56 protein-coding genes (2 of these 56 only partly in view) are annotated in these 55,679 nt (G+C 67.3%); 45 read left to right on the top strand and 11 right to left on the bottom strand.

What is annotated here, in order from left to right; translation table 11 throughout:
- The 7 genes from DIE03_RS16785 to DIE03_RS16755 all read left to right on the top strand — a co-directional run.
- A protein-coding gene (locus tag DIE03_RS16785) for an acyl-CoA dehydrogenase family protein (protein WP_124452191.1) crosses the window boundary here: on the top strand, positions 1-483 show its end. Its footprint begins 663 nt before the window's first position; the window shows 483 of its 1,146 coding nt (coding positions 664-1,146); its start codon lies beyond the left edge, outside the window; its stop codon occupies positions 481-483.
- Between the two features lie 30 nt (positions 484-513).
- Positions 514-1,719, top strand: a complete 1,206-nt coding sequence (locus DIE03_RS16780) for a CaiB/BaiF CoA-transferase family protein (protein WP_124452189.1) — start codon at positions 514-516, stop codon at positions 1,717-1,719.
- A 96-nt stretch (positions 1,720-1,815) separates the two neighbouring features.
- Complete coding sequence (locus DIE03_RS16775; RefSeq protein ID WP_069620222.1) at positions 1,816-2,121, top strand: DUF485 domain-containing protein; 306 nt, start codon at positions 1,816-1,818, stop codon at positions 2,119-2,121.
- 11 nt (positions 2,122-2,132) lie between these two features.
- Positions 2,133-3,818 carry a cation/acetate symporter ActP gene (gene actP / locus DIE03_RS16770; RefSeq protein ID WP_124452187.1) on the top strand — a complete coding sequence of 562 codons (1,686 nt, stop codon included), beginning with the start codon at positions 2,133-2,135 and terminating at the stop codon, positions 3,816-3,818.
- A 357-nt stretch (positions 3,819-4,175) separates the two neighbouring features.
- Positions 4,176-5,465, top strand: coding sequence for a dicarboxylate/amino acid:cation symporter (locus tag DIE03_RS16765; RefSeq protein WP_124452185.1), 1,290 nt, complete (start codon positions 4,176-4,178; stop codon positions 5,463-5,465).
- Between the two features lie 4 nt (positions 5,466-5,469).
- On the top strand, positions 5,470-7,479 hold the full coding sequence (locus tag DIE03_RS16760; RefSeq protein ID WP_124452183.1) for an ATP-binding protein: 2,010 nt from the start codon (positions 5,470-5,472) through the stop codon (positions 7,477-7,479).
- 94 nt (positions 7,480-7,573) lie between these two features.
- Positions 7,574-8,929 (top strand): sigma-54 dependent transcriptional regulator, encoded by a 1,356-nt coding sequence (locus tag DIE03_RS16755; RefSeq protein ID WP_124452397.1) that lies wholly within the window; start codon positions 7,574-7,576, stop codon positions 8,927-8,929.
- Between the two features lie 89 nt (positions 8,930-9,018).
- On the opposite strand, the gene DIE03_RS16750 is transcribed toward DIE03_RS16755, so the two are convergent.
- Positions 9,019-9,555, bottom strand: a complete 537-nt coding sequence (locus DIE03_RS16750; protein ID WP_124452181.1) for a peroxiredoxin — start codon at positions 9,553-9,555, stop codon at positions 9,019-9,021.
- A 172-nt stretch (positions 9,556-9,727) separates the two neighbouring features.
- Between DIE03_RS16750 and DIE03_RS16745 the strand changes: the two genes are divergently transcribed.
- On the top strand, positions 9,728-10,300 hold the full coding sequence (locus DIE03_RS16745; RefSeq protein ID WP_124452179.1) for a hypothetical protein: 573 nt from the start codon (positions 9,728-9,730) through the stop codon (positions 10,298-10,300).
- Between the two features lie 334 nt (positions 10,301-10,634).
- On the opposite strand, the gene DIE03_RS16735 is transcribed toward DIE03_RS16745, so the two are convergent.
- Both DIE03_RS16735 and DIE03_RS16730 read right to left on the bottom strand, forming a co-directional pair.
- The gene (locus DIE03_RS16735; protein WP_124452174.1) at positions 10,635-12,239 is read right to left on the bottom strand and encodes a YifB family Mg chelatase-like AAA ATPase; all 1,605 of its coding nucleotides are present in this window, start codon (positions 12,237-12,239) and stop codon (positions 10,635-10,637) included.
- A gap of 280 nt (positions 12,240-12,519) precedes the next feature.
- Positions 12,520-12,771, bottom strand: a complete 252-nt coding sequence (locus DIE03_RS16730; RefSeq protein ID WP_006489451.1) for an accessory factor UbiK family protein — start codon at positions 12,769-12,771, stop codon at positions 12,520-12,522.
- A gap of 355 nt (positions 12,772-13,126) precedes the next feature.
- Between DIE03_RS16730 and DIE03_RS16725 the strand changes: the two genes are divergently transcribed.
- From DIE03_RS16725 to ptsP, 7 genes are all read left to right on the top strand, one after another.
- The gene (locus tag DIE03_RS16725) at positions 13,127-13,465 is read left to right on the top strand and encodes a P-II family nitrogen regulator (RefSeq protein ID WP_006398175.1); all 339 of its coding nucleotides are present in this window, start codon (positions 13,127-13,129) and stop codon (positions 13,463-13,465) included.
- A 39-nt stretch (positions 13,466-13,504) separates the two neighbouring features.
- Positions 13,505-15,019 (top strand): ammonium transporter, encoded by a 1,515-nt coding sequence (locus tag DIE03_RS16720; RefSeq protein WP_124452172.1) that lies wholly within the window; start codon positions 13,505-13,507, stop codon positions 15,017-15,019.
- Between the two features lie 245 nt (positions 15,020-15,264).
- On the top strand, positions 15,265-16,554 hold the full coding sequence (gene gshA, locus DIE03_RS16715) for a glutamate--cysteine ligase (protein WP_044848231.1): 1,290 nt from the start codon (positions 15,265-15,267) through the stop codon (positions 16,552-16,554).
- 27 nt (positions 16,555-16,581) lie between these two features.
- A complete protein-coding gene (gshB, locus tag DIE03_RS16710; protein WP_124452170.1) occupies positions 16,582-17,538 on the top strand; it encodes a glutathione synthase in 957 nt (318 codons plus the stop codon).
- Positions 17,539-17,769: 231 nt separating this feature from the next.
- Positions 17,770-18,240, top strand: a complete 471-nt coding sequence (locus tag DIE03_RS16705; protein WP_124452168.1) for a PTS sugar transporter subunit IIA — start codon at positions 17,770-17,772, stop codon at positions 18,238-18,240.
- Positions 18,241-18,313: 73 nt separating this feature from the next.
- Positions 18,314-18,583 carry an HPr family phosphocarrier protein gene (locus DIE03_RS16700; RefSeq protein ID WP_124452166.1) on the top strand — a complete coding sequence of 90 codons (270 nt, stop codon included), beginning with the start codon at positions 18,314-18,316 and terminating at the stop codon, positions 18,581-18,583.
- A gap of 201 nt (positions 18,584-18,784) precedes the next feature.
- On the top strand, positions 18,785-20,557 hold the full coding sequence (ptsP, locus tag DIE03_RS16695) for a phosphoenolpyruvate--protein phosphotransferase (protein WP_124452164.1): 1,773 nt from the start codon (positions 18,785-18,787) through the stop codon (positions 20,555-20,557).
- Between the two features lie 68 nt (positions 20,558-20,625).
- Here the strand turns inward: ptsP and DIE03_RS16690 are convergent, their stop codons facing one another.
- From DIE03_RS16690 to gpmA, 3 genes are all read right to left on the bottom strand, one after another.
- Positions 20,626-21,378 carry a molybdopterin-synthase adenylyltransferase MoeB gene (locus DIE03_RS16690; protein ID WP_124452162.1) on the bottom strand — a complete coding sequence of 251 codons (753 nt, stop codon included), beginning with the start codon at positions 21,376-21,378 and terminating at the stop codon, positions 20,626-20,628.
- Positions 21,379-21,483: 105 nt separating this feature from the next.
- Positions 21,484-23,034 (bottom strand): S41 family peptidase, encoded by a 1,551-nt coding sequence (locus tag DIE03_RS16685; protein WP_124452160.1) that lies wholly within the window; start codon positions 23,032-23,034, stop codon positions 21,484-21,486.
- A 256-nt stretch (positions 23,035-23,290) separates the two neighbouring features.
- A complete protein-coding gene (gene gpmA, locus DIE03_RS16680) occupies positions 23,291-24,037 on the bottom strand; it encodes a 2,3-diphosphoglycerate-dependent phosphoglycerate mutase (protein ID WP_124452159.1) in 747 nt (248 codons plus the stop codon).
- Positions 24,038-24,172: 135 nt separating this feature from the next.
- Here gpmA and DIE03_RS16675 point away from each other — a divergent pair, with 135 nt between their 5' ends.
- The 5 genes from DIE03_RS16675 (at position 24,173) to DIE03_RS16655 (ending at position 27,083) form a co-directional block, all read left to right on the top strand.
- Positions 24,173-24,595 carry a rhodanese-like domain-containing protein gene (locus DIE03_RS16675; RefSeq protein ID WP_124452157.1) on the top strand — a complete coding sequence of 141 codons (423 nt, stop codon included), beginning with the start codon at positions 24,173-24,175 and terminating at the stop codon, positions 24,593-24,595.
- Complete coding sequence (gene grxC, locus DIE03_RS16670; protein ID WP_006477722.1) at positions 24,592-24,852, top strand: glutaredoxin 3; 261 nt, start codon at positions 24,592-24,594, stop codon at positions 24,850-24,852. Before DIE03_RS16675 ends, grxC begins: the two co-directional genes overlap by 4 nt.
- Positions 24,853-24,959: 107 nt before the next feature.
- Positions 24,960-25,442 carry a protein-export chaperone SecB gene (gene secB, locus DIE03_RS16665; RefSeq protein ID WP_011353285.1) on the top strand — a complete coding sequence of 161 codons (483 nt, stop codon included), beginning with the start codon at positions 24,960-24,962 and terminating at the stop codon, positions 25,440-25,442.
- A gap of 25 nt (positions 25,443-25,467) precedes the next feature.
- Positions 25,468-26,466 carry an NAD(P)H-dependent glycerol-3-phosphate dehydrogenase gene (locus DIE03_RS16660; RefSeq protein ID WP_124452155.1) on the top strand — a complete coding sequence of 333 codons (999 nt, stop codon included), beginning with the start codon at positions 25,468-25,470 and terminating at the stop codon, positions 26,464-26,466.
- Between the two features lie 92 nt (positions 26,467-26,558).
- Positions 26,559-27,083 (top strand): O-acetyl-ADP-ribose deacetylase, encoded by a 525-nt coding sequence (locus DIE03_RS16655; protein ID WP_124452153.1) that lies wholly within the window; start codon positions 26,559-26,561, stop codon positions 27,081-27,083.
- A gap of 34 nt (positions 27,084-27,117) precedes the next feature.
- Here the strand turns inward: DIE03_RS16655 and trmL are convergent, their stop codons facing one another.
- Both trmL and DIE03_RS16645 read right to left on the bottom strand, forming a co-directional pair.
- Positions 27,118-27,588 (bottom strand): tRNA (uridine(34)/cytosine(34)/5-carboxymethylaminomethyluridine(34)-2'-O)-methyltransferase TrmL, encoded by a 471-nt coding sequence (gene trmL / locus DIE03_RS16650; RefSeq protein WP_124452151.1) that lies wholly within the window; start codon positions 27,586-27,588, stop codon positions 27,118-27,120.
- A gap of 105 nt (positions 27,589-27,693) precedes the next feature.
- Entirely contained in the window at positions 27,694-28,491 is a 798-nt protein-coding gene (locus tag DIE03_RS16645) for a ComF family protein (RefSeq protein WP_124452149.1), read from the bottom strand.
- Between the two features lie 81 nt (positions 28,492-28,572).
- Between DIE03_RS16645 and DIE03_RS16640 the strand changes: the two genes are divergently transcribed.
- The 8 genes from DIE03_RS16640 (at position 28,573) to DIE03_RS16610 (ending at position 35,669) form a co-directional block, all read left to right on the top strand.
- Positions 28,573-29,538 (top strand): methyltransferase domain-containing protein, encoded by a 966-nt coding sequence (locus DIE03_RS16640; RefSeq protein WP_124452147.1) that lies wholly within the window; start codon positions 28,573-28,575, stop codon positions 29,536-29,538.
- 195 nt (positions 29,539-29,733) lie between these two features.
- Positions 29,734-30,258: a DUF2244 domain-containing protein gene (locus DIE03_RS16635; RefSeq protein WP_124452145.1), complete on the top strand. Its 525-nt coding sequence runs from the start codon at positions 29,734-29,736 to the stop codon at positions 30,256-30,258.
- A gap of 57 nt (positions 30,259-30,315) precedes the next feature.
- Positions 30,316-31,911 carry a cytochrome c oxidase subunit II gene (gene coxB, locus DIE03_RS16630; protein ID WP_124452143.1) on the top strand — a complete coding sequence of 532 codons (1,596 nt, stop codon included), beginning with the start codon at positions 30,316-30,318 and terminating at the stop codon, positions 31,909-31,911.
- Between the two features lie 43 nt (positions 31,912-31,954).
- Positions 31,955-33,562, top strand: coding sequence for a cytochrome c oxidase subunit I (gene ctaD, locus DIE03_RS16625; protein ID WP_021163746.1), 1,608 nt, complete (start codon positions 31,955-31,957; stop codon positions 33,560-33,562).
- Positions 33,563-33,642: 80 nt separating this feature from the next.
- Positions 33,643-33,783 (top strand): cytochrome oxidase small assembly protein, encoded by a 141-nt coding sequence (locus DIE03_RS38310; protein WP_034179107.1) that lies wholly within the window; start codon positions 33,643-33,645, stop codon positions 33,781-33,783.
- A 35-nt stretch (positions 33,784-33,818) separates the two neighbouring features.
- Positions 33,819-34,427 carry a cytochrome c oxidase assembly protein gene (locus DIE03_RS16620; RefSeq protein ID WP_124452141.1) on the top strand — a complete coding sequence of 203 codons (609 nt, stop codon included), beginning with the start codon at positions 33,819-33,821 and terminating at the stop codon, positions 34,425-34,427.
- A gap of 16 nt (positions 34,428-34,443) precedes the next feature.
- Complete coding sequence (locus DIE03_RS16615) at positions 34,444-34,644, top strand: DUF2970 domain-containing protein (protein WP_124452139.1); 201 nt, start codon at positions 34,444-34,446, stop codon at positions 34,642-34,644.
- 167 nt (positions 34,645-34,811) lie between these two features.
- Positions 34,812-35,669 carry a cytochrome c oxidase subunit 3 gene (locus tag DIE03_RS16610; RefSeq protein WP_124452137.1) on the top strand — a complete coding sequence of 286 codons (858 nt, stop codon included), beginning with the start codon at positions 34,812-34,814 and terminating at the stop codon, positions 35,667-35,669.
- Between the two features lie 171 nt (positions 35,670-35,840).
- Here the strand turns inward: DIE03_RS16610 and DIE03_RS16605 are convergent, their stop codons facing one another.
- A complete protein-coding gene (locus DIE03_RS16605; RefSeq protein WP_059688661.1) occupies positions 35,841-36,050 on the bottom strand; it encodes a twin transmembrane helix small protein in 210 nt (69 codons plus the stop codon).
- Positions 36,051-36,134: 84 nt separating this feature from the next.
- On the opposite strand from DIE03_RS16605, the gene DIE03_RS16600 reads away from it, so the two are divergent.
- Genes DIE03_RS16600 through DIE03_RS16580 form a run of 5 tightly spaced genes read left to right on the top strand, consistent with a single transcriptional unit; the run spans position 36,135 to position 40,217 of the window.
- Positions 36,135-36,845, top strand: a complete 711-nt coding sequence (locus DIE03_RS16600) for an SURF1 family protein (protein ID WP_260434902.1) — start codon at positions 36,135-36,137, stop codon at positions 36,843-36,845.
- Between the two features lie 60 nt (positions 36,846-36,905).
- Positions 36,906-37,532, top strand: coding sequence for a cytochrome C oxidase subunit I (locus DIE03_RS16595; protein ID WP_124452134.1), 627 nt, complete (start codon positions 36,906-36,908; stop codon positions 37,530-37,532).
- 25 nt (positions 37,533-37,557) lie between these two features.
- Positions 37,558-38,670: a heme A synthase gene (locus DIE03_RS16590; protein ID WP_124452132.1), complete on the top strand. Its 1,113-nt coding sequence runs from the start codon at positions 37,558-37,560 to the stop codon at positions 38,668-38,670.
- An 8-nt stretch (positions 38,671-38,678) separates the two neighbouring features.
- Positions 38,679-39,581: a heme o synthase gene (gene cyoE / locus DIE03_RS16585; protein ID WP_006477738.1), complete on the top strand. Its 903-nt coding sequence runs from the start codon at positions 38,679-38,681 to the stop codon at positions 39,579-39,581.
- A gap of 18 nt (positions 39,582-39,599) precedes the next feature.
- Positions 39,600-40,217, top strand: a complete 618-nt coding sequence (locus DIE03_RS16580) for an SCO family protein (RefSeq protein WP_124452130.1) — start codon at positions 39,600-39,602, stop codon at positions 40,215-40,217.
- A gap of 140 nt (positions 40,218-40,357) precedes the next feature.
- Here the strand turns inward: DIE03_RS16580 and DIE03_RS16575 are convergent, their stop codons facing one another.
- Positions 40,358-40,648 carry a YciI family protein gene (locus DIE03_RS16575; RefSeq protein ID WP_006477740.1) on the bottom strand — a complete coding sequence of 97 codons (291 nt, stop codon included), beginning with the start codon at positions 40,646-40,648 and terminating at the stop codon, positions 40,358-40,360.
- A gap of 213 nt (positions 40,649-40,861) precedes the next feature.
- On the opposite strand from DIE03_RS16575, the gene DIE03_RS16570 reads away from it, so the two are divergent.
- From DIE03_RS16570 to DIE03_RS16555, 4 genes are all read left to right on the top strand, one after another.
- Positions 40,862-42,472 (top strand): methyl-accepting chemotaxis protein, encoded by a 1,611-nt coding sequence (locus DIE03_RS16570; protein WP_124452128.1) that lies wholly within the window; start codon positions 40,862-40,864, stop codon positions 42,470-42,472.
- Positions 42,473-42,677: 205 nt separating this feature from the next.
- Positions 42,678-43,493, top strand: coding sequence for a MetQ/NlpA family ABC transporter substrate-binding protein (locus tag DIE03_RS16565; RefSeq protein ID WP_124452126.1), 816 nt, complete (start codon positions 42,678-42,680; stop codon positions 43,491-43,493).
- A gap of 394 nt (positions 43,494-43,887) precedes the next feature.
- Positions 43,888-44,343, top strand: a complete 456-nt coding sequence (locus tag DIE03_RS16560; RefSeq protein WP_124452124.1) for an STM2901 family protein — start codon at positions 43,888-43,890, stop codon at positions 44,341-44,343.
- Complete coding sequence (locus DIE03_RS16555; RefSeq protein ID WP_124452122.1) at positions 44,337-44,669, top strand: DUF1493 family protein; 333 nt, start codon at positions 44,337-44,339, stop codon at positions 44,667-44,669. The genes DIE03_RS16560 and DIE03_RS16555 overlap by 7 nt, the downstream gene beginning before the upstream one ends.
- Before the next feature lie 126 nt (positions 44,670-44,795).
- Here the strand turns inward: DIE03_RS16555 and DIE03_RS16550 are convergent, their stop codons facing one another.
- Positions 44,796-45,104, bottom strand: a complete 309-nt coding sequence (locus DIE03_RS16550; RefSeq protein WP_124452120.1) for a VF_A0006 family four-cysteine protein — start codon at positions 45,102-45,104, stop codon at positions 44,796-44,798.
- 331 nt (positions 45,105-45,435) lie between these two features.
- On the opposite strand from DIE03_RS16550, the gene DIE03_RS16545 reads away from it, so the two are divergent.
- The 8 genes from DIE03_RS16545 to nagA form a co-directional block, all read left to right on the top strand.
- On the top strand, positions 45,436-46,401 hold the full coding sequence (locus DIE03_RS16545) for an ABC transporter substrate-binding protein (protein WP_124452118.1): 966 nt from the start codon (positions 45,436-45,438) through the stop codon (positions 46,399-46,401).
- Positions 46,402-46,536: 135 nt separating this feature from the next.
- Positions 46,537-47,433 (top strand): ABC transporter permease, encoded by an 897-nt coding sequence (locus DIE03_RS16540; protein ID WP_124452116.1) that lies wholly within the window; start codon positions 46,537-46,539, stop codon positions 47,431-47,433.
- A gap of 1 nt (position 47,434) precedes the next feature.
- Positions 47,435-48,229: an ABC transporter ATP-binding protein gene (locus DIE03_RS16535; RefSeq protein ID WP_124452114.1), complete on the top strand. Its 795-nt coding sequence runs from the start codon at positions 47,435-47,437 to the stop codon at positions 48,227-48,229.
- A 232-nt stretch (positions 48,230-48,461) separates the two neighbouring features.
- The gene (gene imuA / locus DIE03_RS16530) at positions 48,462-49,169 is read left to right on the top strand and encodes a translesion DNA synthesis-associated protein ImuA (protein ID WP_124452112.1); all 708 of its coding nucleotides are present in this window, start codon (positions 48,462-48,464) and stop codon (positions 49,167-49,169) included.
- Positions 49,102-50,595, top strand: coding sequence for a DNA polymerase Y family protein (locus tag DIE03_RS16525; RefSeq protein ID WP_124452110.1), 1,494 nt, complete (start codon positions 49,102-49,104; stop codon positions 50,593-50,595). Before imuA ends, DIE03_RS16525 begins: the two co-directional genes overlap by 68 nt.
- Before the next feature lie 6 nt (positions 50,596-50,601).
- A complete protein-coding gene (locus DIE03_RS16520; protein ID WP_124452108.1) occupies positions 50,602-53,805 on the top strand; it encodes an error-prone DNA polymerase in 3,204 nt (1,067 codons plus the stop codon).
- A 312-nt stretch (positions 53,806-54,117) separates the two neighbouring features.
- Positions 54,118-54,852: a GntR family transcriptional regulator gene (locus DIE03_RS16515; protein WP_124452106.1), complete on the top strand. Its 735-nt coding sequence runs from the start codon at positions 54,118-54,120 to the stop codon at positions 54,850-54,852.
- A gap of 93 nt (positions 54,853-54,945) precedes the next feature.
- On the top strand, positions 54,946-55,679 hold the 5' portion of the coding sequence (gene nagA / locus DIE03_RS16510) for an N-acetylglucosamine-6-phosphate deacetylase (protein ID WP_124452104.1). The gene runs 370 nt beyond the window's last position; 734 of the gene's 1,104 nt are visible here — the first part of the coding sequence; its start codon is at positions 54,946-54,948; its stop codon lies off the right edge, out of view.

Raw genomic sequence — 55,679 nt, 5'->3', positions numbered from 1 at the left:
GGTGCGCCGGATGCACACAATGGCGAAGCGGGCGTCGAACTGCTCGAACGCGTGCTCGGCTACGGGCTGCTCGCGCTGTCGGCGGAAGCGCTCGGCGCGATGGATGTCGCCAAGGAGCACACGCTCGAGTACCTGCGCACGCGCAAGCAGTTCGGGCTGCCGATCGGCAGCTTCCAGGCGCTGCAGCACCGGATGGCCGACCTGCTGCTCGAAGTCGAGCAGGCGCGCTCGGCGGTGATCAACGCGGCCGCGCAGCTCGACGCGCCGCGCGCGGTGCGCGAACGCGCGCTCGCGGCCGCGAAATACAGCATCGGCCGGATCGGCACGCTCGTCGCCGAGGAGAGCATCCAGCTGCACGGCGGGATCGGGATGACGTGGGAGCTGCCGCTGTCGCACTACGCGAAGCGCCTCGTGATGATCGACCACCAGCTCGGTGATGAAGATCATCATCTCGCGCGCTACATCGCGCTGTCGAAACAGTAAAGGCGCGCAGCGCGAATGGAGGAGACAAGGATGACGAACGAACCGCGCGCGTTGCCGCTGGCCGGCGTGAAGGTGCTCGATTTCTCGCGCGTGCTGGCAGGCCCGTGGTGCGCGATGGTGCTCGCCGATTTCGGCGCGGAAGTGATCAAGGTCGAGCATCCGGCGCGCGGCGACGATACGCGCGACTGGGGGCTGCGGATCGGCGATACCGAAACCACCTATTTCAACAGCGTGAACCGCAGCAAGCGGTCGATCTGTCTCGACCTGCAGACCGAAGAAGGGCGGCGGCTCGCACGCGAGCTCGCCGCGCAGGCCGACGTGGTGCTTCACAACTTCAAGTTCGGCGGCGCGGAAAAACTCGGCCTCGGCTACGACGCGCTGGCCGAACTGAATCCGCGCCTCGTGCACTGCGCGATCTCAGGCTACGACCGTTCGGGCGCCGAAGCCGCGCGGCCCGGCTACGACCTCGTCGTGCAAGGCGAGGCCGGGCTGATGGCGCTGAACGGCGAGGCTGGCCAGCCGCCGCTGAAGTTCGGCGTCGCGGCAGTCGACCTGTTCACCGGCATGTATTCGGCGCAGGCGATCCTCGCCGCGCTGTACGAACGCCACGCCACCGGGCGCGGGCGCCGCATCGAGATGGCGCTGTTCGACTGCGGGCTGATGATCACCGCGTACTACGGGCTCGACGCGCTGCTGATGGGCGAAGATCCGCCGCGCTACGGCAATGCGCATCCGTCGATCGTGCCGTACGGCGTGTTCGACGCGGCCGACGGCCCGCTCGTGATCACGGTCGGCAACAACACGCAGTTCGCACGCTTTTGCGATGCGATCGAGCGGCCCGATCTCGCCGCGGACGAACGCTACAAGACCAACCTCGGCCGCTCGGAGAATCGTGCGGACCTGCTGCCCGAGATTCGTCGCGAACTGGCACGCCGGTCACGCGCGACGCTGCTCGCCGCGCTCGCCGATGCGGGCATCCCGTGCGGCGAAGTGCTCGGGCTGCATGAAGCGCTGACGTCCGAACGTGCAACGCGCGCCGGGCTCGTCACGCGGCAGCCGCATCCGGTCGCGGGCGACGTCGACGTGCTCGCGCCGCCGTACCGCTTCGACGGCGCGCGGCTGCCGGTGCGCGGAGCGCCGCCGGTGCTCGGCGCCGATACGGAGGCGGTGCTCGGCGGCTGGCTCGGGATGTCGCCCGGCGAGGTCGCAAGGTTGCGGGCGGATCGCGTCGTGTAGATCGCTTGTTCCGCCGCGGCGCGGGCGGGGCAGTGGAGGCGCGCCGACCATTCCACAAAACACTGCTCGCCATGACGAGCTGGAAATGGAGACAACATGGAGCTTTCCGTCATCGAATCGGTCACGGCGCGCCGCGACTACCAGCAGCTCGTGCGTGCACGGCGCCGCTTCAGCTTCACGCTCACGGCACTGATGATCGCCACGTACTACGGCTTCATCCTGCTCGTCGCGCTCGCGCCGCACGTGCTCGCGGCGCCGCTGTACCGCGGCGCGACGACGACGGTCGGGATCGCCGCGGGCGTCGCGATCATCCTGGTCGCGATCGGCCTGACCGCGTGCTACGTGCTGCGCGCGAACCGTGCGTTCGACCGCCGCGTCGACGCGATCCTGCAACGTCCGTGACGGGGGCCGACATGCGATTCATTTCGAGCGCGCTCGTCGCGCTGGCCGTTCTCGTTTCCTCCGCCGCCCATGCGACCGGCGTCGCCGGCCCGATGCCCGACAAGGTCGAACTGAACCCGGTCGCGATCGGGATGTTCTTCGCGTTCGTGTTCGCGACGCTCGCGCTCACGCGCTGGGCCGCGCGGCGCACGCGCTCGACGCGCGACTTCTACACGGCCGGCGGCGGCATTACCGGGCTGCAGAACGGGCTCGCGATCGCGGGCGACTACATGTCGGCCGCATCGTTCCTCGGGCTGTCCGGCATGGTGTTCATGTTCGGCTTCGACGGGCTGATCTACTCGATCGGCTTCCTGGTCGGCTGGCCGTTCGTGATGTTCCTGATCGCCGAGCCGCTGCGCAACCTCGGCAAGTTCACGTTCGTCGACGTCGTCGCGTACCGCTTCGCGCAGCGGCCGATCCGGCTGCTGACGTCCGCCAACGCGCTGACGATCGTCGTGCTGTACCTCGTCGTGCAGATGGTCGGCGCGGGCAAGCTGATCCAGCTGCTGTTCGGGCTGTCGTACGGCACGGCCGAGCTGATCGTCGGCGTGCTGATGGTCGTCTACGTGTTCTTCGGCGGGATGACCGCGACCACCTGGGTGCAGGTGATCAAGGCCGTGCTGCTGCTGTGCGGCGCGACGCTGCTCGCGTTGCTCGCGCTCGGCGAATTCGGCTTCAGCGTCGACGAGATGTTCCGCCGCGCGGTGGCCGTGCATCCGGGCGCGCTGTCGATCATGGGGCCCGGCAAGCTGATCCGCGATCCGGCCAACGCGCTGTCGCTCGGCATCGCGCTGATGTTCGGCACGGCCGGCTTCCCGCACATCCTGATGCGCTTCTTCACGGTGCCGAACGCGAAGGAGGCGCGCAAGTCGGTGCTCTACGCGACCGGCTTCATCGGCTACTTCTACCTGCTGACCTTCGTGATCGGCTTCTCGGCGATCGTGCTGCTCGCGCAGCATCCGGAGTTCTTCCGGCTCGGCGCGAACGGCACGTTCAACCTGACGCACGACCTGCTCGGCGGTTCGAACATGGTGGCGGTGAAGCTCGCACAGGCGGTCGGCGGGAACTGGTTCTACGGGTTCATCGCGGCCGTCACGTTCGCGACGATCCTCGCGGTGGTCGCGGGCCTGACGCTGGCCGGCGCGACGACGATCTCGCACGACCTGTATGCGCAGATGTGGGCGCGCGGCAAGCCCGACGAGCGCCTCGAGATGCGCATCTCGCGCACGGCGACGATCGTGCTGTCGGCCGTCGCGATCGCGCTGTCGATCCTGTTCGAGCACGTGAACGTCGCGTTCATGGTCGGGCTTGTCGCGGCGGTGGCCGCGAGCGCCAATTTCCCGGTGCTCGCGATGTCGATCTTCTGGCGCGGGATGACGACCCGCGGCGCGGTGCTCGGCGGCGGCCTCGGCCTCGTGTCGGCGGTCGCGCTCACGGTGCTGTCGAAGTCGGTATGGGTCGACGTGCTGCACCACGCGCACGCACCGGTGTTCCTCGACAACCCGGCGCTCGTGTCGGTGCCGCTCGCGTTCATCGGGATCGTCGTCGGCTCGCTCGCCGATCGCGGCGAGCGCGCGCGGCGCGAGCGCGCCGCGTTCGAGCAGCAGGAGTTCTACGCGCAGACGGGCGTGCTCGCGAGCCGGGCCGTCCAGCACTGATTCCTCTGATGAAACAATGCATCCGTCCGGATCGCCGGACGGATATTTTCCGGAAATCCGGAATCCCGGATTTTCTTGCCTGCCGCATTATGGGAAATACAATGAAAACAACGGCTTGAGGGGTTCCTGAAACCTGGCATCGACCTTGCGATATAAAACGCACGGCCATCCCCCGGCCGAACTACTACAGCAAGCAAGGAGACAACGATGACCAATGCCTTCCTCCCCCTCCGGATGTCCTGAGGCATCGCTTGTTGCGGCACGGCAGCCGCGCGGGCGGGTGACTTTTCCCCTGAGACATTCGCCTGCGCGCGTGACGCCGTTTCCACCGGCTCATCTACTTCAGCAGGAACCATCGTGAAGAAGAAACCCTTCTACAAAGTGCTCTATGTGCAGGTGATTTTCGCCATCATCGTCGGCGTGATCCTCGGCCACTTCTATCCTTCGATCGCCACCGACATGAAGCCGCTCGGCGACGGCTTCATCAAGCTGATCAAGATGGTGATCGGTCCGATCATCTTCTGTACGGTCGTCACCGGCATCGCCGGCATGGAGGACATGAAGAAGGTCGGCCGCGTCGGCGGCAAGGCGCTGCTGTACTTCGAGATCGTGTCGACCTTCGCGCTGCTGCTGGGCCTCGCGGCCACGCACATCCTGCGTCCGGGCGTCGGCTTCAACATCGATCCGGCGACGCTCGACGGCAAGGCCGTCGCGTCGTACGCGGCGAAGGCACACGGGCAGTCGACGGTCGACTTCCTGATGCACATCATCCCGAACACGATGGTCGATGCGTTCGCGCAGGGTGAAATCCTGCAGATCCTGCTGATCGCGCTGCTGTTCGGCAGCGTGCTCGCGCACCTCGGCGAGCGCGGCAAGGTCGTGACCGACTTCATCGACGGGCTGACGCGCGTGCTGTTCGGCATCGTGCACATCGTCACGAAGCTGGCCCCGATCGGCGCGTTCGGCGCGATGGCGTTCACGATCGGCAAGTACGGCGTCGGCTCGCTGGTGCCGCTGCTCAAGCTGATCGGCACGTTCTACCTGACGTCGGTCGTGTTCGTGCTCGTCGTGCTCGGCGCGATCGCGCGCTTCACGGGCTTCTCGATCATCCGCTTCGTGTCCTACATCAAGGAAGAGCTGCTGATCGTGCTCGGCACGAGCTCGTCGGAAGCCGCGCTGCCGCAGCTGATGGAAAAGCTCGAGAAGGCAGGCTGCTCGCGTTCGGTCGTCGGCCTCGTCGTGCCGACCGGCTATTCGTTCAACCTCGACGGCACCAACATCTACATGACGATGGCCGTGCTGTTCATCGCGCAGGCGACCAACATCGAGCTGACGTGGATGCAGCAGCTCACGCTGCTGGCCGTCGCGATGCTGACGTCGAAGGGCGCGAGCGGCGTGACGGGCGCGGGCTTCATCACGCTCGCCGCGACGCTGGCCGTCGTGCCGACGATCCCGCTGTCGGGCATGGTGCTGATCCTCGGCATCGACCGCTTCATGAGCGAATGCCGCGCGCTGACCAACATCGTCGGCAACGGCGTCGCGACGGTCGTCGTGTCCGCGTGGGAGAAGGAACTCGACCGCAACAAGCTGAGCCAGGCGCTGAAGGGCGGCGGCGCAGTCGCACCGACCGAGACGGCCGGCGTCTGACGTCATGAAGGAGCAGGCGGCCGCACCGTCCGCCGGCGGCGCGGCACGCGGCGATCGGCGCGTGGATGCGGAGGCCTATGACACAATAGGCGATCCGCATCGCCAGGAAGCCTCGACCGTGACGCGCCGCCTGCTCATCCTCGTCGTGCTTGCCGCCGCGCTCGTCGCGGCGTGCGCGCTGACGTGGACGATCACCTGGCAACGCGGCGTCGCCGAGCTGCAGCGCAATGCCGCGGTGCGCGTCGACCGCACGACCAACGCGCTCAAGAGCACGCTCGACCGCTACGAGTCGCTGCCTTACCTGCTCGGCAGCCATCCGTACGTGCAGGACCTGCTCGCCGAGCCGAAGCGCGGCGACTACACCGCGCGCGTCAACCGCTATCTCGAAGATCTCAACGAACACGCGCACGCGACCGTCACCTACGTGATCGGTGCGGACGGCCTGTGCGTCGCCGCCAGCAACTGGCGCGCGCCCGACAGCTTCGTCGGGACCGAATACCGCTTCCGGCCGTATTTCGTCGATGCGATGAACGGCCAGGTCGGCCGCTTCTTCGGCATCGGCACGATCTCGCGCGACCCCGGCTACTACATCTCGCAGCCCGTATGGCGCGACGGCCGGATCGCGGGCGTCGTCGTCGTGAAGCTCAACCTCGAGTGGTTCCAGGGTGCCGATGCGTCCGAGCCGCTCGTCGTCGCGGACGATCACGGCGTCGTGTTCCTGTCGTCGGTGCCCGCGTGGAAGTACCACACGCTGCGCCCGCTCACGGGCCCCGTCGCCGCATCGATCTACGAGACGCGCCAGTACGCGCAGCAACCGGTCACGCCGCTGCCGCTGCGCATCGAGCAGACGCTCGGCGCCGACGCGGAGATCGTGCGGCTCGGCCCCGGCCGGCGCGCGCCGCGTTTTCTCGTCAGCAAGCGCCGGATCGGCGAGCCCGACTGGCTGCTCGTCACGCTCGCGCCGATCGCGCCGATCGACACCGATGCGCGCAACGCGACGATCGTCACGGGTTTCGGCTTCGTGTCGGTCGCGCTGCTCGCGTTCTACTGGCGGATGCGCCGGGCGCGCGTGCGCGAAATGATCCGCGGCCGCGCGCTGTTGCAGCAGGCGTACGCGGAGCTGAACCGGCGCGTCGAGGAGCGCACGGCCGACCTGTCGGAAGCGAACGAGCAGTTGCAGAAGGAAGTCGGCGACCGGATCCGCGCGGAGCAGGAACTGCGCGCCGCGCACGACGAACTGATCCAGGCGAGCAAGCTCGCCGCGCTCGGCCAGATGGCGGCCGGCATCACGCATGAACTGAACCAGCCGCTCGCGGCGCTGCGCAGCTTCTCGGACAACACGCGCGTGCTGCTCGACCGCGGCGAGCAGGCGGCCGCGCGCGAGAACCTCGAGGCGATCGCGGCGCTCACCGAGCGGATGGGCAAGATCACGAATCAGCTGAAGCTGTTCGTCGGCCGCGCGAAGCCGCGCAACGAGCGGGCGCTCGTCGTGCGCGCGCTGCGCAGCGTGCTGTCGCTGCTGGGCGAGCGGCTGGGCGGCGTCGCGCTCACGCTGACGCTGCAGGACGCGACCGCGTCGCCCGCGCACGACGAGCCGCTCGACCTCGCGCGCGACTATCCGGCGCTCGTGGCGCGCTGCGAGGATCTGCGCCTCGAACAGGTGCTGATCAACCTGCTCGGCAACGCGCTGGACGCGGTGGCCGGCGTCGCGGCGCCGGCGATCGAGGTGACGATCGCGGTGTCGGCCGCGACGCTCGCGGTCGAAGTGCGCGACAACGGCTCCGGCATCGCGCCCGATTTGCTGCCGCGGCTGTTCGAGCCGTTCTTCACGACGAAGGAAATGGGGCGCGGGCTCGGGCTCGGCCTCGCGATCTCGTCGTCGATCGCGAGCGACGCGGGCGGCGCGCTGACCGCGCGCAATGCGCCGTCGGGCGGCGCGCTGTTCGTCTTGACGCTGCGGCGCGCACGCACGCATCATCCGGACTCCGTGTCCGAGCCGGCAGGCTCGCATTAGCGTGATCGGGCCCGGGCCCGGTCGGCGCACGACCGGCATCAACGAGCGCCGCGCGCGAGACCGTCGCGCGGCCTGTCAGGAGCAAGTGAGTACGATGGCCAACCGGCTGCAAGTGATCTATATCGAAGACGATGCGCTCGTTCGCCGGGCGAGCGTGCAGAGCCTCCAGCTGGCAGGCTTCGACGTCGCCGGCTTCGAGTCGGCCGAAGCGGCCGAGAAGGCGATCGTCGCGGATACCGCCGGCGCGATCGTCAGCGACATCCGGCTGCCCGGCGCAAGCGGGCTCGACGTGCTTGCGCAGTGCCGCGAACGCGTGCCCGACGTGCCGGTGATCCTCGTGACCGGTCACGGCGACATCTCGATGGCCGTGCAGGCGATGCGCGACGGCGCGTACGACTTCATCGAAAAGCCGTTCGCGGCCGAGCGCCTGATCGAGACGGTGCGCCGCGCGCTGGAGCGCCGCGAGCTCGTGCTCGAGAACCACGCGCTGCGGCGCGAGCTGGCCGGGCAGAACGTCGTCGCGCCGCGCATCATCGGCCGCAGCCCCGCGATCGAGCAGGTGCGCAAGCTGCTCGCGAACGTCGCGCCGACCGACGCGTCGGTGCTGATCAACGGCGACACGGGTGCCGGCAAGGAATTGATCGCGCGCAGCCTGCACGAGCTGTCGCCGCGCCGCGACAAGCCGTTCATCGCGGTGAATTGCGGCGCGCTGCCCGAGCCGATGTTCGAGTCGGAGATGTTCGGCTACGAGCCCGGTGCGTTCACGGGCGCCGCGAAGCGCCGCGTCGGCAAGCTCGAATACGCGTCCGGCGGCACGCTGTTCCTCGACGAAATCGAAAGCATGCCGCTCGCGCTGCAGGTGAAGCTGCTGCGCGTGCTGCAGGACGGCGTGCTGGAGCGGCTCGGCTCGAACCAGCCGATCCGCGTGAACTGCCGCGTCGTCGCGGCCGCGAAGGGCGACATGAGCGAGCTCGTCGCAGCCGGCACGTTCCGGCGCGACCTGCTGTACCGGCTCAACGTCGTGACGATCGCGCTGCCGCCGCTCGCCGAGCGCCGCGAGGACATCGTGCCGCTGTTCGAGCACTTCATGCTCGATGCGGCCGTGCGCTACGGGCGGCCCGCGCCGGTGCTGACCGACCGGCAGCGCGCGAGCCTGATGCAGCGCGACTGGCCCGGCAACGTGCGCGAGCTGCACAATGCGGCCGACCGCTTCGTGCTCGGCGTGGCCGACATGCCGCAGGAAACGGGCGCGGGCGGCGGCGATGCCGACAACGACCAGACGCTGAAGGAGCGCATCGAGCAGTTCGAGCGTGCGGTGATCGCCGAGGCGCTGAACCAGACGGGCGGAGCGGTTGCCGCGACGGCCGACCGGCTGCATGTCGGCAAGGCCACGCTGTACGAGAAGATGAAGCGCTACGGGCTGTCGGCGAAAGGCGAAACCGAGCGCTGAAAAGCAAACGGACCGCAGTGCGGTCCGTTTCGCGGAGCAGGGCGCGGGGTGCGGCCCTGCGAGTCCTGTCGTGCGACGGCGTGCGGCGCTCAGGCCGCGTTGCCGTCGAGCGCCTTCTTGAGCAGCGCGTCGAGTTCCGCGAACTGCGGTGCGCCGACGTAGCGCTTCAGGATCTTGCCGTCCTTGTCGACCACGAAGGTCGTCGGCGTGAGCTGCACGTTGCCGAACTGCTTCGCGACGCTGCCGTCGTCGAGCGCGACCTTGAACGGCAGCTGGCGCGTCTGCGCGTAGTTCGCGACGTACATCGGCGGATCGTAGTTCATCGCGACCGCGACGAATTCCAGCCCCTGACCCTTGAAGCGATTGTAGGTATCGACCATCTGCGGCATTTCCTGCATGCAGGTCGCGCAGCTCGTCGCCCAGAAGTTCACGAGATAGACCTTGCCCTTCAGGTCGCCTGCGGTCGAGACCTTCTGGCCCGACAGCAGCGTGAACGTCGCGTCCGGCACGCTGGACTTGCCGTTGAACGCGAAGAAGCCGGCGACGGCGATGGCCGCGACGACGGCAACCGCGACGAGGTAGCGGATGGGGCCGGCACTGCGGCGGGCGGGAGGCGTGGTGTTCATCTGGTGCTCTCGGAGTCGGTCGATGACGCGGGTCGATGCAAAGGACGTCGAAATCGACGTTGAATTTCGCGCTCATTTTAGCGCGAATGCGGTGCGCGCACCGGCGGCCGCCACGCATCCAGGGTTTCAGGTTCGGCGGATAATGCCCGTTTTTGCCTGCCCGATCCACGCCATGCCGAAGGAAGTCATCGAATCGTTGCGCCCCCTTTTTCGTCCGCTGCGGCACTTCGCCGCGCTTGCCTGCGTGAGCGCCGCGCTGGCCGCGTGCTCGCCGTCGTTCGACTGGCGCACGCTGCACAACGACGCAGGCTACACGATCGATTTGCCGGCGAAGCCGACCGTCGAGGAGCAGCCGGTGGCGATCGGCGGTACGTCGATGCCGATGCGCATGCAGGCCGCGCACGTCGACGGCGCGGTGTTCGCGGTCGGCACGCTGACGCTGCCGGACGACCGCGACGACACGCGCCGCGCGGCGCTCGAATTCCTGCGCGCGGGACTGTCGCGCAATCTCGAAGGCGCGCCGCAGACGGCGTCCGTGCCGGTGCCGCTCGCGGCCGGCGGCGCGGTGAACGGGATCGAGCTGCGTGTCGCGGGGGCGGCTGCCGGCGGCGATCGCGCACGCAAGACGATCGTCGCGCGGCTTGCCGCGCGCGGCCGGCACGCTTACCAGGCCGTCGTGATCGCCGACGGGTCGCTCACGCAGGAGCAGCTCGACCAGTTTTTCGGCTCGTTCAAACTCGATTGACCGCGGCCGGCGAGGGTGCCTCGGACACGCTGTGACAACTGAAAGTTCATTCGCAGCTTTCGACGCTAATCGCCGGATTTTGCGAGGGTTTTTCGGCTATCCACAGCGCATGTGGATAACTTTGTTGAAAAGTAGTCGGTATTTCCCGCAGAGCCACGCCGGACGGCCTTCCGGCCTGTTTGGCCGCCCGTTCGGCCTTTGAGAAAAATCAATCAAAACAACGGGATACGAATTCCGTCCGGCAAAGGCCGCGGCGAGCCCCGATCCGGGGCCGGACTCGTGGAATTGTGCATAAGTCAAGTCTTGACAGCCGGATTTTGTCCTCCGAGAGCGCTCAGAGCGCCGTGAGCGCGCGCCGGTAGCGGATCGCCTCGGCGATCTGCGCGGCCGTCGGCAGCGGGTCGCCGGCCAGGTCGGCGATCGTCCGCGCGACTTTCAGCACGCGGAAATACGCACGCGCCGACCAGCCGAAGCGCTCGCCCGCTTCGCGCAGCAGCCGCTCGCCTTCGTCGGTCGGCCGGCACAGGTCGTCGGTCTCGCGGCCGCTCAGCATGTGATTCGTCTTGCCCTGCCGGTCGAGCTGCAGCGCTCGCGCCTGCGCAACGCGGGCGGCCACCGCCGCGCTCGGCTCGCCGGGCGCCGTGGTGCGCGACGCGAGTTCGGCCGGCGACAGCGCGGGCAGGTCGATCTGGATGTCGATGCGGTCGAGCAGCGGCCCCGACAGCTTGCGCAGGTAGCGCGCGGCGACGTCCGGCGAGCAGCGGCAGCGCCCGGACGGATCGCCGTGCCAGCCGCACGGGCACGGGTTCATCGCGGCGATCAGCTGGCACGCGGCCGGGAAGTCGGCCTGCTGGGCCGCGCGCGAGATCGTGATGCGGCCGGCTTCGAGCGGCTCGCGCAGCATTTCGAGCACGTGCCGGTCGAATTCCGGCAACTCGTCGAGAAACAGCACGCCGAGGTGCGCGAGCGTGATTTCACCGGGTTGCGGCGGATTGCGGCCACCGACCAGCGCCGCGGCGCTCGACGAGTGATGCGGCGAACGGAACGGCCGCCGGCGCCACTGCGCGGGCGAGAAGCCGAGGCGGCTCGCGGAAAGCAGCGCGGCCGACGTCAGCGCTTCGTCGTCGGTCAGCGGCGGCAGGAGGCCGGCCAGCCGCGCGGCCAGCATCGATTTGCCGGCCCCCGGCGGCCCGACCATCAGCATGTGATGACCGCCCGCGGCGGCGACTTCGAGTGCGCGCCGTGCGCCACGCTGGCCGACCACGTCCGCGAGGTCGGGCGCGGCCGGCGCCGGCAGGTGGTCGAGGCAGGGCGCCGCGACCGGCGTGAGCCGCCCGTCCGGCGCATCGGCGAGGTGCGCACACAGCGCGGGCAGGTCGCGCGCGCCGTACACGGTCACGCCCGGGACGAGCGCGGCCTCGGCCGCGCTGTCGAACGGCAGGTACAGCTCGGGCGGACGCGAGCTCGCGACGGAATCGCGCGGAGCGCCGGCATCCAGGCCCGCGCCACCGGCGACGCCCGCACCGGATTCCTCCGCGCGCCAGTCGCGCGCGGCGCCGCACGCCATCGCGAACGCGCCGCGCATCGGCCGCAGCGCGCCCGTCAGCGACAGCTCGCCCGCGAATTCGCGGCCGGCCAGCGCGTCGGCCGGGATCTGGCCGTTCGCGGCGAGGATGCCGAGCGCGATCGGCAGGTCGAACCGACCCGACTCTTTCGGCAGGTCGGCCGGCGCGAGATTGACGGTGATCCGGCGCACGGGAAATTCGAAGCCGCAGTTCTGCAGCGCGGCGCGGACGCGCTCGCGGCTTTCGCGGACTTCGAGATCGGGCAGGCCGACGATCGAGAACGACGGCAGCCCGTTGGCGAGATGGACTTCGACGGTGACGTCCGGCGCGCGGCCGGAGGCAGGCGCGCGACTGCGCACCACGGCAAGCGACATGGCGAGGCTCCTGCGTGACAGGCGGACGACGGCCGTTCGGGGCCGCATGCCGCGGGAATCGGAGAAATCGGTGCGCGCGTGCCGGCGTGGCGCGGGGAAAGAGCGAGGGACTGCGGAACGACGAACTGCGGAACGAGGAACTGCGAAGAGCGATGGACTGCGAAGAGCGGAGGATGCTGCGAAGAACGACGGACTACGGAGAGCGGCGGAACACCTTCAGCGCGGCGGGCGCGGGCCGCACGAGGCGGCCCGCGCCCGGACCTTGCGGCCGGGTGGGGCGTCAGGCCTGCGGCGCGGCGAGCTTCTGCTCGAGTTCCGCGACGCGCTTTTCGAGTTCCTCGAGGCGCACGCGGGTGCGGGCGAGCACCTGGGCCTGCGTGTCGAATTCCTCGCGCGTGACGAGATCGAGCTTCGAGAAGCCTTGCGACAGCATGGCCTTCACGTTGCGCTCGACGTCCTTGGCCGGCGAGTTTTTCAGCAGGTCGCTGACGCGCGACTGCAGATCGTTGAAAACATCGCTGGGTTGCTTCATGTGATTCCCCTTCCTTGCACAAAAAATGTGCATCTTCAGTTGCGTACGTGCCCATGATGCACGCATGACCGGAAATGGTGCGCGCAGGGCGCGAATTCCGGGCATGGCGCCCGCATGGGTGAATGGCCCGGCGAGCCGGGACGTGCGTGCACTCTAGCAACGTTCCTTTCGCCGCGCCAGCAAACCGGGCCACGTTGGCCATTCGGCCGGGCTTCCGCGCCTTACATCGCGGGATGTGACCCTGTTCCCGAGCCCTTCGAGACGGTGTTCGAGCGGACATGGCATGCGAGTTGCTGAGAAGAGTCCGTTACAACATTCCAACCAATTCGACGGGACAACCCAGCGAGAGGACTTCATGAAACTCATTACCGCAATCATCAAGCCGTTCAAGCTCGATGAGACGCGCGAAGCGCTGTCGGCGCTTGGCGTCTCGGGCATCACGGTGACGGAGGTGAAAGGGTTCGGGCGCCAGAAGGGGCATACCGAGCTGTACCGCGGCGCCGAATACGTGGTCGATTTCCTGCCGAAGATGAAGATCGAGGCGGCCGTGTCGGACGATCTCGTCGACCAGGCGGTGGAAGCGATCGAGCGGGCCGCGCGCACCGGCAAGATCGGCGACGGCAAGATCTTCGTCACGCCCATCGAGCAAGTGATCCGGATTCGCACCGGGGAGACCGGCGCTGACGCGCTGTAACAGAACAGACTAAAGACAAGCGACAAGAGGAAACCCAAGATGCGCAAACTTCTGATGTCCCTGCTGATGGCCGGCTCGCTGATCGCGGCCGGCGTCGGCCCCGCGCTCGCCGACGACGCGGCGTCCGCCGCGGCTGCGTCCGCACCCGCCGCCACGGCTTCCGACGCATCGGCCGCCGCCGCGCCGGCCGCTTCGGCGCCGGCTGCGACCGACGCATCGGCGACCGCCGCTGCCGCCGCACCGGCTTCGGGCGCCGCCGACGCATCGGCTGCCGCCGCCGCGTCCGCGCCTGCCGCACCGGCTGCGCCGACCGCCCCGTTCTCGGTCGATTCGTCGAAGATCAGCGCGGGCGACACCGCGTGGATGCTGACGTCCACCGCGCTCGTGCTGTTCATGACGATCCCCGGCCTCGCGCTGTTCTACGCGGGCATGGTCCGCAAGAAGAACGTGCTCGCGACCGTGATGCAGAGCTTCGCGATCACCGCGGTGATCACGGTGCTCTGGACGGTGGTCGGCTACAGCCTCGCGTTCACGCCGGGCAACGGCTTCATCGGCGGCCTGTCGCGCGCGTTCCTGCACGGCATGAACTACATCAAGGGCGACAAGGCGACGACGCTGACCGTCAGCCATCTCGCGACGACGATTCCGGAATCGGTCTACTTCGTCTACCAGATGACGTTCGCGATCATCACGCCGGCGCTGATCTGCGGCGCGTTCGCCGACCGGATGAAGTTCTCGGCGATGCTCGTGTTCATGACGCTCTGGTCGCTGATCGTCTACGTGCCGATCGCGCACATGGTGTGGGAACCGACCGGCTGGCTGTCGGCTGACGGCGTGCTCGACTTCGCGGGCGGCACGGTGGTGCACATCAACGCCGGTATCGCGGGCCTCGTGTCGTGCCTCGTGCTCGGCAAGCGCGTCGGCTACGGCCGCGAATCGATGGCACCGCACAACCTCGTGCTGACGATGATCGGCGGCTCGATGCTGTGGGTCGGCTGGTTCGGCTTCAACGCAGGCTCCGCGGTCGCGGCCGACGGTCGTGCCGGCTTCGCGATGCTGACGACGCAAGTCGCGACGGCCTGCGCGGCGCTCGGCTGGATGTTTGCCGAATGGATCGCGAAGGGCAAGCCGTCGGTGCTCGGCATCGTGTCGGGCGCGGTCGCGGGTCTGGTGGCGATCACGCCGGCAGCCGGCTTCGTCGGCGTGGCAGGCGCGCTCGTGATCGGTATCGCGGCGGGCGTCGTGTGCTTCTGGTCGGCCACCTGGCTCAAGTCGAAGCTCGGCTACGACGATTCGCTCGACGCGTTCGGCGTGCACGGCATCGGCGGGATTCTCGGCGCACTGCTGACCGGCGTGTTCGCGGTCAAGGATATCGGCGGCGCCGACGGCAGCCTGCTGCTGCAGGCGAAGGGCGTCCTGATCACGCTGGTCTACAGCGGCGTGCTGAGCTTCGTGCTGCTGAAGCTGATCGACCTGACGATCGGCCTGCGCGTGACCGAAGAGGAAGAGCGCGAAGGTCTCGACGTGATCCTGCACGGCGAGCATGTCGAATAAGTCACAAGGATGACCGGCGGGCCGCCGCAAAGACGGCGCCCGCCACCGAATGAGCGCAGCGACTTCGGCCCGCCCCACCCGGCGGGCTTTTTTTCTTCTGTTGCGCGCTGCCGTAGCGGATAACCCTTCACTCTATCGGGTCAATAGCCGAAAACTTCCTCCATATCCTTGTGAAGCCGGGAACAATCCCCAAATGGGCAGGGCAATTGCTCTACAATCTTCATTCTCCCGCTCGCGAGTGATTCATGGTTCCCCACCTCGTTACCGCGTTGAACGGTCCGCTGCTCGAACTCGAGCAGAAGATCCTCGACGCGACGCCTGCGATCGAACGCTGGTTCAGGCTCGAATGGCAGGAACATACCCCGCCGTTCTATTGTTCGGTGGACCTGCGCAATGCCGGCTTCAAGCTGGCGCCCGTCGACGCGAACCTGTTTCCCGGCGCGTTCAACAACCTGCCGTCCGAAGTGCTGCCGCTCGCCGTGCAGGCCGCGATGGCCGCGATCGAGAAGATCTGCCCGGACGCGAAGAACCTGCTCGTGATTCCCGAGCTGCCGACCCGCAACGCGTTCTACCTCGAAAACGTCGCGCGCCTCGCGACGATCATGCGCCAGGCCGGCCTGAACGTGCGCTTCGGCTCGCTCGACCCGAGCATCACCGACATGACGCCGATCACGCTGGCCGACGGCCAGAAGATCGTGCTCGAACCGCTCGAGCGTTCGCAGCGCCGCCTCGGCCTGAAGAATTTCGACCCGTGCTCGATCCTGCTGAACAACGACCTGTCGGCCGGCATCCCGGCCGTGCTGGAGAACCTGCACGAGCAATACCTGCTGCCGCCGCTGCATGCGGGCTGGGCCGTGCGCCGCAAGTCGACGCACTTCTCGTGCTACGACGACGTCGCGAAGAAGTTCGCGAAGATGGTCGGCGTCGATCCGTGGATGGTGAATCCGTATTTCGCGCACGTCGAAGGCGTCGACTGGCAGGCGCATGAGGGCGAGCAGGCGCTCGCCGACGCGATCGACGGCGTGCTGAAGAAGATCGCGCGCAAGTACCGCGAATACGGGATCAGCGAGAAGCCGTACGTCGTCGTGAAGGCCGACGCGGGCACGGCGGGGCGCGGTGTGATGACCGTGCACGACGCGGCCGAGATCGGCCGGATGTCGAAGGCCGAGCGCGCGCAGATGGCCGAGTCGAAGGCCGGCCTCGCGGTGCGCGACGTGATCGTGCAGGAAGGCGTCTATACGTTCGAGCGCGTCGGCGACGAAGTGGCCGAGCCCGTCGTGTACATGATCGACCGCTACGTGGTCGGCGGTTTCTACCGCACGCACGGCGGCCGCGAGCGCGACCAGAACCTGAACGCGCCCGGCATGCACTACGTGCCGCTCGGCTTCGAGCACACCGCGCTGCCGGATGCCGGCGCGAAGCCCGGTGCCGCGCCGCCGAACCGGTTCTACATGTACGGCGTCGTCGCGCGGCTGTCGCTGATCGCGTCGTCGATCGAACTGGAAAAGACCGATCCCGAAGCCATCCAGGTATAACGGACCTTCGCTACGTACAGGACCCGCATGGACATTCTCTTTATCGCCGACCCGCTCGAGCGCTTCAAGATCTACAAGGATTCGACCTACGCCATGATGGCCGAGGCCGCGCGTCGCGGGCATGCGGTGTACGCATGCGAGCCGAACCACCTCGCGTGGACGGGCGCGTCGGTCGAGGCCGACGTGCGGCGCATCACGTTCGTCGGCGAACTGGACGACCTGCATCGCGAGACCTGGTTCGACGCAGGCACGGTCGATGCGCGCCGTCTCGAATCGTTCGGCGCGGTACTGATGCGCAAGGATCCGCCGTTCGACATGGAGTACGTGACGTCGACCTGGCTGCTCGAGCTGGCCGAGCGCGCGGGTGCCCGCGTGTTCAACAACGCGCAGTCGATCCGCGACCATTCAGAGAAGCTCGCGATCGGCGAGTTTCCGCAGTTCGTCGCGCCGACCCTCGTCACGCGCGACGCGAAACGGCTGCGCGCGTTCCACGCCGAGCACGGCGACGTGATCCTGAAGCCGCTCGACGGCATGGGCGGGATGGGCGTGTTCCGCGTGAAGCCGGACGGCATGAACCTCGGTTCGATCATCGAGATGCTGAGCCACGACGGCACGCGCTCGGTGATGGCGCAGAAATTCATTCCCGAGATCAAGGCCGGCGACAAGCGCATCCTGCTGATCGGCGGCGAGCCCGTGCCGTATTCGCTCGCGCGGATTCCGCAGGGCAGCGAGGTGCGCGGCAACCTGGCCGCCGGCGGGCTGGGAGTCGCGCAGCCGCTGACGGCCCGCGATCGCGAGATCGCCGAGACGCTCGGCCCGGTGCTCGCGTCGCGCGGGCTGCTGCTGGTCGGCCTCGATGCGATCGGCGACTGGCTGACCGAGGTGAACGTCACGAGCCCGACGTGCTTCCGCGAGATCATGGAGCAGACGGGCTTCGACGTCGCCGCGATGTTCATCGACGCGCTGGAGCGGGCGGCCGCGTAGGCCGCTTCCCGCGCAACTCCGGCGGCGGCCGCGCAGGTCCCCCGTCGCCGGAGCAGCTTGACCGGCCTGCTACAATGCCCGCTTGCCAGGTGCCGTGATCGGCGCACCGAAGGCCCGGCGGTCGGGCCGATACTGTTGCAAGGCTGAACATGAAACGTTTCCCATACTCGCTACGCTCATTGCCCCGCCGCGGGGTGTCGGTCCGCCAAGGGCGGCCGGGAGCGATCTGACATGGCCGGGATTCTGATCATCGCGCATGCCCCGCTCGCCACCGCGCTGCGGGACTGCATCGCGCACATCTACGGCGGCGTGCCCGCGCGCATCGGCTGTATCGACGTGACGGCGGACAGCGATCCGACCCAGGTGATGGCGTTCGCCCACGCGGAACTCGCGCGGCTCAGGGAAGACAACGGCGTGGTCGTGCTGACCGACATGTACGGCGCGACGCCCGCGAACATCGCCGGCCAGCTCGCCAAGCTCGACAACGTGCGCGTGCTGGCGGGCGTGAACCTGCCGATGCTCGTGCGCGCCGTCTGCTACCGCACCGTGCCGCTCGACAAGCTGGTCGACAAGGCACTGTCCGGCGGCGCGAAGGGCGTCCACGAGGTGTCGGCCGGTACGCCGCCGCCGCCGACGGAAACCGGCTGCGGCCAGTGCGCGCCGATTCCGCCCGAACCGCAGCCGCGCACCGAATCGCACTGATTGCCCGTTTTCCGTTTTAGACCGCACCGCCGACGCGCGTCGCCGGCGGCCCCGACCGACCCGACCGAGAATCATGCTTCAACAAGAAACCACCATCGTCAATAAATTGGGGCTCCATGCGCGCGCATCGGCCAAGCTTACGCAACTGGCCGGCAACTTCCAGTCGGAAGTCTGGATGACGCGCAACGGGCGCAAGATCAATGCGAAGAGCATCATGGGCGTGATGATGCTGGCGGCCGGCATCGGCAGCACCGTGACGATCGAGACCGACGGAGCCGACGAGCGGGAAGCGATGGACGCGCTGCTGAAGCTGATCGCCGACAAGTTCGGCGAAGGCCAGTGATCACCACGCGCGATCGTTGCCGTTTCCAGCCAGAATGCCGCGGATTTCGCGGCATTTTTTTCGTCGGAAGCATTGATGCGAAATACGCAATGCTGCGGTGCATGCAGTCAGCAGTGAGTCGCGGAATTTATAATCGCTAACCGGGGTCATAAGCGCATCGCAGCAGTGTGCCGCGGCTTTACTTGTACAGAGGAGGTGCGCGTGTCCTTCACGCTGCATGGCATTCCCGTCTCACGTGGTATCGCGATCGGGCGAGCGTATCTGATCGCGCCGGCGGCGCTCGACGTCGCCCATTACCTGGTCGAGGCCAACCAGATCGACGCCGAGGTCGAGCGCTTCCGCACGGCGCTCGACGTCGTGCATCACGAACTCGAAGCGCTGCGCGCCGACCTGACCGACGACACCCCGAGCGAAGTCGGCGCATTCATCGACGTCCACGCGATGATCCTGGGCGACGAGATGCTCGTCCAGGAAACCATCGACCTGATCCGCACGCGCCGCTACAACGTCGAATGGGCGCTGACCGAGCAGCTGGAGCTGCTCACGCGCCATTTCGACGACATCGAGGACGAATACCTGCGCGAGCGCAAGGCCGACATCGAGCAGGTGGTCGAGCGTGTGCTGAAGGCGCTCGCCGGCGCGCCGTCCGCGTCGCAGGCACTCGACCGCGCGGCCAAGAACGGCACGAACGAGATGATCGTCGTCGCGCACGACATCGCGCCGGCCGACATGATGCAGTTCAAGACGCAGTCGTTCCAGGCGTTCGTCACCGACCTCGGCGGGCGCACGTCGCACACGGCGATCGTCGCGCGCAGCCTCGGCATCCCGGCCGCGGTCGGCGTGCAGCACGCGAGCGCGCTGATCCGCCAGGACGACCTGATCATCGTCGACGGCGACCAGGGCATCGTGATCGTCGATCCGGCGCCGATCGTCCTCGAGGAATATTCGTACCGCCAGTCCGAGAAGCTGCTGGAGCAGCGCAAGCTGCAGCGCCTGAAGTTCTCGCCGACGCAAACGTTGTGCGGCACCAAGATCGACCTGTACGCGAACATCGAGCTGCCCGACGACGCGAAGGCGGCCGTCGAGGCCGGCGCGGTCGGCGTCGGGCTGTTCCGCTCCGAGTTCCTGTTCATGCACCAGAAGGAGATGCCGGAAGAGGAGGAGCAGTTCGCCGCGTACAAGCGCGCCGTCGAGTGGATGAAGGGCATGCCGGTGACGATCCGCACGATCGACGTCGGCGCGGACAAGCCGCTCGAGGCGCTCGACGAAGGCTACGAGACGGCGCCGAACCCGGCGCTCGGCCTGCGCGCGATCCGCTGGAGCCTGTCCGAGCCGCAGATGTTCCTCACGCAGCTGCGCGCGATCCTGCGCGCGTCCGCGTTCGGCCAGGTGAAGATCCTGATCCCGATGCTCGCGCACGCGCAGGAAATCGACCAGACGCTCGATCTGATCCGCGAGGCGAAGCACCAGCTCGACGATGCGGGGCTCGCGTACGATCCGAACGTGCGCATCGGCGCGATGATCGAGATTCCGGCCGCGGCGATCGCGCTGCCGCTGTTCCTGAAGCGGTTCGATTTCCTGTCGATCGGCACGAACGACCTGATCCAGTACACGCTCGCGATCGACCGGGCGGACAACGCGGTCGCGCACCTGTACGACCCGCTGCATCCAGCGGTGCTGCACCTGATTGCCTATACGCTGCGCGAAGCGAAGCGCGCGGGCGTGTCGGTGTCGGTGTGCGGGGAGATGGCCGGCGATCCGGCGCTCACGCGCCTGTTGCTCGGGATGGGGCTCACCGAGTTCTCGATGCACCCGAGCCAGCTGCTCGTCGTGAAGCAGGAGATCCTGCGTGCGCATCTGAAGGCGCTCGAGAAGCCGACGGCCGACGTGCTGGCCGCGTTCGAGCCGGAAGAAGTGCAGGCGGCACTGCAGCGCCTGTCGGTCGCCGAGCCGCGCGCGGATGCAGCCGCATAGGCGTTCAGGCCGCCGTTAACTGTAGTGAAGTGTCACGCATGCGCTGTCCGGCGCATGCCCGTCGCGCGTCAGTGCCGGCCCCCGCACACGGGGCAGTCGGCCTGGCGCGTGATTTTCATCGTCGTCCATTCCATCCGCAGCGAATCGAGCATCATCAGCCGCCCGTTGAGCGTCTTGCCGATGTCGCCGATCACGCGCAGCGCTTCGGCGGCCTGCATCGCGCCGATGATGCCGACCGTCGGCGCGAACACGCCCATCGTCGCGCACGCGACCTCCTCGAACGGCTGGTCTTCCGGGAACACGCACGCATAGCAGGGCGCGGCCGGGTCGCGGAAGTCGAACGTGCTGATCTGGCCGTCGAAACGCAGCGCGGCGCCCGACACGAGCGGCACGCCGTGCGCGACGCACGCGCGGTTGATCGCGTGGCGCGTCGCGAAGTTGTCGGTGCAGTCGAGCACGACGCTCGCGTGCGGGACGTGCGCATCGAGCCACGTATCGTCGACGCGCGCCGCGACCGCGTTCACCTTCACCTCGGGATTCAGTTGCGCGAGCGTGTCGCGCCCCGATTCGACCTTGCTGCGGCCGACCGATGCCGTCACGTGCAGGATCTGTCGCTGCAGGTTCGTGAGGTCGACCGTATCGGCGTCGACGAGCGTGATCGTGCCGACGCCCGATGCCGCGAGGTACATCGCGGCGGGCGAGCCGAGGCCGCCCGCGCCGACGACGATCGCATGCGCATCGAGAAAGCGCTGCTGCGCCTCGATGCCGATTTCGTCGACGAGGATGTGTCGGGAGTAGCGCAGGAGTTGATCGTCGTTCATGGGGAGTCGGGGGCGAGGCGGGCGGACGTTTCGTTATTTTAGGCGCGCATGAAAAACGGGCCATCGCGGTCTTCCCGCGATGGCCCGTCGGATGCCGGCCGGTGCTTACTTCGGCGCGGACGCGGGCTTCGGTGCGGAAGCCGGCTTCGCGCTGGCGCCCGATGCCTTCGCGCCCGTGGCGGCCTTGGTGGCCGGGCTCTTCGTCGTGCTCTCGGCGAGCAGCGACTTCGATTCCTGGACCGGTTTGCCTTCGAGCTTGTTGAGCGCCTGCTGCATCATGAAGTCGTCGGTGCTGCCGAACTCGATCGGCTTGCGATCGCGATCCTTCTGGCGCTGCTCCGGCGTCTTCTTGTCGTTCTGCTCCTCGAGGACGCGCAGCTGATCCATCCGGCGCTGCTCGCGCTCTTCCTGTTCCTTTTTCTCGTTCGGGTCCTGCGTGTTCGCGAGGTGGTTCGTGTAGTCGACCTCGCGCGTCACGAGCACGTCGTCCGGATCGCCGTCGGCGTACTGATCGACCGGCACGTCCGGCGTGATGCCCTTGTTCTGGATCGAACGGCCGCTCGGCGTGTAGTAGTACGCGGTGGTCAGGCGCAGCGCGGTGTCGGCCGTCATCGGGCGAACCGTCTGCACCGAACCCTTGCCGAACGTCGTCTTGCCCATGATCTGCGCACGCTTCGAATCCTGCAGCGCACCGGCGACGATTTCCGACGCGGACGCCGAATACGCATTCGTCAGCACGATCATCGGCACGGTCTTGAAGACCGGCGGCAGGCTCTTCAGCGGATCGCCGTCGAAAGACGGCAGGCGATAGTTGTCGTATGTATCGCGGTAGACCTGCTTCGAATCGGGGATCTGGCCGTTGGTCGACACGACGACCGAGTCGGGCGGCAGGAACGCGCCGGCCACGCCGACCGCGCTCTGCAGCAGGCCGCCGCCGTTGTTGCGCAGGTCGAGGACGAGGCCCTTCAGGTTCGGCTGCTGGCGTGCGATGTCCTGCAGCTTCGCCGCGAGGTCAGGCGTCGTGCGTTCCTGGAAGCTCGTGATCCGGATATACGCGTAGCCCGGATCGAGGATCTTCATCTTCACGCTCTGGACCTTGATGATCGCGCGCGTGACCGTGACCGGGAACGTGCGGTCGTCGCTCTTGCGGAAGATCGTCAGCGTGACCTTGGTGCCCGGCTCGCCGCGCATCTGCTTCACGGCCTTGTCGAGCGTCATGCCGCGCACCGGCTTGTCGTTGATGCGCGTGATCAGGTCGCCCGGACGGAGGCCGGCGCGGAACGCGGGGGTATCCTCGATCGGCGAGATCACCTTGACGAGGCCGTCTTCCTGCGAGATCTCGATGCCGAGACCCGCGAAGCGGCCCTTCGTCTGCTCCTGCAGCTCGTCGTAGTCGGTCTTGTCGAGGAACGACGAGTGCGGGTCGAGGCTCGACACCATGCCCTTGATCGCCGCCGTCAGCAGTTTCTTGTCGTCGACCGGTTCGACGTACTCGCGCTTGATCTGGCCGAAGACTTCCGCGAACAGGCGGAGCTGGTCGAGAGGAAGCGGCGCCGTGGCGGTCTGCTCGGCCGATGCGGAAACCTGCAGCGTGGCGAACACGCCCGTGGCGAGGCCCGCGGCAATCAGGCCGATGTTCTTCAATTTCATTCGCATAGAGATCTGGTGCGGTCGGGAAGCGCGTGGCGGTAGCGGGGATGTAGCGGACAAGTATAACTGTTCGTCCGATAACTCAGTGGAACGGCGCGAAAAGCGTCGAAAAGGGCCTGGAGCCGGCCCGGCACGGCACCGCCGGACGCGCTGCGGGTTCGAAAGCGGATTCGACCGCGCCGGGGGCGCGAAGGTTCGCGCCGCGCGCCTGACGGCGGCCGGGCGCGCCGCGCCGGACGCGGCCTGCCCGGCGCGACGGGCGTCAGCCTGCCTTGCCCTGCTTCGCGACGGCGGCCTGCGCCTGCGCGATGGCGTCCTGGTCGCCGAGGTAATAGTGCTTGATCGGCTTCAGGTTCTCGTCGAGTTCATAGACGAGCGGCACGCCGTTCGGGATGTTCAGGCCGACGATGTCGCTGTCCGAGATGCCGTCGAGGTACTTGATCAGCGCGCGCAGCGAGTTGCCGTGCGCGGCGATCAGCACCTGCTTGCCGGCGCGCACGGCCGGCGCGATCGACTCGTTCCACAGCGGCAGCACGCGCGCGACCGTGTCCTTCAGGCACTCGGTGAGCGGCAGCTGCTCGCGCGGCACCTTCGCATAGCGCGGGTCGTTGAACGGCGCGCGCTCGTCGGACGGCTCCAGCGCGGGCGGCGGCGTGTCGTAGCTGCGGCGCCACACGAGCACCTGCTCGTCGCCGAACTTCGCGGCCGTCTCCGCCTTGTTCAGGCCCGACAGCGCGCCGTAGTGGCGCTCGTTGAGGCGCCACGAGTGGACGACCGGCAGGTACATCAGGTCCATCCTGTCCTGCACGTGCCACAGCGTGCGGATCGCGCGCTTGAGCACCGACGTGTACGCGATGTCGAACGTGTAGCCGGCCTCCTTGAGCAATTCGCCGGCCTGGTAGGCCTCGTTGCGACCCTGTTCGGTCAGGTCGACGTCGACCCAGCCGGTGAAGCGGTTTTCCTTGTTCCACGTCGATTCGCCGTGGCGGATGAGAACGAGTTTGTACATGGATCTTGCGGTCGGTAGTGAAGGAAGCTGTGGCGCGTCGTGCAGGACCCGACCCGGGCCCGCCATCGCGCAAGACGGTTATTTTATAATGGCGGGATTGTCCTCATCCGATTTCTCTTTTTCCGGCGGAATTCCGTGACGTTCTTTACCGATTACACGAACCTGGCCCTCATCGCGATCCTGGTGGTCTCCGGCGGCCTGCTGGCCTGGCCCGCACTGCGCCGCGGCCGTGGCGGCCTGTCGGCCGCAGAGGCGACGCAACTCATCAACCGCCGCAACGCGATCGTGATCGACGTGCGTGCCGCGGCCGATTTCGCCGCCGGCCACCTGCCGTCGGCGCGCCAGGTCGCCGCGGGCGAGATCGGCGCGAAAATTGCGCAGGTCGCGAAGAACAAGAGCACGCCGGTGCTGCTCGTCTGCCAGAACGGCCAGCAGTCGCAGAAGGCGGCGCGTGAGGTCGAGGCGGCGGGTTACGCCGAAGTGCACGTGCTCGAAGGCGGCGTGGCCGCCTGGCAGCAGGCCGGGATGCCGGTCGTCAAACAAGGAGTGGCGAAGTGAACAAGGTTTTGATGTACAGCACGCAGGTGTGTCCGTATTGCATGCAGGCTGAGCGCCTGCTGAAGCTGCGCGGGGTCGAGCAGATCGAAAAGGTGCTGATCGATCGCGATCCGGCCCGCCGCGAGGAAATGATGACGCGCACGGGGCGCCGCACGGTGCCGCAGATCTATATCGGCGACACGCACGTCGGCGGCTACGACGATCTGTCGAAGCTCGACCGCGAAGGCGGCCTCGTTCCGCTTCTGCAAGCGGCCTGATTAGGGCAGAATGGCCGCCGGCCGCGCCGCGGCTTGGGCGCGCAGGATTCATCCGTGGCGGCCGGCGAGAAGCCGGGCCGCTCCGTCACCACTTTTAGGGAAACACCATGTCCGACGTCGAAAACCAACCGTTCTTCAACATCCAGCGCGTCTACCTGAAGGATATGTCGCTCGAGCAGCCGAATTCGCCGGCGATCTTCCTCGAGCAGGACATGCCGTCGGTTGAAGTCGAAGTCGACGTGAAGGCCGACCGCCTCGCGGAAAGCGTGTTCGAAGTCGTCGTGTCGGGTACCGTCACGGCGAAGGTGAAGGACAAGGTCGCGTTCCTGATCGAAGCGAAGCAGGCCGGCATTTTCGACATCCGCAACATTCCGGACGAACAGCTCGACCCGCTCGTCGGCATCGCATGCCCGACGATCCTGTTCCCGTACCTGCGTTCGAACATCGCCGACGCGATCACGCGCGCGGGCTTCCCGCCGATCCACCTGGCGGAAATCAACTTCCAGGCGCTGTACGAGCAGCGTCTCGCGCAGCTTCAGCAGCAGGCCGGCGCCGCAGCAGGCGCGCCGAACGGCACGACGCTGAACTGACGTTTCACTCGGACCGGTGCTGGGTATGAAAGTAGCCGTTCTCGGCGCCGGTGCCTGGGGCACCGCGCTCGCGGGCCATCTGGCCGCGCGGCACGATACGCTTCTGTGGGCGCGCGATGCCGCGCTCATCGCCGGGCTGCAGGCCCGGCACGAAAATTCCCGCTATCTGGACGGCATCGCGCTGCCTGACGCGCTGCGCTACGACGCCGATCTCGGCGCCGCGCTCGCGCATGGCGCCGCGGACGACGCGCTGTGCGTGATCGCCGCGCCGGTGGCCGGGCTGCGCACGCTGTGTCGCGCGATGCGCGACGCGGGCTGCGTGCCTGCGCATATCGTCTGGGTTTGCAAGGGCTTCGAGGCCGACACGCATCTGCTGCCGCACCAGGTGATCGCTGCCGAGCTGCCCGAACAGCAGAGCAACGGCGTGCTGTCGGGCCCGAGCTTCGCGCGCGAGGTCGGGCAGTCGCTGCCCGTCGCGCTGACGGTGGCGAGCACGTCGGCCGAGTGTCGCGAACGCACGCTCGCCGCGTTCCATCACGGCGCCATGCGGATCTATACGGGCGACGACGTGGTCGGCGTCGAGGTCGGCGGCGCGGTGAAGAACGTGCTGGCGATCGCGACCGGCATTGCCGACGGCCTCGGCCTCGGGCTGAACGCGCGCGCCGCGCTGATCACGCGCGGCCTCGCCGAAATGTCGCGGCTCGGCGTCGCGCTCGGCGGCCGCGCGGAAACCTTCACGGGCCTCACGGGCCTCGGCGACCTGATCCTCACCGCGACGGGCGACCTGTCGCGCAACCGCACGGTCGGCCTGCAACTGGCGGCCGGCCGCACGCTGAACGACATCCTCGGTGCGCTCGGCCACGTGGCCGAAGGCGTGCGCTGCGCGCAGGCCGTGCTGGCGCTCGCGCGTGCGCAGTCGATCGAAATGCCGATCACCGAAGCCGTGTGCGGCGTGCTGTTCGACGGCATCGCGCCGCGCGACGCGGTCAGCGGCCTGCTGCGGCGCGACGCGCGCGCCGAGTAGCGCGAACCGGCGCTCGCCGCTGCGGTTGCACCGGGCGCGCGGCGCCAAAGCGGACTACGCTTGAACAGTCTCCGGCGTTCCGGGAGGGTGTCATGCTGCAGATCGGTTCCACCACGCTCGACGCGCAGGTCGTCGACATCACGACGCTCGAAGTCGACGCGATCGTCAACGCGGCGAACGGCTCGCTGCTCGGCGGGGGCGGCGTCGACGGCGCGATCCACCGGGCAGCCGGCCCCGGCCTGCTTGCCGAGTGCCGTACGCTCGGCGGCTGCGACACGGGCGACGCGAAGCTCACGCGCGGCCACGGGCTGCCGGCGCGTTACGTGATCCATGCGGTCGGCCCCGTGTGGTACGGCGGCGGGCGCGGCGAGGCCGACCTGCTCGCGTCGTGCTACCGGCGGGCGATCGAGCTGGCCGAGGAGGTCGCCGCGACGTCGATCGCGTTCCCCGCAATCAGCTGCGGAATCTACCGTTATCCCGTTGAAGAGGCCGTCGGCATCGCGGTCGGCACCGTCGCCGAAATGCTGCCGCAGGCGCCGAGCCTCGCACGCGTGGTGTTCGCGTGCTTCTCCCCCGACATCTACGACCTGTATCGCGTGCGGCTCACGCGGGCCTGAGGCATTCCGCGCGGCGGGTGATGCCCGGCGAGCGTCAGGCGCCACCTTCGAAGCCGGCCTGGCGCCACGCCTCGAATACGACCACCGCGACCGTGTTCGACAGGTTCAGGCTGCGGTTGTCCGGCCGCATCGGCAGGCGCACGCGCTGTTCGTTCGGAAAGCGCTCGAGCAGTTCGGCGGGCAGGCCGCGCGTCTCGGAACCGAACACGAACCAGTCGCCCGGCAGGAACGCATGATCGTGGAAGCGGCCCGAGCCGCGTGTCGTGAACGCGAACATCCGCGCGGGATCGGGTGCCTCGGACGCGACGAATGCGTCCCAGTCGCGGTGCACGCGCATCTGCGCGTACTCGTGATAGTCGAGGCCGGCGCGGCGCATCCGCGCGTCGTCGAGCGGAAAGCCGAGCGGTTCGATCAGGTGCAGGTGCGCGCCCGTATTGGCGCACAGGCGGATCACGTTGCCGGTGTTCGGCGGAATTTCGGGGGCGACGAGGACGACGTTGAACATGTTTCGGTTTGGCTGGGCCGGCCGGGGCGGCGCAACGTGCGCGTTCCCGGCCGGCCGGTTCGTGACGGCAGCGGCCGCGTTGGCGCGGCCGGCCTCCCTATCTAATTAATCCCTGGCGGTGCGCAGCGCAACCAGATTCGTCACGCGCGCGGCGCCCGCCGCCTTCAGCACGTGCGCGGCGGCCGCGAGCGTCGCGCCGGACGTCATCACGTCGTCGACGAGCGCGATGTGGCGACCGGCGACATCACCGGCCACCGCGAACGCCGCCATCACGTTGTCGCGCCGGGCCTGCCGGTCGAGCCGCGACTGCGGTGCCGTGTGGGCGACGCGTGCGAGGAGTGCCGCGTCCGCGCGGACCCCGAGCCGATGTGCGAGCGGACGTGCAATCGCCCACGCCTGGTTGTAGCCGCGTGCGACGAGCCGCCGGTGCGACAGCGGCACCGGCGCGACCAGGTCGAAACCGCTCGCGCCCGGCGTATCGTCGACCAGCCGCGCGAGCCGCGCTGCGAATTCGGCGCCGAGCGCGAGCCGCGCGTGAAACTTCAGGCCGCGCGCGAGCCCGTCGAGCGGCGCGCGGTAATCCGCGAGTGCGAGCGTCGCATCGAACGGCGGCGGGGCGGTGCGGCATGTATCGCACCGATACGCGGCCGGGTGGCCGGCGGCAGTGCGCGCGCCACGGCGCGCATGCGCCTGCCCGACGCCCAGCGGCAGCGCGCAGGCGTCGCAGCGCAATCGCGCTTCATTCCAGTACGCGGCGTCGCAAGCATCGCATATCACGGCGTGTGACAAATTGCCGCACAGTGCGCAGCGATTCGGCAACGCGACTGCGGCGACCTTCGCCGCCAGCACGCGAACCTGCGACAAAACGACGCGCATCGTGCGCTCGGCGGAACTGCGGATCATCGCAACACTCCTGCCACCCCGCCTCAATGAAGCTTCCGGGGCGAGCGAGTATACTTCGGGCTCTTCGCCAGTGTGCCCGACATGTCCCCAGCTTCGACTTCCACCGGCCGTCCGGCCAATGACGCCAGGCGCCTGCGGCGGATCTTCGACCGCCGCGCCGCCACGTTCGACGCGGTCGCGTTCCTGCCGCGCGAGATCGCGCAGCGGATGAACGAGCGTCTCGAATACATCAAGGTGAGCCCCGCGGCCGTGCTCGATGCCGGCTGCGGCCCCGGCGACGACCTGCCGGCGCTGCGTGCGCGCTTTCCGGAAGCCCCCGTGTTCGGCGTCGACCTGTCCGGCGCGATGCTCGCGCGGGCCGGTCAGCGCGAAGTCGAGCAGGCCAGCTGGCGCCGCTGGCTGCCGGCGTCGCTCGGCCGTGCGCTGGGCCAGCGCGGCCCGCGCGTCGCGCAGGCCGATTTCGCCGCGCTGCCGTTCCCGGGCGGCGCATTCGACCTGATCTGGTCGAATCTCGCGCTCCACTGGCATTCACGCCCCGACGCGGTGCTGCCCGAATGGCAGCGCGTGCTGCGCGTGAACGGCCTGCTGATGTTCAGCACGCTCGGCCCCGACACGCTGCGCGAGCTGCGCGCGGCCTGCGCGGATGCCGAAGCGGCGCTCGGCATGGCGCCGCCGGCCGCACGCGTGATCGATTTCGTCGACATGCACGACCTCGGCGACATGCTCGTCGAGAGCGGCTTCGAGATTCCCGTGATGGATCAGGAAGTGCTGACCGTCACCTACAAATCCCCCGATTCCCTGCTGGCCGACGTGCGCCGCTGGGGCGCCTATCCGTTCGAGCGCACGGCGCCGCGGCACGCGACGCGGCGCTTTCGCGCGGCGCTCGGCGACGCGCTGGAGGCGCGCCGGCGCGAGGACGGCACGATTCCGCTGACCTTCGAGGTGATCTACGGCCACGCATGGAAGGCCGTACCGCGCACGACCGCCGAAGGGCACGGGATCGTGCGCATCGAGGATATCGGCAAGGGGCGTCCGAAGAATCGGTAAAGCGGTAAAGAGGGGTTTTGTTATGTCTGAAATTAGCGGCGCGAGGCGCGGTCGAAATGGCGCGAAAAATGGCCGAAAAGCTTGTCGCGCTTGGCTTGGCGGGCGATAGCCGCTTGCTTGTGGATGCCATTGAACCCGCCTATAATGCGTCAGCTTGTCGTCCCGGGGTCCCCGCAATACGGGGCGACGAGTCCGATGCAGGCATGCATCGCATGCCATTCGCGTGAGGCGGCGATGGAAGCAGCGAGGGTTTCGGCGGAGACGACGAACGGCGAGCCGGTTCTCGAAGACTGGCTGATGAAACGCAACTGTTCGGTGTCGCCACGCCAGTTCGTGCTGTTTTACGCGTCGCTCGCGGGCTTCTCGCTGGCGATCGCGACGTTGCTGATGTGGAGAGGGGCCTGGCTCGTCATGCCCTTTACCGGAGTCGAGTTGCTGGCAGTGGGTGTCGCATTTGCGATCTATGCTCGCCATGCGGTCGACTACGAGCGCATCAGGCTGTATCCGCATCGGCTCGTGATCGAGCGGATGGATGCGGAGCGGCTCACGCAGATCGAATTCAACCCGCGCTGGGTGCGGGTCGAGCCGGGTGCGACGCCACGCGATCCGATTCGGCTGGTATCGCGCGGGCAGACCGTCGTAATCGGGCAGCATCTCGCGCAGTACAAGCGCGCGCAGTTCGCCGACGAACTGCGCGTGTCGCTCAGGCGCTGCGGCTGACGAGGCGCGGGCACCGGCCGGGAACAGGCCGGCGGCTTGCGACGGGGGAGGGTTTGAATGGAAATTTTGGGTAAGGATGCTATGAAAACAATCAAGCGAGCCCTCGCGGGCGTGCTGGCATGCAGCGGATTGCTCTTTGCCGGTGCGGCCCTGGCGGTCGGTGATAGCCCGGGCGGCCCCCGTGTCAACGAGATCAACTTTCAGCCGCCTGTCACGAAGATCGCCGAGGAGCTCTACGATCTCCACACGATGATGCTGATCCTGTGTACGGTGATCTTCGTCGGCGTGTTCGGCGTGATGTTCTATTCGATCTTCGCGCACCGCAAATCCAAGGGCCACAAGGCCGCCAATTTCCATGAAAGCACGACCGTCGAGATCATCTGGACGATCGTGCCGTTCGTCATCGTCGTGCTGATGGCGCTGCCGGCGACGAAGGCCGTCGTCGCGATGAAGGACACGACGAACGCCGATCTCACGATCAAGGTCACCGGCTACCAGTGGAAGTGGGGCTACGACTACGTGAAGGGCCCGGGCGAGGGCATCGGCTTCCTGTCGACGCTGACCACTCCGCGTGACGAAGTGATGGGCAAGAAGCCGATCACCGACACCTATCTGCAGGAAGTCGACAACCCGCTCGTCGTGCCGGTCAACAAGAAGATCCGCATCATCACGACCGCGAACGACGTCGTCCACTCGTGGTACGTGCCGGCGTTCGGCGTGAAGCAGGATGCGATCCCCGGCTTCGTGCGCGACACGTGGTTCAAGGCCGACAAGGTCGGTACGTTCCGCGGTTTCTGTACCGAGCTGTGCGGCAAGGAACACGCGTACATGCCGGTCGTGGTCGAAGTGCTGTCGGACGACGACTACGCGAAGTGGGTTACCGCGCAGAAGGCCAAGCTGGCCAGCGCGGCGGTCGACCCGAACAAGGTCTACACGATGGCCGAACTCGTCGCGCACGGCGAGGAAGTCTACAAGGCGAACTGCGCGGCCTGCCACCAGGTGAGCGGCAAGGGCCTCGGCGCGTTCCCGGCCATGGACGGCAGCCCGATCGTGAACGGCCCGATCGCCGCGCACGTCGAGCGCGTGCTGCACGGCAAGGGCGCGATGCCGTCGTGGGCGTCGCTGTCGGACCTCGACATCGCTTCGGTCGTCACGTACGAACGCAACTCGTGGGGCAACCACAAGAACGACCTGCTGCAGCCGAAGCAAGTGGCTGACGCGCGCAACGGCAAGATGCCGGAAGACACGGCAGGCGCGGCAGCCGCTCCGGCGGAAGCGGCTTCGGCACCGGCGCAAGCCGCGTCGGGCGCCGCCGAGCAGCCGGCTGCAGCGGCATCGGCCGCGCTGTCGACGATCTACTTCGAAACGGGCAAGAGCGTGCTGCCGGCCGACGCGAAAGCGGCGATCGCCGCCGCAGTCGACTATGCGAAGGCACATCCGGACGCGAAGCTGGCACTGTCGGGCTTCACCGACAAGACGGGCTCGGCCGACGCAAACGCCGAACTGGCGAAGCATCGTGCACAGGCCGTGCGCGACGCGCTGAAGGCTGCAGGCGTGGCGGAAGACCACATCATCATGAAAAAGCCGGAAACGATCACGGGCGGGGCTGACGCCAAGGAAGCCCGGCGTGTCGAGATCGGTCCGGCGGCTTGACGTGTCGCTGAGTTAGTCGACGTATTCGCATTAGGAGATTCTCATGTCTAGCATCGGGCACGACGTAGCCGCGGACCACGCGCACGACGACCACGCGCACGAAATGCCGCACGGCTGGCGTCGCTGGCTGTTCGCCACCAACCACAAGGACATCGGTACGCTGTACCTGCTGTTCTCGTTCATCATGTTCCTGTCGGGCGGCGTGATGGCGCTCGGCATCCGTGCCGAGCTGTTCGAGCCGGGCCTGCAGATCATGCGTCCGGAGTTCTTCAACGAACTCACGACGATGCACGGCCTGATCATGGTGTTCGGCGCGATCATGCCGGCGTTCGTCGGCTTCGCGAACTGGATGATTCCGCTGCAGATCGGCGCATCCGACATGGCGTTCGCGCGGATGAACAACTTCAGCTTCTGGCTGCTGCCGGTCGCGGCCGTGCTGCTGGTCGGCTCGTTCTTCGCGCCGGGCGGCGCGACGGCCGCCGGCTGGACGCTGTATGCACCGCTGTCGACGCAGATGGGCCCGGGCATGGACTTCGCGATCTTCGCGGTCCACATCATGGGCGCGTCGTCGATCATGGGCGGGATCAACATCGTCGTGACGATCCTGAACATGCGCGCACCGGGCATGACGCTGATGAAGATGCCGATGTTCGCGTGGACGTGGCTGATCACCGCGTACCTGCTGATTGCCGTGATGCCGGTCCTGGCAGGCGCGATCACGATGGTGCTGTTCGACCGCCACTTCGGCACGTCGTTCTTCAACGCGGCAGGCGGCGGCGATCCGGTGATGTACCAGCACATCTTCTGGTTCTTCGGCCACCCCGAGGTGTACATCATGATTCTGCCGGCGTTCGGGATCGTGTCGCAGGTGATCCCGGCGTTCGCACGCAAGACGCTGTTCGGCTATAGCTCGATGGTGTACGCGACGGCATCGATCGCGATCCTGTCGTTCATGGTCTGGGCGCACCACATGTTCGCAACGGGCATGCCGGTCACCGGCCAGCTGTTCTTCATGTACGCGACGATGCTGATCGCGGTGCCGACGGGCGTGAAGGTGTTCAACTGGCTCGCGACGATGTGGCGCGGCTCGATGACGTTCGAAACCCCGATGCTGTTCGCGATCGGCTTCCTGTTCGTGTTCACGTTCGGCGGCCTGACGGGCCTGATGCTCGCGATGGCGCCGCTCGACATCCAGTATCACGGTACCTACTTCGTGGTGGCGCACTTCCACTACGTGCTGGTGGCCGGCTCGTTGTTCGCGCTGTTCTCGGGCTGGTACTACTGGGCGCCGAAGTGGACGGGCTGGATGTACAACGAGACGCGCGGCAAGATCCACTTCTGGGCGTCGATGATCTTCTTCAACCTGACGTTCTTCCCGATGCACTTCGTCGGTCTCGCGGGCATGCCGCGCCGCTATGCGGACTACCCGGCGCAGTTCACGGACTTCAACCAGGTCGCGACGATCGGCGCATTCGGCTTCGGCCTCGCGCAGGTGTACTTCCTGTTCGCAGTCGCGCTGCCGGCCTACCGTGGCGGCGGCGAGCTGGAAAAGGCGTCGGACAAGCCGTGGGATGGCGCGACGGGCCTCGAGTGGACGGTGCCGAGCCCGGCTCCGTTCCACACGTTCGAGCAACCGCCGCACGTCGAGTAAGTTGCACAGTGCGCTCCGCCGCTGCCTGCCGTGCAGGCAGGCGCGGCGGGCGCGGAACTGAAGTTTCAGCGAAGTTTCAGATGACCCGGAATCCACAAGAAAGACGAACGCCCGAGCAGATTCGCGCGGGCAACAAGCGGCTCGGCCTCATCCTGCTCGTCATCGCCGCCGTTTTCTTTGTGGGTGTCGTGATCAAGCAGTGGTGGCTGTCCACTCACTGATGCAGTAACTGACGCAGTAGCGAGGAAGTAGTCGTATGTCGAAGCCGGAAGAGGGCGCCGTCGATCGCGCGTTCAATCGTTCGATGCTGGTGAAGCTCTTTGTCGTGGCCGCGCTGATGTTCGGTTTCGGCTTCGCGCTGATCCCGATGTATCGGGCGATCTGCCAGATCACCGGCATCAACAACCTGGTGCAGCGCGACGTCAGCGAGCGCGAGGTGAAGAACTCGCAGGTCGACACCAGCCGTACGGTGTCGGTCGAGTTCGATGCGAACGCGCGCGGGCCGCTCGGTTTCAAGCCGGAGCACAACAGCCTCGACGTGCATCCGGGCGAACTGACGACGATCGTGTACGACGTGACGAACGGGCAGGGCCGGCCGGTCGTGGCGCAGGCGATTCCGAGCTACGCGCCGAAGCAGGCGACGGAGTTTTTCAAGAAGATCGAGTGCTTTTGCTTCACGCAGCAGACGCTGGCCGCGAACGAGTCGCGCAAGATGCCGGTGGTGTTCGTGATCGATCCGAAACTGCCGAAGGACGTGAAGACGATCACGCTGTCGTACACGTTCTTCGAGCTGAATACGCCGGCCACGCCGGCGCCGGCGCAGCGGAGTACCGCGGCGCAGGGCGCGGCGAAGCCGGACGCATGACGACGGAGGCGGGGCGATGACGGAAGTCAAGCGGAGCGGGACGTTCGGCCAGGCGCTGAAAGCGGTGCTCTGGTCGTTCTTCGGGGTGCGCAAGCGGCGCGACCTGGAGGCCGATGCGACGCAGCTCAATCCGCTGCACGTGCTGATCGTCGCGTTGCTCGCGGCCGGCATGTTCATCGGCGTGCTGATCCTGATCGTGCGTGCCGTCGTGGGTTGAGGCGCGCGGCCAGCGGCCAGCGGCTAGAGCGGCCGGCGGCCACGAAAGAATGCAGTGCGCGGCGCCACGGTGCTGCGCGCAGGAAAGAGCGGTGCAGTCGTGCCGCGCAAGAAATAAAGCCGGAGCGGTTTCCGGTACACAAATTGGACAGAAGTGGAGAATCAAGCATGAGCGGTCAAAACCAGACCCCGTACTATTTCGTGCCGCATCCGTCGCACCATCCGATCAGTGCAGCCATCGGCCTGCTGGTCATGCTCGGATCGGCGGCGCTGTGGATCAACGGTCACGACTGGGCGCCGTTTACGGCGCTGCTCGGCCTGCTGTGGTTGCTCTTCACGCTGTATCACTGGTTCGGCGACGCGATCGCCGAATCGGAAGGCGGTCATTACGGCAAGAACGTCGACAAGTCGTACCGCTGGAGCATGAGCTGGTTCATCTTCTCGGAAGTGATGTTCTTCGGCGCGTTCTTCGGCGCACTGTTCTATGCACGTGAAATCGCGCTGCACCAGCTCGGCAGCCTCGACTACAAGCTGATCTGGCCGGATTTCTCCGCCGTGTGGCCGAACGAAGGCCCCGCCGCGCTCGCCGGTCACTTCAAGACGATGGGCCCGTGGCCGGTCCCGACGCTGAACACCGCGTTCCTGCTGTCGTCGGGCGTGACGCTGACGATCTCGCACCACGCACTGCGTGACGATCATCGCAAGAAGGCGATCGCCTGGCTGGCCGCGACGCTCGTGTTCGGTATCTGCTTCCTGTTCCTGCAGGGCTTCGAGTACTACCACGCGTACAACGAACTGAACCTGACGCTGAACTCGGGCGTGTACGGTTCGACGTTCTTCCTGCTGACCGGCTTCCACGGCTTCCACGTGTTCCTCGGCGGCACGATGCTCGCGGTGGTGCTGGTGCGGATGATCCGCGGCCACTTCAAGCCCGATCATCACTTCGCATTCGAAGGCGCCGCGTGGTACTGGCACTTCGTCGACGTCGTCTGGCTCGGCCTGTACGTCGTCGTCTACTGGCTGTAAATGGAACAACGGCCCGCGCAGCAATGCGCGGGCCGTTTTCATTGGTGTCGCCGGGCAGCGCCGCTGCCTGCCGATACCACCCTGGCGCCGCCGCGACTCAGTCAGGCGGCGCTTTTGCTTGGTGGCGCGGCCATGCGGCGAAATGTCACAGCGGCGGCCGCGGCAACGGCATCAACGCCCGATCGGCAGTCCGGTCGAATGGATCCAGCCCATCCAGTTCGCAACCAGGATGAGCAGGAACAGCGACACCGACAGCCCGACGCGGGTGGCGAGCGACCAGACCATGCGCTTCGTGTGGCCGCGGTCGTGCATCATGAAGTAGAGCGCCGAGCCCATGCTGGCAATGATGAGGACGAAGGCGATGGGAACGAGTATGTGCATGACGCGAACCGGACGACGGCAATTCGAAAGGAAGAGGATAATTATCGCACTTCGCTTTCGCGCAGGTGCCGGGCGGGCCGCATGATGAAGATCCGCTGGCTGCCCGCGCTGCTGATCCTCGTCGTCGTCGCCGTCACGATCCGGCTCGGGTTCTGGCAGCGCGACCGCGCGCACCAGAAGGAAGCGCTGCAGGCGAGCATCGCGCGCTACGAGCAGGCGGTGCCCGTCGACGTCGGCGCGCAGCCGATGCCGCTCGCGTCGATCGAGTTTCATCGCGTGCGGGCCAGGGGCCGGTTCCTGCCCGAGCAGGCGGTGTTCCTCGACAATCGGCCGTATAACGACCAGCCGGGTTTTTACGTCGTGATGCCGTTTAAACTCACGGGCGGCGGCGTCGTGCTCGTGAACCGCGGCTGGCTGCCGCGCAATATTGCCGATCGCACGGCGATCGAGCCGTTCGCGACGCCGGCGGGCGACGTCGAGATCGTCGGCATCGCGCGTGCCGACGCATCGCGTGCGTTCGAGCTCGGCGAAGGCGGGTCGGCCGCGCACCAGAAGATCCGGCAGAACCTGGACGTCGCCGCGTATGCGAAGGAAACGGGGCTGCCGCTGCAGCCGTTCGTGATCCAGCAGACGAGCGACGACGGCGACAAGCTCGTGCGCGACTGGCCGGCGGCGACGACCGGCGTCGAGCGCAATTACGGTTACATGTTTCAGTGGTGGGCGATGGCGGCGGCCGCGCTCGGCTTCGGCCTGTACGCCGCGCGGCGTGCGGCGAAGAAGTCGGCCGGCGCATGAGCGCCATCCCAGGACGCGGCGCCGGCGCCGCGGGTTCGTTTCGAGAGGTCTGATTTGTCCATGCAATCTTCCCGTCAGGGTCCGGCCGCTGCGCCGATCTCGCCTGCGGCCCGCAAGCGCGGCCGCTGGATGCTCGTGCTGCTGGGTCTCGTGTGCGCCGCACCGATGATCGCGTCGTACTTCACCTATTACGTGATCAAGCCGAAGGGCGGGTCGACGAACTACGGCACGCTGATCGAGCCGCAGCGCCCGATCCCGGCCGATCTGCAGGTGACCGACGAAACCGGCAAGACGGTGCCGCTGTCGTCGCTGCGCGGCGTGTGGCTGTTCGTGATGACCGACCGCAGCGCGTGCGACGACGCGTGCGCGCAGAAGCTCTATTTCATGCGCCAGATCCGCGTCACGCAGGCGGGCGAGCGGCACCGGATCACGATGGTGTGGCTGCGCAGCGACGCAGGCGCGACGCCGCAGAAGGTGCTGGATGCTTATCCGGACACGCGCCGGCTCGTCGCCGATCCGGCCGCGGTGGCCGCATGGCTGCCGGCCGACGCCGGCACGAAGGACAGCGACCACATCTACATGGTCGATCCGAACGGCAACCTGATGATGCGTTTCCCGAAAGACCCGAATCCCAGCAAGATCAAGTCGGACGTGACGAAGCTGCTGAAGTGGTCGAGCATCGGTTAAGGCGAGAGAACGAGGCACCATTCCGATGTCGTATCTACTGCAACTCGGCCTGATCGGCTTCTGCATCGCGCTGCTGCCGCTGTCGTACGTGTGGGTGAAGGCCGACGACGACAAGTTTCGCAAGCTGGTGTGGATCACCACGTTCCTGACGCTCGACCTCGTGATGTTCGGCGGCTTCACGCGCCTGACCGATTCGGGGCTCGGCTGCCCCGACTGGCCCGGCTGCTACGGCACGTCGTCGCCGTTCATCGCGCACGCCGCGATCTCGGCCGCGCACCAGGCGATGCCGACGGGGCCGGTCAGCATGACGAAGGCGTGGATCGAGATGATCCACCGCTATTTCGCGATGGCGATCGGCGTGCTGATCATCGCGCAGGTCGTGATCGCGTGGGTCGCGCGCCTGCGCCGCCGCCCGCTGCACGTGTCGCCGTGGTGGCCGACGAGCCTGCTGCTGCTGATCCTCGTGCAGGGTGCGTTCGGCGCGTGGACGGTCACGATGAAGCTGCAGCCGGTGATCGTCACGATCCACCTGCTGCTCGGCCTCATGCTGCTCGGCACGCTCGGCTGGCTCGCGGCGCGGCAGACCCCGCTGCCGTCGTATGACCCGGAGGCCGGGCGCTTCCGTGCGGCCGCGCTCGCGGCGCTCGTGCTGCTGGTCGTGCAGATCGCGCTCGGCGGCTGGGTGAGCACCAACTACGCGGTGCTCGCGTGTACCGACTTCCCGACCTGCAACGGCCAGTGGATCCCGCCGATGGATTTCCAGCACGGCTTCCATCTGTGGCGCGCGCTCGGGATGACGAAGGACGGCGACGCGATCACGCAGGACGCGCTGGTCGCGATCCACTGGACGCACCGCACGTTCGCGTTCGTCGTGGTCGCGTACCTGGTCGCGTTCGCGCTGAAGATGCGCCGCTTCGAATCGCTGCGGCGGCCCGCGAACGGCGTGCTGCTGGTCGTGCTGCTGCAGTTCGTGACGGGCCTGACCAACATCGTGCTGCAGTGGCCGCTGCCGGTCGCCGTCGCGCACAACGGCGGGGCCGCGGTCCTGCTGCTGCTCGTCGTCATGTTAAACTTTCGCATCCTTTCAAGCCGCCCCGGCCGTGTCGCGCAGCCTGCGCGCGACGCCGCCCCGGCGTGACCGTCCCCATGCAAAGCACCCTCTCCCAATCGCCCGGTAGCCGCTTCTCCCAGTACATGGCGCTGACGAAGCCGCGTGTCACGCAGCTCGCGGTGTTCTGCGCGGTGATCGGCATGTTCCTCGCGACGCCGGGCATGGTGCCTTGGCATGTGCTGATCGGCGGCACGGTCGGCATCTGGCTGCTGGCCGGCGCCGCGTTCGCGATCAACTGCCTCGTCGAACAGAAGATCGACGCGATGATGCGCCGTACCGCGTGGCGCCCGTCCGCGCGCGGCGAGATCACGACGCCGCAGATCCTGCTGTTCTCGGCCGTGCTCGGCAGCGTCGGCGCTTGGACGCTCTATACGTTCACGAACCCGCTGACGATGTGGCTGACGATCGCGACGTTCGTCGGCTACGCGGTGATCTACACGCTGCTGCTCAAGCCGATGACGCCGCAGAACATCGTGATCGGCGGCGCGTCGGGCGCGATGCCGCCGGCGCTCGGCTGGGCCGCCGTCACCGGCGCGGTGCCGGGCGACGCGTGGATCCTCGTGCTGATCATCTTCGTGTGGACGCCGCCGCATTTCTGGGTGCTCGCGCTCTATCGCCGCAAGGATTACGAGAACGCGGGGCTGCCGATGCTGCCCGTCACGCACGGCGAGAAATTCACGCGGCTGCACATCCTGCTGTACACGGTGATCCTGTTCGCCGTCACGCTGATGCCGTTCATCTCCGGGATGAGCGGGGCCGTCTACCTGACGAGCGCGGTGCTGCTCGGCGCGGTGTTCCTCGCGTATGCGTGGAAGATCCACCGCGACTATTCGGACGAACTTGCCCGCAAGGCCTTCCGCTACTCGATCGTCTACCTGTCGCTGCTGTTCGCCGCGCTGCTCGTCGATCACTACGCACGCCCGCTGCTCGGCGTGTAACCGCACGGTTTGAACGCAATGCTCCATTCACGGTTCGGGCGCCGCGCGCGCCAAGGCTGGATGCTCGCGTGCGCATTCACGGCAGCGCTGCTGCTCGCCGGATGCGACAACGCGCCGAAATTCCAGAATCTCGACATCACCGGCAACACGCAGTTCGGCAGCGATTTCTCGCTGCCCGATACGGCCGGCAAGGTGCGTACGCTCGCCGATTTCAAGGGTAAGGCCGTCGTGATGTTCTTCGGCTATACGCACTGCCCGGACGTGTGCCCGACGACGATGGCCGAGTTGTCCGAAGCGCTGAAGCAGCTCGGGCCCGATGCCGCGAAGCGCGTGCAGGTGCTGTTCGTCACCATCGATCCGGAGCGCGACACGCCGGCGCTGCTCGGCCAGTACGTGCCCGCGTTCGACCCGTCGTTCGTCGGCCTGCGGCCGGCCGACGAAGCGGCGCTGAAGAAGGTCACGAAGGATTTCCGCGTGTACTACGCGAAGGTGCCCGGCAAGACGCCCGACAGCTACACGATGGATCACACGGCCGCGAGCTATGTGTTCGACCGCGACGGCAAGCTGCGCCTGTTCGTGCGCGACGGCCAGGGTCCCGCCCCGTGGGTCCACGACCTGAAGCTGCTGGTCGGCTGACCGGCAGCCGCCGGGCGCACGGCCCGGCGATCACGTGACGGCCAACCCGCGCCGTCACGCTTTCCCTCCTTTCCCGTTGTCTGCACGCGCTGCCCGCCGGGCGGCGCGTTTGCCTGCGCGCGTGATGCGCCGGCGTCGCGTTACGGCAGCGCCGGCACGTTGAAGCCGGACGCCGCGCGCGTGATCCGGAATTCGGTCACGCGATACGTCGCGAGCCCTTCGGTGACGAACGGGTCGGTCTCGAGGATCGCGTCGAGTTCGTCGCGATCGATGCGGGCCGCGAGGATCACGCCGCCTTCGCGCGGCACCTTCGGCCCCGCCGCGATGAAGATGCCCTTGTCGAACTGCGGCTGCAGATACGCGCGGTGGCGTTCGAGCGCGTCGTCGATGCGCTCGAGCGACGCGGTGTAGTGGATGTCGATGACGTACATGGATGGCCCTGGATGACGCCGGCGCGTGGCGCGCCGGTCAGCCGGTCTTTGTAGCACAGCGGATCGCGGCTGTCGCGCCGGCGCGGCCCGTCGTGCGCCGGTTCGCCATGCGGGCGTGTATTCAAGTTGTAAGCCTCGTTGCCGTAAATAAATGAGCAACCGTTTGCGCGGGACAGGCCGTTCGCGCGCATCGACATCGACAGAGGCACGCAGATGAGCAAAATGAGTTTGAACCGCAAGCTGTGGCTCGCGCTTGCGCTGGTATGGATCGGTCTCCTGGGCGTCGGCGCATGGAGCGCGTACGAGACGCGCGCGACGATGCTCGCCGAACGCAAGGCAGGCATCGCGAATCTCGTCGATTCCGCGGCCGGCATCGTGAAGGCGTATCACGCGCTCGCGCAGAGCGGCACGCTGCCCGAGGCCGACGCGAAGCGCGATGCGCTCGCTCGTCTCGCCGCGATGCGCTACGGCGATTCGGGCTACGTATTCGTGATGGACTCGAAGCCGGTCGTGCTGATGCACCCGACGCTGCCGAAGCTCGTCGACACGCAGGTCGGCGACTATCTCGATCCGGACGGCAAGCCGCTGTTCGTGACGATCCTGAACGCCGCGAAGGCGACCGGCAGCGGTTTCGCCGAATACCGCGGGCGGCTGCCGCACAGCGAGACGGCCGTGCCGAAGATCAGCTATGTCACGCGGTTCGCGCCGTGGGACTGGAACATCTCGAGCGGCGTGTTCCTGAAGGACATCGATACCCTCTATTACCGGACGCTTCTGGGCCACCTCGCGGTGGTGTTCGTGATCGGCTTCGTGATCAGCGCGGCGATGCTGGTGATCATCCGCAACGTCCGCGGCAGCCTCGGCGGCGAACCCGACGAAGCGGCCGCGCTCGCGGCGCGCATCGCACAGGGCGACCTGACGCAGCCGGTGCCGGTGCGCGCGGGCGACCGCACGAGCATGATGGCCGCGATGCACGACATGCAGGCGCGGCTGCAGGCGACGATCGGCGGGATCCGCCAGTCGGCCGAATCGATCGCGTCGGCGAGCCGCCAGATCTCGGCCGGCAACGACGACCTGTCGCAGCGTACCGAGGAGCAGGCCGCGTCGCTGGAAGAAACGGCCGCGAGCATGGAGCAGCTGACCGCGACCGTGAAGCAGAACGCCGACAACGCACGGCAGGCGAGCGGGCTCGCGAACAACGCATCGGACATCGCGCGCACCGGCAGCGACGTCGTGAACCGCGTGATCGGCACGATGGGCGAGATCGACGACAGTTCGCGCAAGATCGCCGACATCATCGGCGTGATCGAGGGCATCGCATTCCAGACCAACATCCTGGCGCTGAACGCGGCGGTCGAGGCCGCGCGCGCGGGCGAGCAGGGCCGCGGGTTCGCGGTGGTCGCGGGCGAAGTGCGTTCGCTCGCGCAGCGCAGTGCGACGGCCGCCAAGGAGATCCGCGAGCTGATCGTCGACTCGGTCGAGCGCGTGCGCAACGGCTCGACGCTGGTCGGCCAGGCCGGCACGACGATGGGCGAGATCCTGCAGGCCGTCGCGCGCGTGACCGACATCATGGGCGAGATCGCGGCCGCGTCCGAGGAGCAGGCGAGCGGCATCACGCAGGTCGGGCGCGCGGTCACGCAGATGGACCAGGTGACGCAGCAGAACGCGGCGCTCGTCGAGGAGGCCGCCGCGGCCGCCGCGTCGCTGCAGGAACAGGCCGCGCGGCTGCGCGACGCGGTCGGCGCGTTCCGGGTCCGCGACACCGGCGGGCTGGCGCTGCGTCGGACCGGCGGGCAGGCGGCCGACGAGGCGGTAGCGATGTGACGCGGGCCGGCCGAGGCGCGGCACGCCAGAAACGCAACTAACGGACGAGTCGTGCAGCGACCGGCAGCACCGCTGCGGTGCATACCCATATGAGCGGGATGTATTTCACTTCCCGCTGATCCTGTGACACCATTTGCCCCTTCCTGCGAGTCGGGGCTTACCCGTATCGCGCCCCATTTCAGTCAAGCAAGAAAGCGAGAAACAGATGAAGCGTCGCAGTCTCCTGAAGGTATTTTCCGTGCTGGCCACCGGCGCCGCGCTGACGCTGTCGGCAGGCGCGCACGCCGAAGACAAGGTGATCAAGGTCGGCACGGTCGCGGGCCCGGATTCGGAAGTGTGGCAGCTCGTGCAGAAGGTCGCGAAGGAGAAGGAAGGCCTGAACGTGAAGGTCATCGAGTTCAACGACTACGTGCAGCCGAATGCGGCGCTCGACTCGGGCGACCTCGACGCGAACAGCTTCCAGCACCAGCCCTACCTCGACAGCCAGGTGAAACAGCGCGGCTACAAGATCGTCAGCGCGGGCCTGACCTACATCTCGCCGATCGGCGTGTACTCGAAGAAGTTCAAGGCGCTGAAGGACCTGCCGCAAGGCGCGAAGATCGCGGTGCCGAACGATCCGTCGAACGAGAACCGCGCGCTGCTGCTGCTGCAGACGCAAGGCGTGATCAAGCTGAAGGCCGGCGCCGGCACGGGCGGCAACAACGCGACGGTGCTCGACATCGCCGAGAACCCGAAGAAGCTGAAGATCTCCGAACTCGACGCCGCGCAGCTGCCGCGCGTGCTGTCGGACGTCGACGCCGCCGTGATCAACACGAACTACGCGCTGGCCGCGAACCTGCAGCCGACCAAGGACGCGATCGCGCTCGAAGCGCTGACGAGCCCGTATGCGAACCTGATCGCCGTGCGCGCGAAGGACAAGGATCAGCCGTGGGTGAAGAAGCTGGTCAAGGCGTACCAGTCGCCGGAAGTGAAGGAATTCATCAAGAAGCAGTTCAAGGGCTCGATGGTCGCGTCGTTCTGAACGCGATCGGGCGACCGAACGAAGGCCTGCATATATGCAGGCCTTTTTTTATGTGCGATCGGGGTGCTTTCGAGATTCAGGAGCAGCTTGAAGATTACACGCCGCAATGGCATTGGCGCTCATGGATAAAAGCCGTTTGATAACGGTTCGTCACGTTCATATGGCGAGTGTGCACGGCCGCTCCAATTCGGAATCGGTATGCACATTCTCTCTTCGGCATCCCGCCGCGTCCCGTCGTTGTTCACGCCGAGCCGAATAACGATTCTTTTCGCGTGAAATTCCGCCATCGTTGCGGTGCGATCAGCCAATCGATCGGCCGGGTTTGTCGGCACGGTAACCGTATGTCTTCGTTAGACTAAAAAGCAGTTTTAAAAATTATGAACGAGGACGCTGAATGGATGCTGTCGGGAAATTGAATGGGGCTTGCCATTATTATGGGATGGTCAATTTGACTGCGGGAGAACTGTTCTTCTGGATCATGGTCGACGAAACGATGAATCAGTTGGGCGTCGATGATGCCGTGTCGGTTGGCATGATCTTGCTTGGTAGAAATAATTTGCCGACCAGGACAAAGCCGATCGGCGCGATACAGGGAACTTCGCTTGCAAGCAAATACTCTAGAAGAGTTTTTCAAAAGGCTCAATTCCCGTTTGGTTTGAAATTGCCAACACTGGTGGGCGGCCCGGTGAGAAATTTGAAAATCAGGTTGGCCAGAAACATCGGAACCTTTGCAGGAAGAACGATCCCCGTGCTGGGTTGGGTAATTCTTGCAAGGGATATTTCCATTATTGCTGGCAAGACGGTGGCTCACTACAATAGAGTTGCAACAGAGGAGGATGGGCTATGGTAGATCTTGAGAAGGAGGTGATTGAATTTATAAGGAAAAAGTCCGGATTCTCTATATCGTTCATGGCTGATGAGATAACGGAAAGTACAGATTTGGATCTGGACTTGGATTTTGACGATTGTGAGGTCGAGGATCTGATGCGGGAGTATTCGATGAAATTCAATGTTGATATAAGTGGATTCGATATAAAAAAGTATTATCCGGAGGACGATTCTTCGTTTCTTGACTTGATCAATCCATTTAAGAAAAAAGTGATCCATCGTGTACCGGATCTGAATATTCGAATGCTGATCGCATCGGCAAAAGCGGGACGCTGGCTCTACGACTGACTGCTCACCGGGTTTGCCTGCGGCCTGAGGGGGGCGCCGTGCGGCGTTGATGCAAGCATCGCGCAGCCCCTTTTTTCATATCGGTGCGCGTGAAGGCGGGGCGACGGCGCGGCGTCCGCCGCCCGTTCACATCTCCCCGCGCCGCGAGCAGATCGACATGATCTGCTGGATCGCGTAGTTGTCGCGCACGCCCGGCAGCGACTGCACGACGCACTCGTGAAAGCGCCGTTCGCGCGGCAGCAGCATCGCGTTGTTGCGGTACAGCGCGTCGCAGGAGCGCTGGATCAGCTGCGCCGCCGCGCCGTTGCGGCTTTCGCGCAGCGCATTGAGCATGCAGTTGTCGTATTGCTCGCTGCCGTCGGTCAGCGCGAATGCCGCACCGGGCAGCGCCAGCGCGACGGCCGCGAATGCGATGGCTCGGATTCCCCGTTTCATCTGCTCTCCGATGGAGTGGATTGGGTCGGCCGACAGCATAACGTAAAGCCGCGAGCGCGGCTGACGCGTTGGCCGGCGCGGGCCGGAGCCGCCGCCGGACGGGCCTTGCGCGCGTTCTCCGACCCCGGCGAGGGCCGCGATCCGGCGTGTCTGGCGAAAGCAGGTAGTCAGGCGGTGGTCTGCGGAAATGGTATCCTCGTGCGTTCGCCGCCGCACGCTTTCCCGGAGCGTGCGCGGGCCGCTCGCCGCGTCTCGTACGTGCGGCGGCGCCCGCCCGACGGCGGCGGGAATCCATCATCCAGAACCAACACAATACGGGGGAGACACACCCATGCAGCGTTTCAAGAATTTCGCCATCCGTTCGATCACGGCCGGCGTCGCCGCACTCGCGCTGGCAGGCGCCGCGCATGCACAGACCGTCAAGGTGCTGTCGATCGTCGACCATCCGGCACTCGATGCGATCCGCGACGGCGTGCGCGCCGAACTGAAGGCGGAAGGTTACGGCGACGACAAGCTCAAGTGGGAATACCAGAGCGCGCAGGGCAACACGGGCACGGCCGCGCAGATCGCGCGCAAGTTCGTCGGCGACAAGCCCGACGTGATCGTCGCGATCGCGACGCCGGCCGCGCAGTCGGTCGTTGCCGCGACGAAGAGCGTGCCGGTCGTCTATTCGGGCGTCACCGATCCGGTCGCCGCGCAGCTCGTGAAAGGCTGGGGCCCGTCGGGCACCAACGTGACGGGCGTATCCGACAAGCTGCCGCTCGATCGCCAGGTCGCGCTGATCAAGCGCGTCGTGCCGAATGCGAAGACGGTCGGCATGGTCTACAACCCGGGCGAGGCGAACTCGGTCGTCGTCGTGAAGGAGCTCAAGGAGATCCTCGCGAAGCAGGGCATGACGCTGAAGGAAGCGGCCGCGCCGCGTACCGTCGACATCGGCCCGGCCGCGAAGAGCCTGATCGGCAAGGTCGACGTGATCTACACGAACACCGACAACAACGTCGTGTCCGCGTACGAAGCGCTCGTGAAGGTCGCGAACGAGGCGAAGATCCCGCTCGTCGCGGGCGACACCGACAGCGTGAAGCGCGGCGGCATCGCGGCGCTCGGCATCAACTACGGCGACCTCGGCCGCCAGACGGGCAAGGTCGTCGCGCGGATCCTGAAGGGCGAGAAGCCGGGCGCGATCGCATCGGAGACGAGCAGCAACCTCGAACTGTTCGCGAATACGGGCGCGGCCGCGAAGCAGGGCGTCACGCTGGCGCCGGATCTCGTGAAGGAAGCGAAGACGGTCATCAAGTAAGCGGCCGACCGCCGCGCTTGCAGGCCCGATCCGGGCCTGGACGACATCGCCGGACGGGCGGCTCCCACCCGGAGCCGCCCGTTCGCTTCGCCCGGCCGTACACGTCCGGCCGGGAAGCAACAGGATTTCCCCATCATGTCTCTGTTCTCGTTTCTGGGCGCGCTGGAGATCGGCCTGATCTTCAGTCTCGTCGCCCTCGGGGTGCTGATCTCGTTCCGCATCCTCAACTTCCCCGACCTCACCGTCGACGGCAGCTTTCCGCTCGGCGGCGCCGTCGCCGCGACGCTGATCTCGGCCGGCTACGATCCGTTCACGTCGACGCTGATCGCGATCGTCGCGGGCGCGGTGGCCGGCTTCATCACCGGCTGGCTGAACGTGCGCCTGAAGATCATGGATCTGCTCGCCAGTATCCTGATGATGATCGCGCTCTATTCGGTGAACCTGCGGATCATGGGCCGGCCGAACGTGCCGCTGATCACCGAGCCGACGCTGTTCACCGTGCTGCAGCCCGACTGGATGCCGGACTACGTGCTGCGCCCGGCGCTGCTCGCGATCGTCGTCGTGGTCGCGAAGCTCGGCCTCGACTGGTTCTTCTCGTCGCAGCTCGGCCTCGCGATGCGCGCGACCGGCGCGAACCCGCGGATGGCGCGCGCGCAAGGCATCGCAACCGGCCGCGCGACGCTCGCCGGGATGGCGCTGTCGAACGCGCTCGTCGCGCTCGCCGGCGCACTGTTCGCGCAGACGCAGGGCGGCTCGGACATCTCGATGGGGATCGGCACGATCGTGATCGGGCTGGCCGCCGTGATCATCGGCGAGACGCTGCTGCCCGCGCGCCGGCTCGTGCTGACGACGCTCGCCGTCGTGCTCGGCGCGATCGTCTACCGCTTCTTCATCGCGCTCGCGCTGAACAGCGAATTCATCGGCCTGAAGGCACAGGATCTGAACCTCGTGACGGCCGCGCTCGTCACGATCGCGCTGGTGCTGCCGGCGACGCGCAAGAAGCTGTTCGCGCGCAAGAACGGAGGGGCATGACATGCTGTCCGCACAAGATCTCAAACTCACGTTCAATCCCGGCACGCCGATCGAGACGCGTGCGCTGCGCGGGCTGTCGCTCGAGATTCCCGACGGCCAGTTCGTCGCGGTGATCGGCTCGAACGGCGCCGGCAAGTCGACCTTCCTCAATGCGGTCAGCGGCGACCAGCCGGTCGACGCGGGGCGCATCGCGATCGACGGCACGGATGTGACGCGCAAGGCCGCGTGGGATCGCGCGCACCTCGTCGCGCGCGTGTTCCAGGATCCGATGGCCGGCACCTGCGAGGCGCTGACGATCGAGGAGAACATGGCGCTCGCGATGGCGCGCGGCGTGCGGCGCGGTTTCCGCGCAGCGCTCGACCGGCCGTCGCGCGAGCTGTTCCGCGACAAGCTGCGGCTCCTGAACCTCGGCCTCGAGAACCGGCTGACCGACCGGATCGGGCTGCTGTCCGGCGGCCAGCGGCAGGCCGTGAGCCTGCTGATGGCGTCGCTGCGGCCGTCGCGGATCCTGCTGCTCGACGAGCACACGGCCGCGCTCGACCCGAAGACGGCCGCGTTCGTGCTGGAGCTGACCGCACGCATCGTCGCCGAGAGCAAGCTGACGACGATGATGGTCACGCACAGCATGCGGCAGGCGCTCGACTACGGCGACCGCACGGTGATGCTGCACCAGGGGCAGGTCGTGCTCGACGTGTCGGGCGACGCGCGCAAGGGGCTCGACGTGCCGGACCTGCTGCAGATGTTCGAGAAGGTGCGTCACGAGCAGCTCGACGACGACGCGCTGCTGCTCGGCTGACGGGCGGCCGGCGCGGTGCGAGATGCTGCATCGTGCCGGTTTGCCTTCGGGGGGGCGTGCGGGTTCTGCCGGGCGATACGATCCGGCCGCACCCGCTCCGATGCGGCTTAACATGATGGCCGCACCGGCTTTTGCGTCGCTTTTCCTCTGACGAAAACCGGTTTCGCACCGGTGCTGTGCGACGCGGGCGCATTGCCATATACTGTATATCCATACAGTTGTGGGTGGCGTCATGCTCGCATCCTCCATTTCTCCCGAATCCCTTCATCCATCGCTCTGGCGCGGCTCGCAGCTCGCGCGCGGCGGCCCGCGCACGATCGAGACCGGCTTCGCGCCGCTGTCGGCCGAGCTGCCGGGCGGCGGCTGGCCGGTCGGCGGGCTCGTCGAATTGCTGGCCGCGCAGCCGGGCTGCGGCGAGATGCGGCTGCTCGCGCCCGCGCTTGCCCGCACCGTCAGCGCCCGGCGTCCGCTCGCGCTCGTCGCGCCGCCGCAATCGCCGCATGCAACCGCGCTCGCCAGCCTCGGCGTGCCGGCCGACGCGCTGCTGTGGCTGCGCGCCGGCAGCCGTGCGGACGCGCTGTGGGCCGCCGAGCAGGCACTCAGGACCGGCTGTTGCGGCGCGCTGCTGCTCTGGCAGGACGCGCGACCCGATGCGCTGCGGCGCCTGCATCTCGCGGCCGCGCGCACGGGCGACACGCTGTTCGTGATGCTGCGCCCGCTGTCGGCCGCGCGGCAGCCGTCGCCGGCCGTGCTGCGCGTCGCGCTGTATCCCGTTCCGGGCGGCGTGTCGCTCGACATCGTCAAGCGTCGCGGGCCCGCGCGCAGCGAGCCGCTCGTGCTCGACCTGCCGTCGCCTATCGTGGAGAGCCGCTATGCGCGTCTTGCTCGGCATCCATCTGCCGCGCCTGCCGCTCGACGTGTGCGCCCCGCCGCCGTCTGACGCAGCGGCCGGCGGCGGGGGCTGTGCGGTGCTCGAGCAGGGTGTCGTGCTGATCGCCGATGCGGCCGCGCGGCGGCAGGGCGTGCGCGCGGGCATGAAGCGCGGCGGCGTGCTCACGCTTGCGCCCGAGACGCAGCTCGTCGAACGCGATCCCGCTCGCGAGGCCGATGCGCTGCGCGCGGTCGCGCTCGCGTTGCTGCGTTTCTCGCCGTGCGTCGCGCTCGACGACGAAGCCACGCTGCTCGTCGACGTCGGCCCGAGCCTGCGCCTGTTCGGCGGCCTGCCGTCGCTGTGCCGCCAGGTGCGCGCGACGCTCGCGGCTCTCGGCTATGCGGCGCGCCTGTCCGCCGCGCCGACCGGGCAAGGTGCGTGGCTGCTCGCGCGCACGTCGGCGCGGGCACGCATCCGGCGCCGCGTCGCCGGCCGGGCCTCGCTCGTCCGTTCGCTCGACCGGCTGCCCTGCGTGCTGCTGCCCGATGCGCGTCCGTATGCGGGCTGGTTCGACGGCCTCGGCTGCCGCACGCTCGCCGATCTGCGCGGCCTGCCGCGCGCGGGGTTGCAGCGCCGTTGCGGCCCCGCGCTGCTGGCCGCGCTCGATCGCGCGTACGGCGACGCGGTCGAGCCGCTGGCATGGATGGCGGTGCCGCCCGTGTTCGACGTGCGGCTCGAATTGCCGGAGCGCGTCGAATACGCGGAAGCCGTGCTGTTCGCCGCGCGCCGGCTCGTCGTGCAGCTGTGCGGCTGGCTGGCCGCGCGGCAGCTGTCGCTGGCCGCGATGACGTTCGATCTCGAACACGAGCGCGGCCGCCAGGCCGTGCCGCCGACGCCGCTCGAGCTGGCATTCGCCGCGCCGGTGCGCGACGAGGGGCACTTCATGCGGCTGCTCGGCGAGCGGCTCGCGCGCGTCGAATTGCCGGCCGCCGTGATCGCGGTGCGTCTGAAGGCCACGCGCGTCGAATCGGTCGCGCCGCCGGCCGACGATCTTTTCCCCGAGCCGGGCGGCACGCGCGAGACGCGTGCGCGGCTGTTCGAATTGCTGGTCGCGCGGCTGGGTGCGGAGAACGTATTGCGCGCGGCGCCGGTGGCCGATCACCGGCCCGAGGCCGCGAACCGCTGGCTGCCGCTCGATGCGCAGGCCGGCAAGCCGGCCGGCGGGCCGCCGGCGGTGCCGCCGCGGCCGGCGTGGCTGCTGGCCGAGCCGTTGCTGCTCCTGATGCGTGGCGAGCGGCCGGTATTCCATACGCCGCTGAGGAGGATGTCGTCGGCGGAGCGGATCGAGGCCGGATGGTTCGATGGCCAGCTCGCTGCGCGCGATTACTACGTTGCGCAGGACGAAGCCGGTGCGTGCTACTGGATTTTTCAGGAACTGCCGAGCAGCAGTGGCGGGATCGAACCGCACTGGTTCCTGCACGGCTTGTTCGGGTGAACGGAGATGGTGGCGGAATTCAGCTGGCTGCCCGATTACGCGGAGTTGTTCTGCCGTTCGAACTTTTCGTTCCTGCATGGCGCGTCGCATGCGGACGAACTGGTTGAACGTGCGGTGGAACTCGGCTATCGCGGCATCGCGATCACCGACGAATGCTCGCTTGCCGGCGCGCCGCGGATGCATGTCGCGGCGAAGGCGAAAGGGCTGCCGCTCGTCATCGGTTCGTACTTCGAAGTCACGCCGGATGACGTCGCGCCCGGCCACGACCCGGGCCCCGGTGCGTTCGGGCTCGTGTTGCTCGCGCAGAACCGCGAGGGGTACGGCAACCTGTCCGAGCTGATTTCGTGGCGGCGGATGGCGTCGCCGAAGGGGACTTACAAGCTGACGTCGCGGATGCTGTCGGCACCGCCTGCGGAGTTTGCGCACTTGCGCGGCATGCCCGACTGTTTCGCGATTCTCGTGCCCGCGTACCCGGTGCGGGCCGACGTGCTCGATGCGCAGGTCGCATGGTTTCGCGCGACGTTCGGCGAGCGTGCGCGGCTCGGGCTCGTGCAGTTGCAGCGCGCGCTGGACGGCGCGCAGCGCGAGGAGATTCGCGCTGCGGCCGGGCGGCGCGGCGTGCGCATCGTTGCGCTCGGCGACGTGACGATGCACCGGCGCTCGTGCAAGGAGCTGCAGGACGTGATGACGGCAATCCGCGTCGGCATGCCGGTTTCGGAGTGCGGCTATGCGCTGGCGCCGAATGCGGAACAGCATCTGCGTGCGCGGAACCGGATCGGGAATCTGTATTCGCCGGCGGAGATCGAGGAGACCTGCGCGATTCTCGATGCGTGCGATTTCGAACTCGACTCGCTGCGCTACGAGTATCCCGACGAGATCGTGCCGAAGGGGCATACGCCGACGAGTTATCTGGAGCAGGAAACCCTGACAGGCGCGGCCGAGCGCTATCCGCAGGGTATCCCGGAGAAAGTCGAGAAGCAGATCCGCTATGAACTCGACCTGATCGCGCGGCTGAGCTACGAACCGTTCTTCCTGACCGTCTACGACATCGTCAAATACGCGCGCAGCCAGAACATCCTGTGCCAGGGGCGAGGCTCGGCGGCGAACTCGGTCGTTTGCTTCTGCCTCGGCATCACCGAGGTGAATCCCGAGCAGAGCACGATGCTGTTCGAACGCTTCATCAGCGCGGAGCGCGGCGAGCCGCCCGATATCGACGTCGACTTCGAGCATCAGCGCCGGGAAGAGGTGATCCAGCACATCTACAAGAAATATGGGAACGACCGTGCCGCACTCGCGGCCGCTGTATCGACCTACCGTCCGCGCGGTGTGCTGCGCGAAACCGGCAAGGCGCTCGGTGTCGATCCGATGCTGGTCGATCGTGTCGCGAAGGGACACCGCTGGTTCGACGGCAGTCGCGATCTGCTGCAGCAATTCGGGACGATCGGGCTCGATCCGCAGACGCCGCTCATCCAGGCATGGGCCCGACTCGCCGCGCGGCTCCTCAACTTTCCGCGCCACCTGTCGCAGCATTCGGGCGGGTTCGTGATCAGTCGCGGCAAGCTCACGCGGCTCGTGCCGGTTGAAAACGCGGCGATGGATGGGCGTCGCGTGATCCAGTGGGATAAAGACGATCTCGAATCGCTCAAGCTGATGAAGGTCGACGTGCTCGCGCTCGGCATGCTGTCTGCGCTGCATCGCGCATTCGACATGCGCACCGCGTGGCGCGGGCCGCCGGAACCGGACGGCGAGCCGTTCACGCTGAAGCACATTCCGCAGGACGATGAAGCGACCTACGACATGATCTGCCGCGCCGATACGGTCGGCGTGTTCCAGATCGAATCGCGCGCGCAGATGTCGATGCTGCCGCGCCTGCGGCCGCGCACCTATTACGACCTGGTGATCGAGGTCGCGATCGTGCGGCCGGGGCCGATCCAGGGCGGGGCCGTGCATCCCTACCTGAAGCGGCGCCAGGGCATCGAAAAGGTCAGTTATCCAAAGGAGGATCTGAAGCCGGCGCTCGAACGTACGAAGGGCGTGCCGATCTTCCAGGAGCAGGTGATGCAGATCGCGATGATCGCGGCAGGCTTCACACCTGGCGAGGCAGATGAACTGCGGCGCGCGATGGCCGCCTGGAAGCGCAAGGGCAATCTCGAGCAGTATCACCGCAAGATCGTCGACGGGATGCGGGAGCGCGACTATCCGCCTGAATTCGCCGAGCAGATCTTCGAGCAGATCAAGGGCTTCGGCGATTACGGTTTCCCCGAAAGCCACGCGGCGAGCTTCGCGAAACTCGCCTACGCGAGCAGCTGGCTCAAGTGCCACGAACCCGCGATCTTCCTCGCGGCGCTGCTGAACAGCCAGCCGATGGGTTTCTACCCGCCGTCGCAACTCGTGCAGGACGCGAAGCGCCACGGCGTGCAGGTTTTGCCGATCGACGTGACGCACAGCAACTGGGAAGCCGCGCTCGAAGCGCTGCCCGGCCAGCTGCCGCCGCACGGCCAGCCGGCCGTGCGGCTCGGCCTGTCGCTCGTGCGCGGCCTCGGCGAAACCGCCGCGCGCCGCATCGAAGCCGCCCGCGCTGCCGGCCCGTTCGATAGCGTCGACACGCTCGCGCGCCGCGCGCAGCTCGAACGCCGCGACCTCGAAGCGCTCGCCGCCGCGAACGCGCTCGCGACGCTCGCCGGCCATCGCCGCGACGCGCTGTGGCAGGCCGTCGCCGCGGCGCCGGAGCGCGACCTGCTCGCTGCCGCGCCGATCGACGAAGCGGAGAAACCCGCGCTCGGCGCGCCGTCGGAAGCCGACGACATCCTCGCCGACTATCACACCACCGGCCTCACGCTGAACCGCCACCCGGTCGCGCTGCTGCGGCCCGCGCTGCGCGCGCGGCGGCTGTCGTCCGCGGCCGAGCTGCACGACCGGCCCGACGGCCGGCTCGCGCGCGCGTGCGGGCTCGTGACCGCGCGGCAGATGCCGGGCACCGCGAAAGGCGTGATGTTCATGACGCTCGAGGACGAAACGGGCTGCGTGAACCTGATCGTCCGGCCCGAGCTGCTCGCACGACAGCGCCGCGAAACCCTCGATTCGCGGCTGCTCGCGGCGTCCGGCGTGTGGCAGGTCGCGAGCGACGTGAGGCACCTCGTCGTGCAGCATTTCGAGGATCTGACGCCGCTGCTCGGCGGCCTGCGCACGTCGAGCCGCGAGTTTCACTGACACGCGAGTCGCACGGCACACCCGCAGCCGATGCATACCAGTTGCTCAAATTGGTTCTATTCCGGTCTCATATCCGCACCCAAAACCTGGCCGGACCGCACGCTGGAACTGTCCCCTTGCATACCACTCGGGGTAAATCCCTATCCCGCACTGCATTGTAAACAAAGGCTTTCTCATTGCTAAAACGCTTGCTGGGCAAGGCTTTCGGAGATTTTTGCGACGCTAATACCAGTTCGTTGACTGGTATTATGGTGGTTATATAATGCGTTCACTTTCGATGGCCCGAGGCCGTCGTCCGACACCCGGAGGCACATGGAAACCGGCTGGTCCGAACTGGCGCCCGATCCCTTCGACGACACGCCGCTCTATCTGCAGCTCGCCCGCAACCTGGCGAGCGCGATTCACGGCGGCGCGTGGCGGGCCGGTGAGGCGCTGCCGTCGGAGCGGTTGCTGTCGGTGTCGGTCGGCGTGTCGCGGATCACGGCCCGGCGCGCACTGGCGCTGCTGGTCGAGCAAGGGTTGATCAAGCGGGCGCGCGGGGCGGGCAGTTTCATCACGCCGCGTGTCGCCGATCCGCTGTCGCGCCTCGTCGGCTTCACCGCGAAGATGCAGCAGCGCGGCTTCGTGCCCGATTCGGTGTGGCTGTCGCGCACGCTGCGCACCGCGAGCCGCGACGAGATCACGCGGCTCGGCCTCGCGCCCGGCGCGGCGGTGGCGCGGCTCGAACGGCTGCGCCGCGCCGACGGCATCGTGATGGCCGTCGAGCATTCGACGCTGCCGGCCGCGGTGGTGCCCGATCCGCAGGCGCTCGGCGCGTCGCTGTACGAATTCCTCGACGCGCGCGGCATGACCGTCGTGCGCGCGCTGCAGCACTTTCGCGCGGCGAATGCGCCGCACGCGATCGCGAAATGGATGGCGGTGAAGCCGGGCTCGGCGCTGCTGGTGATCACGCGGATCGGCTACGGCGCCGACCAGCGCGCGATCGAAGTGACTGAAACGTATTGCCGCGACGACTACTACGACTTCGTCGCCGAACTGAAACGTTGACGCGCGATGGAACGCAATCGCGCGCAATGAATCGCACCGAATTTGCAAATCACGACGCGGATGCCCGCGTCACCAGATCATCAAGAGAACGTCATGCTGACTGGAAACATCCTCACCCCCGACGGCTGGATTCACGGTTCGCTCGATAGCGAGAACGGCCGCATCACCACGCTCGACGGCACGCCCGTCGATCCCGCGAAGAACGACTCGCCGTACATCCTGCCCGGCTTCATCGACCTGCACGTGCACGGCGGCGGCGGCGCCGACGTGATGGAAGGCGGCGACGCGATCGAGACGATCGCCCGCACGCACGCGCAATTCGGCACGACGAGCCTGCTCGCGACGACGATGACCGCGCCGCGCGACGAGCTGATGCAGGTCGTCGCGAACCTCGGCACCGTTGCGCGCACGCGTACGCCGGGCGGCGCGCGCGTGCTCGGCGTGCACCTCGAAGGGCCGTACATCAATCCCGGCAAGCTCGGCGCGCAGCCCGACGCGGCCGTATCGGCCGTGCTCGACGAAGTGCTGAAGTACCTGTCGATCGCGCCGATCCGCGTCGTCACGCTCGCGCCGGAAATCGCGGGCCACATCGAGATCATCGGCGAGATGGCCGCGCGCGGCGTGCGCGTGCAGCTCGGCCACTCGCTCGCGACCTACGACGACGCGGTCGCCGCACTCAAGCACGGCGCATGCGGTTTCACGCACCTGTTCAACGCGATGTCGCCGCTGCATCACCGCAATCCGGGCCTGGTGGGCGCGGCGCTTGCTCACGCCGAATACGCGGAAATCATCCCCGACCTGCTGCACGTGCACCCGGGCGCGATTCG

The sequence above is a fragment of the Burkholderia sp. Bp8992 genome, from assembly GCF_003853705.1.
GTDB lineage: Bacteria > Pseudomonadota > Gammaproteobacteria > Burkholderiales > Burkholderiaceae > Burkholderia.
This window is presented reverse-complemented; position numbering and strand designations above follow the sequence as displayed.

Bases quoted from the DNA above. Each gene is read 5' to 3' on its own strand.
- DIE03_RS16780 (WP_124452189.1), top strand. From the start codon at position 514: ATGACGAACGAACCGCGCGCGTTGCCGCTGGCCGGCGTGAAGGTGCTC.
- DIE03_RS16775 (WP_069620222.1), top strand. From the start codon at position 1,816: ATGGAGCTTTCCGTCATCGAATCGGTCACGGCGCGCCGCGACTACCAG.
- actP (WP_124452187.1), top strand. From the start codon at position 2,133: ATGCGATTCATTTCGAGCGCGCTCGTCGCGCTGGCCGTTCTCGTTTCC.
- DIE03_RS16760 (WP_124452183.1), top strand. From the start codon at position 5,470: ATGAAGGAGCAGGCGGCCGCACCGTCCGCCGGCGGCGCGGCACGCGGC.
- DIE03_RS16755 (WP_124452397.1), top strand. From the start codon at position 7,574: ATGGCCAACCGGCTGCAAGTGATCTATATCGAAGACGATGCGCTCGTT.
- DIE03_RS16750 (WP_124452181.1), bottom strand. From the start codon at position 9,555: ATGAACACCACGCCTCCCGCCCGCCGCAGTGCCGGCCCCATCCGCTAC.
- DIE03_RS16745 (WP_124452179.1), top strand. From the start codon at position 9,728: ATGCCGAAGGAAGTCATCGAATCGTTGCGCCCCCTTTTTCGTCCGCTG.
- DIE03_RS16735 (WP_124452174.1), bottom strand. From the start codon at position 12,239: ATGTCGCTTGCCGTGGTGCGCAGTCGCGCGCCTGCCTCCGGCCGCGCG.
- DIE03_RS16730 (WP_006489451.1), bottom strand. From the start codon at position 12,771: ATGAAGCAACCCAGCGATGTTTTCAACGATCTGCAGTCGCGCGTCAGC.
- DIE03_RS16725 (WP_006398175.1), top strand. From the start codon at position 13,127: ATGAAACTCATTACCGCAATCATCAAGCCGTTCAAGCTCGATGAGACG.
- DIE03_RS16720 (WP_124452172.1), top strand. From the start codon at position 13,505: ATGCGCAAACTTCTGATGTCCCTGCTGATGGCCGGCTCGCTGATCGCG.
- gshA (WP_044848231.1), top strand. From the start codon at position 15,265: ATGGTTCCCCACCTCGTTACCGCGTTGAACGGTCCGCTGCTCGAACTC.
- gshB (WP_124452170.1), top strand. From the start codon at position 16,582: ATGGACATTCTCTTTATCGCCGACCCGCTCGAGCGCTTCAAGATCTAC.
- DIE03_RS16705 (WP_124452168.1), top strand. From the start codon at position 17,770: ATGGCCGGGATTCTGATCATCGCGCATGCCCCGCTCGCCACCGCGCTG.
- DIE03_RS16700 (WP_124452166.1), top strand. From the start codon at position 18,314: ATGCTTCAACAAGAAACCACCATCGTCAATAAATTGGGGCTCCATGCG.
- DIE03_RS16690 (WP_124452162.1), bottom strand. From the start codon at position 21,378: ATGAACGACGATCAACTCCTGCGCTACTCCCGACACATCCTCGTCGAC.
- DIE03_RS16685 (WP_124452160.1), bottom strand. From the start codon at position 23,034: ATGCGAATGAAATTGAAGAACATCGGCCTGATTGCCGCGGGCCTCGCC.
- gpmA (WP_124452159.1), bottom strand. From the start codon at position 24,037: ATGTACAAACTCGTTCTCATCCGCCACGGCGAATCGACGTGGAACAAG.
- secB (WP_011353285.1), top strand. From the start codon at position 24,960: ATGTCCGACGTCGAAAACCAACCGTTCTTCAACATCCAGCGCGTCTAC.
- DIE03_RS16660 (WP_124452155.1), top strand. From the start codon at position 25,468: ATGAAAGTAGCCGTTCTCGGCGCCGGTGCCTGGGGCACCGCGCTCGCG.
- DIE03_RS16655 (WP_124452153.1), top strand. From the start codon at position 26,559: ATGCTGCAGATCGGTTCCACCACGCTCGACGCGCAGGTCGTCGACATC.
- trmL (WP_124452151.1), bottom strand. From the start codon at position 27,588: ATGTTCAACGTCGTCCTCGTCGCCCCCGAAATTCCGCCGAACACCGGC.
- DIE03_RS16645 (WP_124452149.1), bottom strand. From the start codon at position 28,491: ATGATCCGCAGTTCCGCCGAGCGCACGATGCGCGTCGTTTTGTCGCAG.
- DIE03_RS16640 (WP_124452147.1), top strand. From the start codon at position 28,573: ATGTCCCCAGCTTCGACTTCCACCGGCCGTCCGGCCAATGACGCCAGG.
- DIE03_RS16635 (WP_124452145.1), top strand. From the start codon at position 29,734: ATGCAGGCATGCATCGCATGCCATTCGCGTGAGGCGGCGATGGAAGCA.
- coxB (WP_124452143.1), top strand. From the start codon at position 30,316: ATGGAAATTTTGGGTAAGGATGCTATGAAAACAATCAAGCGAGCCCTC.
- ctaD (WP_021163746.1), top strand. From the start codon at position 31,955: ATGTCTAGCATCGGGCACGACGTAGCCGCGGACCACGCGCACGACGAC.
- DIE03_RS38310 (WP_034179107.1), top strand. From the start codon at position 33,643: ATGACCCGGAATCCACAAGAAAGACGAACGCCCGAGCAGATTCGCGCG.
- DIE03_RS16620 (WP_124452141.1), top strand. From the start codon at position 33,819: ATGTCGAAGCCGGAAGAGGGCGCCGTCGATCGCGCGTTCAATCGTTCG.
- DIE03_RS16615 (WP_124452139.1), top strand. From the start codon at position 34,444: ATGACGGAAGTCAAGCGGAGCGGGACGTTCGGCCAGGCGCTGAAAGCG.
- DIE03_RS16610 (WP_124452137.1), top strand. From the start codon at position 34,812: ATGAGCGGTCAAAACCAGACCCCGTACTATTTCGTGCCGCATCCGTCG.
- DIE03_RS16605 (WP_059688661.1), bottom strand. From the start codon at position 36,050: ATGCACATACTCGTTCCCATCGCCTTCGTCCTCATCATTGCCAGCATG.
- DIE03_RS16600 (WP_260434902.1), top strand. From the start codon at position 36,135: ATGAAGATCCGCTGGCTGCCCGCGCTGCTGATCCTCGTCGTCGTCGCC.
- DIE03_RS16595 (WP_124452134.1), top strand. From the start codon at position 36,906: ATGCAATCTTCCCGTCAGGGTCCGGCCGCTGCGCCGATCTCGCCTGCG.
- DIE03_RS16590 (WP_124452132.1), top strand. From the start codon at position 37,558: ATGTCGTATCTACTGCAACTCGGCCTGATCGGCTTCTGCATCGCGCTG.
- cyoE (WP_006477738.1), top strand. From the start codon at position 38,679: ATGCAAAGCACCCTCTCCCAATCGCCCGGTAGCCGCTTCTCCCAGTAC.
- DIE03_RS16580 (WP_124452130.1), top strand. From the start codon at position 39,600: ATGCTCCATTCACGGTTCGGGCGCCGCGCGCGCCAAGGCTGGATGCTC.
- DIE03_RS16575 (WP_006477740.1), bottom strand. From the start codon at position 40,648: ATGTACGTCATCGACATCCACTACACCGCGTCGCTCGAGCGCATCGAC.
- DIE03_RS16570 (WP_124452128.1), top strand. From the start codon at position 40,862: ATGAGCAAAATGAGTTTGAACCGCAAGCTGTGGCTCGCGCTTGCGCTG.
- DIE03_RS16565 (WP_124452126.1), top strand. From the start codon at position 42,678: ATGAAGCGTCGCAGTCTCCTGAAGGTATTTTCCGTGCTGGCCACCGGC.
- DIE03_RS16560 (WP_124452124.1), top strand. From the start codon at position 43,888: ATGGATGCTGTCGGGAAATTGAATGGGGCTTGCCATTATTATGGGATG.
- DIE03_RS16555 (WP_124452122.1), top strand. From the start codon at position 44,337: ATGGTAGATCTTGAGAAGGAGGTGATTGAATTTATAAGGAAAAAGTCC.
- DIE03_RS16550 (WP_124452120.1), bottom strand. From the start codon at position 45,104: ATGAAACGGGGAATCCGAGCCATCGCATTCGCGGCCGTCGCGCTGGCG.
- DIE03_RS16545 (WP_124452118.1), top strand. From the start codon at position 45,436: ATGCAGCGTTTCAAGAATTTCGCCATCCGTTCGATCACGGCCGGCGTC.
- DIE03_RS16540 (WP_124452116.1), top strand. From the start codon at position 46,537: ATGTCTCTGTTCTCGTTTCTGGGCGCGCTGGAGATCGGCCTGATCTTC.
- DIE03_RS16535 (WP_124452114.1), top strand. From the start codon at position 47,435: ATGCTGTCCGCACAAGATCTCAAACTCACGTTCAATCCCGGCACGCCG.
- imuA (WP_124452112.1), top strand. From the start codon at position 48,462: ATGCTCGCATCCTCCATTTCTCCCGAATCCCTTCATCCATCGCTCTGG.
- DIE03_RS16525 (WP_124452110.1), top strand. From the start codon at position 49,102: ATGCGCGTCTTGCTCGGCATCCATCTGCCGCGCCTGCCGCTCGACGTG.
- DIE03_RS16520 (WP_124452108.1), top strand. From the start codon at position 50,602: ATGGTGGCGGAATTCAGCTGGCTGCCCGATTACGCGGAGTTGTTCTGC.
- DIE03_RS16515 (WP_124452106.1), top strand. From the start codon at position 54,118: ATGGAAACCGGCTGGTCCGAACTGGCGCCCGATCCCTTCGACGACACG.